Annotated in this window: 47 protein-coding genes (2 of these 47 only partly in view); 19 read left to right on the top strand and 28 right to left on the bottom strand. The window is 61.7% G+C overall.

The window, feature by feature from the left end; translation table 11 throughout:
* On the bottom strand, nucleotides 1–374 hold the start of the coding sequence (locus ACFSGJ_RS00760; RefSeq protein ID WP_390258626.1) for an acetyl-CoA acetyltransferase. 793 nt of this gene lie to the left of the window's left edge; 374 of the gene's 1167 nt are visible here — the first part of the coding sequence; it begins with the start codon at nucleotides 372–374; the stop codon falls past the left edge of the window.
* A gap of 706 nt (nucleotides 375–1080) precedes the next feature.
* Nucleotides 1081–1998: an AraC family transcriptional regulator gene (locus ACFSGJ_RS00755; RefSeq protein ID WP_390258625.1), complete on the bottom strand. Its 918-nt coding sequence runs from the start codon at nucleotides 1996–1998 to the stop codon at nucleotides 1081–1083.
* A 718-nt stretch (nucleotides 1999–2716) separates the two neighbouring features.
* Here ACFSGJ_RS00755 and ACFSGJ_RS00750 point away from each other — a divergent pair.
* Nucleotides 2717–3370, top strand: a complete 654-nt coding sequence (locus ACFSGJ_RS00750) for a hydrolase (RefSeq protein WP_390258623.1) — start codon at nucleotides 2717–2719, stop codon at nucleotides 3368–3370.
* Between the two features lie 108 nt (nucleotides 3371–3478).
* Nucleotides 3479–4168, top strand: a complete 690-nt coding sequence (locus ACFSGJ_RS00745; protein WP_390258622.1) for a nuclear transport factor 2 family protein — start codon at nucleotides 3479–3481, stop codon at nucleotides 4166–4168.
* On the opposite strand, the gene ACFSGJ_RS00740 is transcribed toward ACFSGJ_RS00745, so the two are convergent.
* Both ACFSGJ_RS00740 and ACFSGJ_RS00735 read right to left on the bottom strand, forming a co-directional pair.
* Entirely contained in the window at nucleotides 4103–5404 is a 1302-nt protein-coding gene (locus tag ACFSGJ_RS00740) for a DUF5996 family protein (protein WP_390258620.1), read from the bottom strand. The genes ACFSGJ_RS00745 and ACFSGJ_RS00740 overlap by 66 nt on opposite strands.
* A 225-nt stretch (nucleotides 5405–5629) precedes the next feature.
* Nucleotides 5630–6565 (bottom strand): pirin family protein, encoded by a 936-nt coding sequence (locus ACFSGJ_RS00735; RefSeq protein ID WP_390258943.1) that lies wholly within the window; start codon nucleotides 6563–6565, stop codon nucleotides 5630–5632.
* A 591-nt stretch (nucleotides 6566–7156) separates the two neighbouring features.
* On the opposite strand from ACFSGJ_RS00735, the gene ACFSGJ_RS00730 reads away from it, so the two are divergent.
* From ACFSGJ_RS00730 to ACFSGJ_RS00715, 4 genes are all read left to right on the top strand, one after another.
* Nucleotides 7157–8233, top strand: a complete 1077-nt coding sequence (locus ACFSGJ_RS00730) for an LLM class flavin-dependent oxidoreductase (RefSeq protein WP_390258618.1) — start codon at nucleotides 7157–7159, stop codon at nucleotides 8231–8233.
* 22 nt (nucleotides 8234–8255) lie between these two features.
* A complete protein-coding gene (locus tag ACFSGJ_RS00725; protein ID WP_390258616.1) occupies nucleotides 8256–8540 on the top strand; it encodes a GNAT family N-acetyltransferase in 285 nt (94 codons plus the stop codon).
* A 104-nt stretch (nucleotides 8541–8644) separates the two neighbouring features.
* Nucleotides 8645–10300, top strand: a complete 1656-nt coding sequence (locus tag ACFSGJ_RS00720) for an acetolactate synthase large subunit (protein WP_390258614.1) — start codon at nucleotides 8645–8647, stop codon at nucleotides 10298–10300.
* Between the two features lie 23 nt (nucleotides 10301–10323).
* The gene (locus tag ACFSGJ_RS00715) at nucleotides 10324–11706 is read left to right on the top strand and encodes an aldehyde dehydrogenase family protein (RefSeq protein WP_390258612.1); all 1383 of its coding nucleotides are present in this window, start codon (nucleotides 10324–10326) and stop codon (nucleotides 11704–11706) included.
* A 502-nt stretch (nucleotides 11707–12208) separates the two neighbouring features.
* Here the strand turns inward: ACFSGJ_RS00715 and ACFSGJ_RS00710 are convergent.
* From ACFSGJ_RS00710 to ACFSGJ_RS00675, 8 genes are all read right to left on the bottom strand, one after another.
* Complete coding sequence (locus tag ACFSGJ_RS00710; protein ID WP_390258610.1) at nucleotides 12209–13807, bottom strand: MFS transporter; 1599 nt, start codon at nucleotides 13805–13807, stop codon at nucleotides 12209–12211.
* A 279-nt stretch (nucleotides 13808–14086) separates the two neighbouring features.
* Nucleotides 14087–14467, bottom strand: a complete 381-nt coding sequence (locus ACFSGJ_RS00705) for a DoxX family membrane protein (RefSeq protein ID WP_390258608.1) — start codon at nucleotides 14465–14467, stop codon at nucleotides 14087–14089.
* Between the two features lie 36 nt (nucleotides 14468–14503).
* On the bottom strand, nucleotides 14504–16363 hold the full coding sequence (locus tag ACFSGJ_RS00700; RefSeq protein WP_390258606.1) for an amidohydrolase: 1860 nt from the start codon (nucleotides 16361–16363) through the stop codon (nucleotides 14504–14506).
* 67 nt (nucleotides 16364–16430) lie between these two features.
* Complete coding sequence (locus ACFSGJ_RS00695; protein ID WP_390258604.1) at nucleotides 16431–17117, bottom strand: hydrolase; 687 nt, start codon at nucleotides 17115–17117, stop codon at nucleotides 16431–16433.
* 23 nt (nucleotides 17118–17140) lie between these two features.
* Nucleotides 17141–17740, bottom strand: a complete 600-nt coding sequence (gene wrbA / locus ACFSGJ_RS00690; protein ID WP_390258601.1) for an NAD(P)H:quinone oxidoreductase — start codon at nucleotides 17738–17740, stop codon at nucleotides 17141–17143.
* 348 nt (nucleotides 17741–18088) lie between these two features.
* On the bottom strand, nucleotides 18089–19678 hold the full coding sequence (locus ACFSGJ_RS00685; RefSeq protein WP_390258599.1) for a VOC family protein: 1590 nt from the start codon (nucleotides 19676–19678) through the stop codon (nucleotides 18089–18091).
* Nucleotides 19675–20358 carry a glutathione S-transferase family protein gene (locus ACFSGJ_RS00680; RefSeq protein ID WP_390258597.1) on the bottom strand — a complete coding sequence of 228 codons (684 nt, stop codon included), beginning with the start codon at nucleotides 20356–20358 and terminating at the stop codon, nucleotides 19675–19677. Before ACFSGJ_RS00680 ends, ACFSGJ_RS00685 begins: the two co-directional genes overlap by 4 nt.
* 108 nt (nucleotides 20359–20466) lie before the next feature.
* Nucleotides 20467–21267 (bottom strand): alpha/beta hydrolase, encoded by an 801-nt coding sequence (locus ACFSGJ_RS00675; RefSeq protein WP_390258595.1) that lies wholly within the window; start codon nucleotides 21265–21267, stop codon nucleotides 20467–20469.
* 844 nt (nucleotides 21268–22111) lie between these two features.
* On the opposite strand from ACFSGJ_RS00675, the gene ACFSGJ_RS00670 reads away from it, so the two are divergent.
* The 3 genes from ACFSGJ_RS00670 (at nucleotide 22112) to ACFSGJ_RS00660 (ending at nucleotide 25947) form a co-directional block, all read left to right on the top strand.
* Nucleotides 22112–23890, top strand: a complete 1779-nt coding sequence (locus ACFSGJ_RS00670) for a monovalent cation:proton antiporter-2 (CPA2) family protein (RefSeq protein ID WP_390258592.1) — start codon at nucleotides 22112–22114, stop codon at nucleotides 23888–23890.
* Nucleotides 23890–24447, top strand: a complete 558-nt coding sequence (locus tag ACFSGJ_RS00665) for an NADPH-dependent FMN reductase (RefSeq protein WP_390258590.1) — start codon at nucleotides 23890–23892, stop codon at nucleotides 24445–24447. Before ACFSGJ_RS00670 ends, ACFSGJ_RS00665 begins: the two co-directional genes overlap by 1 nt.
* Before the next feature lie 552 nt (nucleotides 24448–24999).
* The gene (locus ACFSGJ_RS00660; RefSeq protein ID WP_390258587.1) at nucleotides 25000–25947 is read left to right on the top strand and encodes a glycosyltransferase family 32 protein; all 948 of its coding nucleotides are present in this window, start codon (nucleotides 25000–25002) and stop codon (nucleotides 25945–25947) included.
* On the opposite strand, the gene ACFSGJ_RS00655 is transcribed toward ACFSGJ_RS00660, so the two are convergent.
* Nucleotides 25948–26541 (bottom strand): histidine phosphatase family protein, encoded by a 594-nt coding sequence (locus ACFSGJ_RS00655; protein WP_390258585.1) that lies wholly within the window; start codon nucleotides 26539–26541, stop codon nucleotides 25948–25950. It lies immediately after the preceding gene.
* 609 nt (nucleotides 26542–27150) lie between these two features.
* On the opposite strand from ACFSGJ_RS00655, the gene ACFSGJ_RS00650 reads away from it, so the two are divergent.
* Both ACFSGJ_RS00650 and ACFSGJ_RS00645 read left to right on the top strand, forming a co-directional pair.
* Nucleotides 27151–27843, top strand: a complete 693-nt coding sequence (locus ACFSGJ_RS00650; protein ID WP_390258583.1) for a hypothetical protein — start codon at nucleotides 27151–27153, stop codon at nucleotides 27841–27843.
* Nucleotides 27840–28925: a glycosyltransferase family 4 protein gene (locus ACFSGJ_RS00645; protein WP_390258581.1), complete on the top strand. Its 1086-nt coding sequence runs from the start codon at nucleotides 27840–27842 to the stop codon at nucleotides 28923–28925. Before ACFSGJ_RS00650 ends, ACFSGJ_RS00645 begins: the two co-directional genes overlap by 4 nt.
* A 137-nt stretch (nucleotides 28926–29062) precedes the next feature.
* Here the strand turns inward: ACFSGJ_RS00645 and ACFSGJ_RS00640 are convergent, their stop codons facing one another.
* The 6 genes from ACFSGJ_RS00640 to ACFSGJ_RS00615 form a co-directional block, all read right to left on the bottom strand.
* A complete protein-coding gene (locus ACFSGJ_RS00640) occupies nucleotides 29063–29485 on the bottom strand; it encodes a cyclic nucleotide-binding domain-containing protein (RefSeq protein ID WP_390258579.1) in 423 nt (140 codons plus the stop codon).
* A 23-nt stretch (nucleotides 29486–29508) separates the two neighbouring features.
* Nucleotides 29509–32277 (bottom strand): ABC transporter transmembrane domain-containing protein, encoded by a 2769-nt coding sequence (locus tag ACFSGJ_RS00635; RefSeq protein ID WP_390258577.1) that lies wholly within the window; start codon nucleotides 32275–32277, stop codon nucleotides 29509–29511.
* Between the two features lie 71 nt (nucleotides 32278–32348).
* The gene (locus ACFSGJ_RS00630; RefSeq protein ID WP_390258575.1) at nucleotides 32349–33503 is read right to left on the bottom strand and encodes a glycosyltransferase family protein; all 1155 of its coding nucleotides are present in this window, start codon (nucleotides 33501–33503) and stop codon (nucleotides 32349–32351) included.
* Nucleotides 33503–34741: a glycosyltransferase family 4 protein gene (locus tag ACFSGJ_RS00625; RefSeq protein WP_390258574.1), complete on the bottom strand. Its 1239-nt coding sequence runs from the start codon at nucleotides 34739–34741 to the stop codon at nucleotides 33503–33505. The genes ACFSGJ_RS00630 and ACFSGJ_RS00625 overlap by 1 nt, the downstream gene beginning before the upstream one ends.
* Nucleotides 34738–35970, bottom strand: coding sequence for a glycosyltransferase family protein (locus ACFSGJ_RS00620; protein ID WP_390258572.1), 1233 nt, complete (start codon nucleotides 35968–35970; stop codon nucleotides 34738–34740). The genes ACFSGJ_RS00625 and ACFSGJ_RS00620 overlap by 4 nt, the downstream gene beginning before the upstream one ends.
* An 886-nt stretch (nucleotides 35971–36856) precedes the next feature.
* Nucleotides 36857–38296 (bottom strand): catalase, encoded by a 1440-nt coding sequence (locus ACFSGJ_RS00615; protein WP_390258941.1) that lies wholly within the window; start codon nucleotides 38294–38296, stop codon nucleotides 36857–36859.
* A gap of 338 nt (nucleotides 38297–38634) precedes the next feature.
* Between ACFSGJ_RS00615 and ACFSGJ_RS00610 the strand changes: the two genes are divergently transcribed.
* The 4 genes from ACFSGJ_RS00610 (at nucleotide 38635) to ACFSGJ_RS00595 (ending at nucleotide 42933) form a co-directional block, all read left to right on the top strand.
* On the top strand, nucleotides 38635–39600 hold the full coding sequence (locus ACFSGJ_RS00610) for an alpha/beta fold hydrolase (protein ID WP_465262119.1): 966 nt from the start codon (nucleotides 38635–38637) through the stop codon (nucleotides 39598–39600).
* A gap of 626 nt (nucleotides 39601–40226) precedes the next feature.
* Nucleotides 40227–41255 carry a homoserine dehydrogenase gene (locus tag ACFSGJ_RS00605; RefSeq protein ID WP_390258570.1) on the top strand — a complete coding sequence of 343 codons (1029 nt, stop codon included), beginning with the start codon at nucleotides 40227–40229 and terminating at the stop codon, nucleotides 41253–41255.
* Nucleotides 41252–41956: a glutamine amidotransferase gene (locus ACFSGJ_RS00600; RefSeq protein ID WP_390258568.1), complete on the top strand. Its 705-nt coding sequence runs from the start codon at nucleotides 41252–41254 to the stop codon at nucleotides 41954–41956. The genes ACFSGJ_RS00605 and ACFSGJ_RS00600 overlap by 4 nt, the downstream gene beginning before the upstream one ends.
* 350 nt (nucleotides 41957–42306) lie before the next feature.
* Nucleotides 42307–42933: an FMN-dependent NADH-azoreductase gene (locus ACFSGJ_RS00595; protein ID WP_390258566.1), complete on the top strand. Its 627-nt coding sequence runs from the start codon at nucleotides 42307–42309 to the stop codon at nucleotides 42931–42933.
* Between the two features lie 251 nt (nucleotides 42934–43184).
* Here the strand turns inward: ACFSGJ_RS00595 and ACFSGJ_RS00590 are convergent, their stop codons facing one another.
* Nucleotides 43185–43613, bottom strand: a complete 429-nt coding sequence (locus ACFSGJ_RS00590) for a winged helix-turn-helix transcriptional regulator (protein WP_390258565.1) — start codon at nucleotides 43611–43613, stop codon at nucleotides 43185–43187.
* 104 nt (nucleotides 43614–43717) lie between these two features.
* On the opposite strand from ACFSGJ_RS00590, the gene ACFSGJ_RS00585 reads away from it, so the two are divergent.
* Nucleotides 43718–44629: an NmrA/HSCARG family protein gene (locus ACFSGJ_RS00585; RefSeq protein ID WP_390258563.1), complete on the top strand. Its 912-nt coding sequence runs from the start codon at nucleotides 43718–43720 to the stop codon at nucleotides 44627–44629.
* 366 nt (nucleotides 44630–44995) lie between these two features.
* Here the strand turns inward: ACFSGJ_RS00585 and ACFSGJ_RS00580 are convergent, their stop codons facing one another.
* Both ACFSGJ_RS00580 and ACFSGJ_RS00575 read right to left on the bottom strand, forming a co-directional pair.
* Nucleotides 44996–46411, bottom strand: coding sequence for a M20/M25/M40 family metallo-hydrolase (locus tag ACFSGJ_RS00580; protein WP_390258561.1), 1416 nt, complete (start codon nucleotides 46409–46411; stop codon nucleotides 44996–44998).
* Nucleotides 46408–47601, bottom strand: coding sequence for a trans-sulfuration enzyme family protein (locus tag ACFSGJ_RS00575; RefSeq protein ID WP_390258559.1), 1194 nt, complete (start codon nucleotides 47599–47601; stop codon nucleotides 46408–46410). Before ACFSGJ_RS00575 ends, ACFSGJ_RS00580 begins: the two co-directional genes overlap by 4 nt.
* Nucleotides 47602–47713: 112 nt before the next feature.
* On the opposite strand from ACFSGJ_RS00575, the gene ACFSGJ_RS00570 reads away from it, so the two are divergent.
* Complete coding sequence (locus ACFSGJ_RS00570; RefSeq protein WP_390258557.1) at nucleotides 47714–48595, top strand: LysR substrate-binding domain-containing protein; 882 nt, start codon at nucleotides 47714–47716, stop codon at nucleotides 48593–48595.
* Between the two features lie 56 nt (nucleotides 48596–48651).
* Here the strand turns inward: ACFSGJ_RS00570 and ACFSGJ_RS00565 are convergent, their stop codons facing one another.
* From ACFSGJ_RS00565 to ACFSGJ_RS00550, 4 genes are all read right to left on the bottom strand, one after another.
* The gene (locus ACFSGJ_RS00565) at nucleotides 48652–49419 is read right to left on the bottom strand and encodes an amino acid ABC transporter ATP-binding protein (RefSeq protein WP_390258555.1); all 768 of its coding nucleotides are present in this window, start codon (nucleotides 49417–49419) and stop codon (nucleotides 48652–48654) included.
* A complete protein-coding gene (locus tag ACFSGJ_RS00560; RefSeq protein ID WP_390258552.1) occupies nucleotides 49412–50260 on the bottom strand; it encodes an amino acid ABC transporter permease in 849 nt (282 codons plus the stop codon). The genes ACFSGJ_RS00565 and ACFSGJ_RS00560 overlap by 8 nt, the downstream gene beginning before the upstream one ends.
* Nucleotides 50261–50327: 67 nt before the next feature.
* A complete protein-coding gene (locus ACFSGJ_RS00555; protein WP_390258550.1) occupies nucleotides 50328–51224 on the bottom strand; it encodes a transporter substrate-binding domain-containing protein in 897 nt (298 codons plus the stop codon).
* A 423-nt stretch (nucleotides 51225–51647) separates the two neighbouring features.
* Nucleotides 51648–52553 (bottom strand): LysR family transcriptional regulator, encoded by a 906-nt coding sequence (locus ACFSGJ_RS00550; RefSeq protein WP_390258548.1) that lies wholly within the window; start codon nucleotides 52551–52553, stop codon nucleotides 51648–51650.
* A 670-nt stretch (nucleotides 52554–53223) separates the two neighbouring features.
* Between ACFSGJ_RS00550 and ACFSGJ_RS00545 the strand changes: the two genes are divergently transcribed.
* Nucleotides 53224–53622 (top strand): RidA family protein, encoded by a 399-nt coding sequence (locus ACFSGJ_RS00545; RefSeq protein WP_390258546.1) that lies wholly within the window; start codon nucleotides 53224–53226, stop codon nucleotides 53620–53622.
* A gap of 546 nt (nucleotides 53623–54168) precedes the next feature.
* The gene (locus ACFSGJ_RS00540; RefSeq protein ID WP_390258544.1) at nucleotides 54169–55008 is read left to right on the top strand and encodes a helix-turn-helix domain-containing protein; all 840 of its coding nucleotides are present in this window, start codon (nucleotides 54169–54171) and stop codon (nucleotides 55006–55008) included.
* A gap of 435 nt (nucleotides 55009–55443) precedes the next feature.
* Here ACFSGJ_RS00540 and ACFSGJ_RS00535 read toward each other — a convergent pair whose 3' ends face one another.
* Nucleotides 55444–56568, bottom strand: coding sequence for an ABC transporter ATP-binding protein (locus tag ACFSGJ_RS00535; protein ID WP_390258542.1), 1125 nt, complete (start codon nucleotides 56566–56568; stop codon nucleotides 55444–55446).
* Nucleotides 56556–57270, bottom strand: partial view of an ABC transporter permease gene (locus ACFSGJ_RS00530; RefSeq protein WP_390258540.1) — the end only. The gene runs 1007 nt beyond the window's last position; only the last 715 of its 1722 coding nucleotides appear in the window; the start codon falls outside the window, past its right edge — the gene reads right to left on this strand; its stop codon occupies nucleotides 56556–56558. Before ACFSGJ_RS00530 ends, ACFSGJ_RS00535 begins: the two co-directional genes overlap by 13 nt.

The following is a 57270-nucleotide window of genomic DNA, read 5'->3' as shown; positions in this document are numbered from 1 at the left end:
AGCGCATCGGTCACGCCAGCTGTATCCAGCCCGGTCATCTTTTCGGCGCCGATCACCAGAGCGATGCGTGCCTCGCCCGCGCGGATCGCATTGCGTGCGGCATGGATCGCCGCCGAACCGCTGGCACAGGCGTTCTCCAGCCGGGTAGCGGGGGTGAAGCGCAGGGCGTCATCCGCCTGCAGGGCCAGCGAGGCGGCAAAACCATCGCGCACCATGCCCGCGTTGAAATGGCCCAACCAGATCCCGTCGATCTGCGACGCCTCGAGCCCCGCCGAAGCGATCGCCTCGCGTGCGGCAGCTACGATAAGTCCCTCCAGGCTCTCTGCGAGCCGGCCAAACGGGGTATGGCCCCAGCCGACGATCCGTGCATCCATCTGCTTTGCTCCTCCGCATGGCCCGCATGACATTGGCAGCGCCGTGACGCCCAATTCGTGAACTGCGCGGTTTCGACCCTTACCAAAGAGACGGCATTCGTGGAAGCTCCGGCCCGAACAGGTGTCGGCGATACACCCCTCGGGTCGCTGTCGATCCGCCGCCCATGGTCGCCGCAACCATATTGGCGGCCTAAGCTCCGCTCAACGCTGATGCGGTGCTGACGGGACCGACGGCTCTCAGGTTACGACGACCTCCCGGCGATCATCTCTGCGGTCGTCGACCGGACCGTGCGCCACGTCGTCCTCCATGCGCCCGAACTGTCGGCGCTTTCTGAGGCTCGGGCCAGCCGGGCGAATATGTTGAGACCCTCGCACGCCTGAACAGGGCCGTCGCAACAGGCGCAGAAGATCGCACAACACCAAGCGTCGCGCAAAATAATCGGAGAGCTACCCACATCATTCCAGAGCTTCGCGGAAGGGCCAGGAAGAGCCGGATGTGACGCTTGGAACGGCGGCAGGTTGGCCTGGCGCTCCGGACAGCGGCCAAGCCGACATGGGGCGAGGTGGCGCCGGCCCGCCCGGACCATTATGCGGGAATCAGGGCAGGCCGTCGCCCCGCCTTTGCCTGCACCGACCAGCCGACGCGCGCCAGGATCCCGATACCGGCGCCGGCAGGGCCGCGCCAGCGGACAAGATGCGCCTGCGTTCAAGGAAACACACGACCATATATGCGCGTCGGGTCGCGTACGGCCCGGCGATAGTCGGAAGCACTCATGTTCTGGTGCTTCAAGAAGACCCGGGCGAGCACCTGACTTGATGAATATCCGACCTCGAGGGCGATCTCCATGATGGACAGGTCGGTCTTTTCGAGAAGCTCGCAGGCTTTCTCCAGTCTCAATTGTGTCAGATATACCCGGGGTGGCATTCCTGTCGTCTGCTTGAACATGCGCGCAAAATGGAACGGTGAGAGCTTTGCCTCGGCAGCAAGTTCATCAAGACTGATGTCGTCCGCGAGCCGCGCGCGCATCAGCTCTATACAGCGCCGCTCTGCCCATGTGGCGAGGCCCCCTTTTGGCGTCGCAAGCTCTGCACCACCAAGCTGGCACAGTTCGGCCAGGATCTCGCAGCCCGCAGCGCGCGCCAACAGACGGGACGGTGTGCCTTCTTCCTCGCACAAGGACCAGAGCCTCCGGAGCTTTCCCTGAAGAGACGGCGTCGTAAACGCTCCGCGATAAATCCGCAGGCTGTCAAACGACAGCCTGCCATCGGACGCTTCGTCAAGCACGGATTGCCACTGCGCCATGGGAAACGCAAAGCTCCGCATCTCGTGGACTGTCGGGACGGTTGACTGAATTGCGAAATTCGGCGCGGCGATAACGAAACCACCCACCTCCATCGCAACGTTGAAACGACCTCCTCCAAGGTTGGCGCTGACACGGGTGCCGGGTGTCAGAGCCTGATGCAAGACGAGATCGGGCATGGCCGGGTAATTCACTTCAGAGCCCGGTTGTACCGAACCGAACAAGTTGAGAAACCCGCCTGCAGATTTTGCCGAGTAGACAAAGGGTGCGTACGGGCCTTCCCTATACCAATCGGTGAAGGACGGATGCGCGGCCCCGGTCATGGCGGTCTCCTTTAAATACGGCGTTCCTCGCCGCCTGTGTCGAAATTGTGAGAGGCGCCATTCAGGCGCCGAGTTACGGGGTTAAGTCGTTCGCGTTCAGCCGCTCGCAGGACCTCATTATCATGCGTCAAACCCCGCACCTTGCACATACCATGACTTTCCGGACCGGCATCTGTCCGGCGTCGTCAAAAAAAGAGCACCAGAAAGTGCTGACTTGGGGCTTGAACAGAGGCCATACGGCGCAACTTGTCATCACGGTAGCAGAGGCCGATGATCAGCGATCTTGTCGCTTCGCCGACATCATCGGGGGCATGGAACCAAGGCGGAACTCCAGATCAAGTGCGGTTCCTCTTCTTGTTTGGTGCTCCCGGATAACGCCACAGGCTGAGCCTGCCGCGCGTGCATGCCTTCTGTCTATCGACTTCAGGTTAACAAGCCTGGCTCAGCGTCACTAGCCTCGCAATTCGCGCATCTGTGTCGCATCTTGCGGAACGCTCGCGCCCTCCTCAAGCAACAAAGCAAAGGTTGCCCGGACAACCAGCCCGTCCGGCTGCATGGTTCGGCAGGATTGCGTCGTGGTGCCGCTCATCCGGCAAGGGAGAACCCGAAGGCAGCAAAGCAAGCAACAACCCGCCAGCTTCTGCACCGCAGGGTTCGGCAGCGCCTGCTAGAGTTCACTCTCCAAACGCACCTATCCACCAATGCAGAGGATGAAATCATGAAATTTCGCAATGGTCTTGACTCCCTTCTTCGTCCGGAAGACTCGGTTCTCGTGCTGATCGATCACCAGCCCTATCAGCTCGCAAACCTGAACAGCCACGACCCGCAGGCGGTGGTGAACAACACGACTGCGCTTGCCAAGGTGGCCAAGGTGTTCAACGTTCCCACCATTCTGACGAGCGTCGTCGCTGCGCGCGGCGGCTACATCTTCCCGCATGTTACGGAAGTGTTTCCCGATCAGGAGGTCATCGACCGGACGCTCATCAACACCTGGCAGGACCCGAAAGTCGTCGATGTGGTCAAGGCGACGGGTCGCAAGCAACTGGTCATCGCGGGCCTCTGGACCGAGATCTGCGTGGCGATGCCCGCCATTCAGGCGGCCGGCGAAGGCTGGGACGTGACGGTGATCACGGATGCGTGCGGCGGCATATCGGTTGAAAGCCACGAGGTAGCGATCCAGCGTATGATCGCGGCAGGTATCAACATGATGTCCTGGGTAGCGCTTGCGTCCGAGTGGCAGCGCGACTGGGCGCGCGCCGAGACGGCTTTCGCGCTCAACGACGCCCTGAGAGACCACCTCGGCGGCAGCGCCATCGCCTATCTGTGGGAACAGCAGTTGCTCAACACGCCTGTGCCCGGCGACGCGGCATAACCAATTTCGGGATGACGGAGATCGGAACGTGCGCTTCGAAGAAGCTGACACGGATTGGTCTTCGTCATCCCATTGCCCTCCAAGTCATTTCGGAAGGAGCATGTAATAATGTCTGTCGATCTTTTCCCGATCGGATTGGAAGTGAATGTGTCGTATCCGGACTTCAAGGTGAGCCTCACGTTATTGTCGGTCGAGCAGCTGAAATTCGAAATCAAGGAGGGGCCGTTCGCGCGGATCGAGATTGTCGACATCGAGGTCAAGTCTCTTGGCAACAGCATCTTTGCCGTCAGTTGGCAAGAAAAGGACGGCGCAACCGTTACGAATGTTCAGGACTATGACAAGGGCGTGGTCCATTCGTTCGCGACGCTGCCTGACGGTCGTTTCCTCCGGATGACCGGAACCATTGCGGTTACGCAGCCGGCCGATCGCACCAGCGATGATAGACCCCACCGCAACAAGGCACTGGTGCTGGATGCGATGACGTCACTGTTTCAGCGCCACGATGCCTCGGCGGTAGAGCGACTCTATGCGGAAGACTATATCCAACATAATCCGAACATACCGCAGGGCCGAAGCGCCTTGCAGGGCATCGTCGAGACCCTGTCGTCATCGGTCCACTACGAGCCGGGCATGATGGTCGCCGAAGGCGACCTTGTCGCCATTCACGGCCGGATCCGCGGCTGGGCCGAAGAGCCTCAGGTGGCGGCTTATTGCCGCCCCCATCACTTTTTCTCACCGATGGAGAACATCCTGCCATTCAGGATGGCGATCGATCTGTGCCTTCGCGAACGGGCATAGGGGCATGATGGCGACACCCTCGCGTCGCGCATCCTCTATCGCCTGACGCACCAGTCGTTCGCCGACCTTTCGACCGCGCAGGGCCGCAGGAACGTCCGTATGGTCGATGATGAGCAGCTTGTCACCGGCCCGACTATACGTCATCTCGGCTTCCACCCCGTCGATGACGAGCCAATAACGCCCTTTCGACGGGCTGTCTTCCCGCTCCACCTGCACATCACCAAGCGAAGCCACTTTCGACGCTACCGCGGCATCCGGCGCGCGAATCTGTCGCGGCAGCCCGTGCGCACATTCCAGAAGATCCCGGTCCCAGCCACCCAATTCGGCGGCGGCCTCGTAGGTCGAAACAAGAAAATCCATCAGAGCTTCGTCAGGATTGGCAGCCGAGCGCACGGCATCGTAGGGCAGGATGAATTCCGACAGATCACCATGGAAGAACGCCGCATCCGGCTTGACAGACGCCGCGCGATACCCGGCCGGGGCCGGATAGGCATAGGCATAAAATGCCGGGTAGTCGATGCCGTTGCCGCCCGGCCAGAAGCCCGCCGAGGAAACCTCGCGGTCATAGGCTTCCTGTGCCACGTCATCTGGCAGCGACGGAATACCTGCGGGATGGAGCGGCGCCCGTCGCCCGGAAAATCTGGTCACCGCCAGATCGAGTGCGCCCCAGAACAGGTGAACGGGGCTGGATTTCCCGAGAAAGGATGTGCGGAACCGGTTAAATACCTTATCCGCCGCCACCAATGCCTGATGGTAGCGTTGAACAGCTTCCCGATCATAGGGACGATCCCGATCATCCTCGGCGAAGGGAACCGGATAGGGAACCTCGTTCGGCCGGCCGTGAAAGGTCGGGGTGCCGCCAAGATCGGAAATCAGCTGCACGAAGTTCGCGTGGAAGGCCGCGACCGTCATCGGACCAAGATCGAACGACGCCCTGTGGCCATGGCCGCAGGTGCCCACCACCTTGTGATCGCGAAGGTCGAAGAGGATTTCGATGCCCGGGCCGTCCGGAATGGGTGAGGTGGCCAGACCATGTGGCGTGACGTAAAAGGTCGCGTTCCACGAATGGTTGAGCCACGGCGTGTGCGCAAGCCGGTATTTGCCGACGATCTGGAGGTAGAGATGCAGCGCCGAACAGGTTTCACGCCAGCTGAGGTAATCGAAAGAGGGCCATTTGTTCGTCATTTCGCGGTCTCCATCCAGTGCCTGCTTGAGCGGGTGTTGTGCAGCAATCATGCCTCGGGCCGTTACCAGCGGGGGCAGGTAACTGGGCCGCTACCACATCCAGGCCGTGGGAACGGATCGTTACCTTGTCTCCCTCGTGCATGGCCATGATCGCGCCGGGACCTGACGTCACGGTTCCATTCTTTTGGGAGACGGCAGTCTTTCCCTCAAGAACCACCATGATGTCGCGAACGGCCATGGTATCTTCCGGGGTGGACGCCTCAGCGAGGCCCTCGATCAATCGGGAAGGGGAATGTGTTCACTCCGGTCGTCGACGGGCAGGTCGAACCGTCCCTCGCCCCAGTTTCCGGCGCGCCATTCCTCCTTGGCTGCCTCAATCCGCTCCTTTGACGAGGCGACAAAATTCCACCAGATGTAGCGCGGCCCATTAAACGTGGCGCCCCCGAGGATCATCAGCCGGGACCCCCGTTCTCCGGCGGCAACCGTGATGCGGTCGCCCGGGCGAAACACCATCATCTGACCGGATTTGAATTCCTGTCCGGCGACCGAAATTGAACCTTCCAGGATGTAGATACCGCGGTCCTCGTGGTTGTCCGGCATCGGGAGCCTGCTGCCCGGTTCCAGCCTCACATCGGCATAGAATGTCTCGGAGAACATCTTCGCGGGCGCGACCTTGCCGTAGGCGTCGCCGAGGATCAACCGAACAGAAACGCCGCGATCCTCGATGACGGGCAGCGTCGCCTCGCCATGGTGCTCGAAGCTGGGCGCTACATCCTCGTAGCCGTCCGGCAAGGCCAGCCAGGTCTGGATTCCGAACAGGCTGTTCGGACCCGTTCGGGCGGTTGCGGTCGTGCGCTCGGAATGCGTGACGCCCCGCCCTGCCACCATCCAGTTCAGTGCACCGGGGCGGATAATCTGATCGGCGCCGGTGCTGTCGCGGTGATGAAAATCGCCCCTGAACAGGTAGGTGACCGTGCCGAGGCCGATATGCGGATGCGGCCGGACGTCGACGCCCTGTCCCGTCAGAAACTCGGCCGGCCCTGCCTGATCGAAGAAGATGAAGGGCCCGACCATCTGCCGTTTCGGGGCGGGCAAGGCGCGCCGCACCTCGAAACCGCCGAGGTCTCGGGAACGCGGCACGATGAGTGTCTCAATGGCATCGACGCCAACTTCGTCGGGGCAACCGGGCTCTATTGCTGGGTTCCAACTCATGCGCTTTATCCTCTTGTAGCGGGCCGGCTGATCCGGCCGTTTAATCGTCCTGGCACCGACGCCGATATGTCTGATCGAAGCCCAGCGGCATATCGCTGCGCAAAGGGCCGGCAGGTTACCGGCGGGCTGGATTTCTCGTGACCGGGTCGATCGAGGCACACTCTCGCGGCATCGTCCCGAAATGAAACTCCGGCTCGAGACATACTCTCTCCAAGAAGCTGATCGAACTCAAGCCTTCCCGCAGCGATGAGCCGGGAAGGAGCAAGAACAGCAACGGCCCGGCAGAATCTGCAACGCAGTGCACAGGTGTTGTCGCTAACTTCCACCAAGCACGTGAACGCTGCCATCCACGGACGCATTCATTGCCGGGCGGACAAACCGCAGTTTGCAGACGACATTTTCGGATCAGGGGCGTGGATTTCCTGAACATCATAGCGCGTGGAAGAGTGAAGTGGCGGCGACGGCAGCCGATAGCAGCATTTTGAAATCCGATCCTGAGGAAGCGGCGCCGCCTGCGCGGCGGAACGGGGCAACCACGCCTATCCTGAGAGTGCGATCATCAGGATCGACAGCCAATTGAAAGGACGCATAATGGAAATAGGCATAGACAGTTTCGCGGCGATCCTTTCCGATCCTGCCACCGGGCGGCTTCCCTCGCCGACGGAGCGCATGGCGGATCTTCTGGAGGAGATCGAGATTGCCGATCGAGCCGGGCTCGATGTCTTCGGCATCGGCGAACATCATCGTGCTGAATTTCTCGACTCCGCGCCAGCAGTCATACTCGCAGCCGCTGCTGCCCGTACCAGGAACATCCGACTGACGAGCGCAGTAACCGTGCTCAGCGCGGCCGATCCTGTGCGGGTTTTTCAGGAGTTCGCGACGCTCGATCTGATTTCGAGGGGACGCGCCGAAATCGTGGTGGGACGCGGCTCTTTCATCGAAGCCTTCCCGTTGTTCGGCCTCGACACCCGCGCATATGACGAGCTTTTTGCCGAAAAGCTTGATCTGTTGCTGCGCCTCGGCGAAACAACCAGCATCACATGGGAGGGGCGTCACCGCGCGGCGCTTGACGACGTAGGTGTTTTCCCGCGCCCGCATCAGCAGCGAATGCCCATATGGGTGGGCGTTGGCGGCACGCCGCAGTCTTTTCAGCGCGCGGGCGAGCTTGGCCTTCCGCTGATGGTCGCCATCATCGGTGGCACCTTCGAGCGCTTCCGTCCCCTCGTCGATCTCTATCGCGAAGCCGGCATTCGGGCTGGTCACCGTGCTGACAAACTCACCGTGGGCGTCCATGCGATGGGCTTCGTCGGCGAGACGGATGCGGAAGCCAAGGATGCATTCTTTCCGGGCTGGGCCCATCTCACCGGCACGATCGGGAGAGAGCGTGGTTGGGCGCCGCCGACGCGTCAGCAGTTCGAGGCCATGGCGAGCCCCGAAGGCGCGTTCCTGATCGGGGAGCCGAGGACGGTGGCTGCCAAGATGCTGAAGGCAAGCGCGACGCTTGGCGGCATTTCACGCATTACCTTCCAGATGAGCACGGCCTCGCTGGAAAAGGCAGCGATGAAGCGCTCCATCGAGCTTCTTGGCACGGAGGTTGCCCCGATCGTCCGGAGAGCCCAGGATGCAGCGCAGATGTCTTCCACCACTCAACACGCGGACATCACCTGACACCGCAGGCCAGAGGAAACGAATGAGCAAAGTTGTGGACAATCCCGCCCAGAAGCGTTTCGAGCTCCCGATAGACGGGAGTGATGGCGAAATCGCCGCCGCGTATTATCGCGTCGAGGATGGCGGGCTTGTTCTTGTTCATACGGAGGTGCCATATCAGTTTTCCGGGGAGGGACTCGGCTCGCAGCTTGCACGCGGCGTTTTTGACGAAGTTCGGGCACGCGGCGGCAAAGTCATCCTGCGCTGCTCCTTCATGGGCAGCTTTTATGCCCGCCACCCGGAATATTCCGATATTGTGTCGGGCTAGACGGGTGCGATTGCGATTTCGCGACATGATACGCGACGGCGATCACACTTTCTGTTGCAGGATCGGTGCCGGTGCATCGACACCATGAAAAGGAGATTCGTGCTATGGGCAAGGGATCGGACCTGTTTGTCGCCGCGCTGGAGAATGAAGGGGTCGACCGCATCTTTGGCGTGCCGGGCGAGGAGAATCTCGACGTGCTGGAATCGCTGAGAACATCCAGCATTCAGCTGGTCCTGACACGCCATGAGCAGGCGGCCGCTTTCATGGCTGCAACGCATGGGCGGCTTACGGGCAGACCCGGTGTCTGCCTCGCCACGCTCGGCCCGGGCGCTTTGAATTTCTCGACAGGTGCGGCCTATGCGCACCTCGGCGCGATGCCCATGATCCTCATCACCGGTCAGAAACCCCTGATGAGCGCCAAACAGGCGCGCTTTCAGATCGTCGATGTCGTTGCCTCGATGAAACCGCTGACGAAGATGACGCGCCAGATCGTCAGCGCGGCCAGTATTCCTGCAACGGTACGGGATGCTTTCAGGGTCGCGACGGAAGAACGACCGGGACCCGTTCATCTTGAACTTCCGGAAGATGTCGCTTCCGACCCGGTAGAGGACATCCCCGTCATCGCCCCTCACGCCCTGGAGCGGCCCGTTGCCAGTGCGGCCGCAGTCAACAGCGCGGCCCGGGCAATCATCGCAGCGCGGCGGCCCCTGGTCATGGTCGGCGCGGCCGGCAACCGGCCAGCGCTGGTCGAGGCGCTGTCGCGTTTCATAGCGCGTACGAAACTGCCATTCTTCAATACACAGATGGGAAAGGGAGCGGTCACCGGTGGCTCTGACCGCTACATGGGGACCGCCGCCCTTTCTGAGGGCGATTACGTCCATGAAGCCGTGGAACGTGCCGACCTGATCGTCGCGATCGGCCACGACACGGTCGAAAAGCCGCCCTTCCTGATGAAGAGCGCGGGCGGACGCAAGGTTATCCATATCAGCTACCAGTCCGCTACGGTTGAACAGGTCTACCACCCTGATATCGAGGTGATCGGCGATATCGGGGCCACCGTCACCGCGCTTGGCGAGCGGCTTGAAGGACAGTTGGCCGGCGATCAGGGCATGCTCGACCTGCGCCAGAAAATTCTTGCGCGCCTTAATGATCGCGCCGAGGAGGATCGTTTTCCGGTTACACCTCAGCGCATCGTCCATGATGTCCGCGCGGTCATGCCCGAGGACGGGATCGTCTGTCTCGACAACGGCATGTACAAGATCTGGTTCGCCCGCAACTACCGCACCCATGTTGCGAATACGTTGCTCCTCGATAACGCCCTCGCCACAATGGGGGCCGGTCTGCCCTCGGCTATGATGGCGGCAATGCTTTATCCGGGGCGGCGCGTCATGGCGGTCTGCGGGGATGGCGGCTTCATGATGAACTCGCAGGAGATGGAGACGGCGGTGCGGCTCGGGCTGAACCTCGTCGTGGTCATCCTGAACGACAACGCCTATGGCATGATCCGCTGGAAGCAGGCGGTTGATAACTTCCCGGATTTCGGCATGAGCTTTGGCAATCCCGATTTCGTCCGCTATGCCGAGGCCTACGGCGCGAAGGGTTCACGCGTGACGGCAGTCGAAGATCTCGTCCCGACGCTCGAGGCGGCCTTCGCTGGCGGCGGCGTGCATCTGGTCGACGTACCAATCGATTATTCCGAGAATACGCGCGTGCTGGTAGACGAGTTGCGCAATCGCACGCCCGATGTGGAATGTGCGTGACGCAGACGAAAAGGAGACCGCCCATGCTGAGAGTCGTGCAGGCCTTCGACCGTGAGCCGATCACCGAGATAGAGACCGACGATGCCGCCGCCCTGGAGCGCAAGCTGCAGGCCGCGGAGCGTGTCTTCAAGGACCGGGACGGCTGGCTCAAGCCTCATCAGCGCGTCGCGATCCTGCGCAGGCTCGCCACACTGATGGAAGAAAAGCGCGATCATCTTGCCAGGCAGATCGCGCGAGAGGGCGGCAAACCGCTGCGCGACGCCATCGTCGAGACAAATCGTGCCATTGACGGCGTGCTCAACGCCGCCGACGAGCTCCGCAATTTCGGCGGACGGGAGATCCCGATGGGATTGTCCGCGGCGGCTGAGAACCGCTGGGCCTTCACCACAAAAGAGCCGATCGGCGTCGTCGCGGCGATCTCGGCCTTCAATCACCCGCTAAATCTGATCGTGCACCAGGTGGCGCCAGCCATCGCGGTCGGCTGCCCGGTCATCGTCAAGCCGGCAAGTACCACGCCGCTGTCCTGTCTCGACTTCGTGGCACTGGTCCACGAGGCCGGCCTGCCGGAGCCATGGTGCCAGAGCTTCATTGCGGCAAATAACGAACTGGCCCAGAATCTTGCAACCGATCAGCGCATCGCGTTCATGAGCTTCATCGGCTCTGCCAGGGTCGGCTGGTCGCTGCACTCCAAGCTTGCTCCGGGCACCCGCTCGGCACTCGAGCATGGTGGCGCAGCACCAGCCATCGTCGACCGCAGTGCCGATCTCGACAAGATTATCGAGCCGATCGTCAAGGGCGCATATTACCATGCCGGCCAGGTTTGCGTGTCGACGCAGCGGATTTACGTCCATCGCGATATTGCCGATAGTTTCACGCAGAAGCTCATTGACCGCGTCGAGAAATTGCGCACCGCCGATCCCTCTCTCATGGAGACCGAGGTTGGTCCACTGATCCTCCCGCGCGAGGCCGACCGGGTCAGGCAGTGGATTGACGAAGCGGTTGATGGGGGGGCTCTTCTTGCGACCGGCGGCGACCGGCTTTCCGAGACGACCGTGCGTCCGGCGGTGCTGCTCGATCCCGCCATCGATGCGAGAGTATCGACACAGGAAGTTTTCGGCCCGGTGGTCGCTGTCTATCGCTACAGCGATCTCGATGACGCCATCGCGCGCGCCAACGCGCTGCCCACGGCCTTCCAATCCAGCATCTTCGCGCAGGACATCGACGTCGCATTGCGCGCGGCAAACAGGTTCGATGCCTCGGCTGTGATGATCAATGATCTTACCGCATTCCGGACGGACTGGATGCCCTTTGCCGGCCGGAGGGAATCCGGATACGGCACCGGCGGCATCGGCTATACCATGCGCGACATGACGCAGGAAAAGATGATCATCATGCACAGAAGCTGAACTTGCTGTGTGAGCCTCCGGCGTGGACTGCCGGTCGGCGCACCGCGGGAGCCGGAGCTTACTCTCCCGCTGGCGCCGGCGCTTCGTCATGTCCTGGTCTCCCGGTCCGCGGAGCCCAGCAGACGTCCGATCGTAGCTTTCCGTTACTATCCGGCGTCCCGGGGATAGCCCCCTCCAAGTCCGTGGCAGGCGGCCCGCCCGTCTTCGAGAACGCGTGCGAAGGCGCCCAAGAGTCCTTATTGACCATGTAGCTGAAAGGCCCCCCGCTGCGTCGATGTGCGATGCTCGCGGTGCTCTGGCGTCACCCGTTGCGGGTCGATGACATTCCGGGCTTGTGGGTTCCGACGGCACGGGACCAAACCTCTGACTGCCGGCGGTGCACCAAATACGCAAACGGGCGCCCGTCCGCGTTCCCGTATTGCGTTTGACATTGCACGGCGGCGGGGCAATGGCACGTGGCTTTGGGTTTCAGCATCGTGCTCCGCCGTATCCGGGCCTGATGTCAGGCCGCCGCAATATAGTGGTTGACGGAAGGCCCCTCTGGACGTCGGTCGAACGCGTGCAATTCGGTATGCAGTTGAGCATCCGCATTCGTGGTGCGCGCGTGCTGCTGCAGGTGTTCGGCCCAACTCGGCAGGAAAAATATCTCGAACCAGATGGTCGGATCCGTAACGTCGTGGATCAATTCCCATCGTGTCGCGCCGTTCCGATACCGTTCTGCGGAAAGCTTGTAGGCAGCTTTGACGAATGCCGCCCTGTCTTCTGGCGCGATCTGAAACTGGATCATCACAACGGCGGGTGAGTCGTCGCGATCTCCTTCGGCAAGGGGCGGAGCTTCGGGCCAGGCATTTGCCGGTGCCAAGTCCAGATCATCGGATGTGCCAAGCTCGACACGCCGGGTGGCAAGCAGCCCAATGAGAAGTCCCACGGCCGCCAGAAAAAGCGCGGCGCTGATCGACAGGCGGCTGGCAATCTGTCCCCAGATCAACGAACCCGCCGACATCGAGCCAAAGAACACCATGAGGTTGACGGCAAGACCGCGTGCGCGGATCCAGTCCGGCAATGCCATCTGCGCCGAAACGTTCACCGATGTAAGGACGAGAATCCAGGCCACGCCCCCAAGGAAGGCCCCCGGTATGATCACTGCCGTTGCGGTCGAAAACGCAAAGGCCAGCAAGGCGGCCGCGGTCATCGCCGTGCCCAGTTGCACGACCCGGTTCGCGTCCAGGCGTCCCTGCAGGTAAGGAAGCCCCAGGGCGCCCAGAACCGCCCCTACGCCAACCGTTGCCACCAGGAACCCATAGAGAGAGGAACCGGCGTCATCTGCCCCGCGCGCAACCAGCGGCATCATTGCCCAGAATGCCGATGCGGAGATAAAGAAGGCAAAGGCGCGGATCAGCGTTTGCAGCATCGGCTTGTTGTGGCGCACATGGCGCAGGCCCGTCGCCATGTCCTGCAGGATCGGCAGATGATTACGCTTTGAGACCGCAGGGACCTCTGGCCGCCAGAGGAGCAGGGCCACGATGATGACCAGATGGCTGACAGCGTTCAAGGCAAAGGGAGCGGCCAGACCGACCGAGGCAATCAGGATGCCTGCAAGCGCGGGGCCGATCGCGCGACTGACATTGATGCCCATCGAGTTCAGGCCGATCGCCGGGCGCAACTTGGACCGCGGCACCAGCATCGGCACGACGGCCTGCCAGGCAGGTGCCATGAAGGCCGCGCATGTCCCGATCACCAGCGTGAAGAGAAGCAGTACCGTTGGAGTCACGAGTTCGGCCCGGACGAGAACGGCGAGAACAGCAATGACGACGAAGAGCAGCAAGTTGATCACGATCAGCATGTGCCGCTTGTCCAGGCGATCGGCCAGCGTGCCGGCAAAAAGCGCGAACAGAAAGATCGGCAGGCTGGTCGCAGCCTGCACAAGCGTGACAACCGCCGGCGACGGGCTCAACTCGGTCATCAGCCAGCCCGCGCCGACCTCATGCATCCATGTGCCGATGTTCGAGATCAGCGCCGCAGTCCAGAGAAGCGCAAAGGCGCGATGGGCGAAGGGTGAAAACGGGCCGGCTTTTGCGGCTGTCTTGTCAGTGGACGGCATTGGCCAGCTCCTCGCCGGGATTGGGTGCATGGGCGCACATGAACGGACAGTCCGAGACGATCCGCTTGCATCGGGGGACAATCATCTTTCCGGCGGGCATCTTTCCGGCGGGTTCCCGCACGCCTGGTGGCGGTGGATTGGCCGGGACGAAGGTTCGGTCGGCGATGAGCAGGGGCTCGGAGATGGCCCTATCGGAATGGCCCGCGACATGCCCTGTGCAGGGGCGCCTGCTATGGCTCCGTTCGAGCGCGATGTCAGGTTCGGCCATATTCAATCCTCTCAGGGCAGATAACGGAGCAACGCGACGCATATCAGGCCTCCGACAAGCCCCACATTCGCGAGAAAGCCATTGGCGCCGTTCAGCCGCTCGCCCGCCGGCAGGCGCCAGAAGGCGTGACCGACGCAGGTCGCAGCCACGGTGAAGGCCGCCAGGGCCAGCACGCCGGCAAGCGGAAAGATATTCAGGACGAGCGCAGCCGAGCCAAAGGCCTGGACAAGGATCGTGGCTTGCGCGATCGGCCTTGCCGGTTCGACGCCCAGGGCCTGCATCTCGGCGATCGTGGCCCGAAACCATAGTGTCTTCAGGCCGGCACTGACCCAGTACGGCGCTGTCACGAGCAGCGCCGCAATGCCAACAAGAATGTGCTCCGCTGTCGTCATCGGCTCCGCCTTTCGTTTGCTGCCGATCCATCGGGTTCAGGCCATGAAGCACGAGCAACCAAGTGCGCCCCAGAAACTCCGGACATCACCCACAGGAATGGGATTCGACCAGGCGATGCCATGGTCATGGCCGTGCAAGCCGCAGGAATTGCCGCAGCCGTCCGCGCAGGCCCGCATCCGCATGGCGGCTGGTTCTTGCGCGCCTGCACGCTGCGCGGGACTGGCGAAGGTGGCATTGACCGACCAGGACGGGCTGGGCGGCGGCACCGGCGGGTCGAGATCCGAAAACTCGGCATCCGCAAAGACCACGCGGCCACCGAGCACGGTAAGGACCGAGGTGATCGACCGGATCGCGGCATCCTCGACCGCCATGAGGTCGGCGGACAGAACGGCCAGGTCGGCATGCATCCCGGGCATCAGCCGTCCTTTCTGGTCCTGCTCGCCCGAGAACCACGCGGACCCAGTGGTCCAGATCGCCAGCGCTTCCTCGCGCGTCAGAAGATGCGCATCATCGAAAAGGGGGAGCCCCCCGACAGTCCGGCCGGTCGTGAGCCAGTGCAGCGCGACCCAGGGGTCATAGCTTGCAACCCGTGTGGCGTCGGTTCCGCCGCCAACGGGCAGGCCGGCATTCAGCATCTCGCGGATCGGTGGTGTCGCGCGGGCCGCGTCGGCGCCGTAGCGGTCCACGAAATATTCGCCCTGGAACGCCATCCGGTGCTGGGTGGCAATGCCGCCGCCAAGCGCGCGAATACGTTCGATGTTGCGGGGGCTGATCGTCTCGGCGTGGTCGATGATGAAGCGCGTCCTGAAGGGCGCGCGGCCGTTCACCCGCTCGAACACCGTCAGGAAACGGTCGATCGTTTCGTCATAGGTCGCGTGGATGCGGAACGGCCATTCATTCTCCGCCAGAAGCTCGACAATCTTCTCGAGTTCAGCCTCCATCACCGGGGCCGGTTCGGGGCGCGGTTCGAGAAAGTTCTCGAAATCCGCAGCGGACCAGGCAAGGTTTTCCCCCGCCCCGTTCATGCGCAACATCGCGTCGCCCGCGCCGGGCGACGTCATCGCGATCCAGCGTTCGTAATCGCTCAGCTCCTGCCCCGCCTTTTGCGCAAAGAGGTTATAGGCGATGCGCAGCGTCATCTGCCCTTCTTCATGAAGGTGGCGGATGACGTCGTAATCCTCGGGGTAGTTCTGTCCGCCGCCGCCGGCATCAATGACGCTTGTGACGCCAAGGCGGTTCAACTCTCGCATGAAATGGCGGGTCGAGTTGATCTGGTCGTCCACGGGCAGCTTCGGCCCCTGCGCCAGAGTGGAGTAAAGGATCAGCGCCGAAGGCCGCGCAATCAGCATGCCCGTCGGGTTGCCGCGCGCGTCCCGCTCGATCTCGCCACCGGGCGGGGACGGCGTGTCGCGCCCGATGCCGAGGACACGCAACGCCGCGCGGTTCAGCAAGGCGCGCGAATAAAGGTGAAGCACGAAGACGGGTGTATCGGGTGCGGCCTGATTGATCTCGTCCAGCGTGGGCATACGCCGTTCGGCGAACTGGAACTCGGACCAGCCGCCGACGACCCGCACCCATTGCGGCGCGGGCGTATTCGCCGCCTGACGCCGCAGCATGGCCAGGGCATCTGCCACCGATGGCACGTTTTCCCACCGCAATTCGATATTGTAGCTCAAGCCCCCGCGGATGAGATGGGTGTGGCTGTCATTCAGACCGGGGATCACCCGTCGCCCGTTCAGGTCGATGACCCGCGTTGACGCATCCGCAGCTGACATGATCGCCTGATCCGAGCCGACAGCCTCGATGCGACCGTCCTTGACGGACAAGGCTGTAGCGTCGGGGGTTCTTGGATCGAGGGTGGTGATGCGGCCATTGCGCAGGATCAGATCGGTCAATGCGAGCCTCATTTCACATTCGAGAAAAGGGAACCGGCGGCTGGCTGCCACCACCGCCGGCGTGCTGTCATGCGCTGACAGGATCGAGCCGCTCTCCGGTATGGCGTGTTCGCTGCTGACCCTTGTGAACCATGGTTACGGCATAATCGATGCCCATGCCGTAAGCCCCCGAATGCTCCATGACCAGTGAGACCACCGCATTGTAGGTTTCCTTGCGCGCCCAGTCACGCTGCCACTCCAGCAGCACCTGTTGCCAGGTCATCGGCACCACGCCGACCTGCACCATACGGTCCATGGCACGGTTATGGGCCTCCAGCGTGGTGCCGCCCGAAGCATCGGCCACCATGTAGATCTCATAGTCGGTATCCGCGAGGCAGCTGAGCGCAAAGGTGGTGTTGCAAACTTCGGTCCAGAGACCCGCGACAACCACCTTCTTGCGCCCTTCGGCCGCATTCTTCGCCAGGGCGTCACGGACCTTCCGGTCATCCCAGGAATTCATCGACGTCCGCTCCAGCAGCGGGGCATCGGGGAAGACATCCAGCAGTTCCGGATAGGTGTGCCCGGAAAAGCCATCGGTCTCGACCGTCGTGATGATCGTCGGGATGTCAAAGATGCGCGCAGCCTTGGCCAGGCCGACCGTGTTGTTCTTCAGCGTCTGTCTGTCGATGGACTGTACGCCGAAAGCCATTTGCGGCTGATGGTCGATAAAGATGAGTTGGGAATTCTGCGGCGTCAGTACGTCGAGCTTCGACATTTTTGCTTCTCCTGATCTTTGCTTCATTTGCTGAGCTTGGCGGCCAGCGAGGCCACATGGCGACCCTGATCCGCGGCCAGCTTCAGTTCGATTTCGCTGGGCATGCGTGAACCATCCGCCCCGGCAATGGTCGCCGCGCCATAGGGAGAACCTCCACGGACCTCGTTGGTAACAGTCAATTCGCCGCTGGAATAAGGCAGCCCGGTGATAACCATCCCGTGGTGGGCGAGCGTGTGCCAGAACGAGGTGATCGTCGTCTCGCCGCCGCCGCCGGTCCCGGTAGAGGTGAAGACAGAGCCTACTTTGCCGATCAGTTTGCCTTGCATCCAGAGCTTGCCGGTCTGATCAAGAAAGCTGCGCATCTGCGAGGCCATGTTTCCAAACCTGGTCGGCGTCCCGAAGATGATCGCATCGTAGTCCGCCAGTTCATCGGGCGTGGCAATTCTTGCGGCCTGGTCCGTCTTGAAGCCAGCGGCGGTTGCGGCCTCCGATGTCATGATTTCCGGGACGCGCAAGACGGTAACTTCCGTACCGGCAATGTCTGCAGCACCCTTGGCCACTGCCGCGCTCAATGCTTCGACATGCCCATAGGAGGAGTAATAAAGAACAAGAACTTTGGTCATCAATTCATCCTTTTCAGTTCCGAGTGGTCTGATCTGACGATCGGTTTCGCGTCAGGTCGCGCCCGTCGATCAACCGGCTGCGATCAACCGGCTGCGCTGCTCAGACCCTACTGCGACGCCCCGATTTCTGCGGCGCGCAAGCTGCTGCCGTGGTGCTGATCTTGCTGCCTTCCGGCGGCGCGTAACCGGATAACGGCGACGGCCGGCCGGGCAGAACCTTCGCGCAAAGGCGACGCGCCCATGCCGTGATTTGATTTACGTTTCCGATCAGGCAGGGGCGATGCCCCCTTCTCGTCCGCTTGAGGTCGAGAGGCATCCAGAATGCGTTCTTCGGCACGAAGGTGCTTGTCATTTGCCCGAACCAGAAGCATCGGGCACCGAGCCTCCGACTCCCCCCGCAAGATGCTGCCGGAGCCATTGGCCGGCCTCTTTGACATCCGCGTCTGAAATATCGTGACCGACGGGAAGGACCCGGGCTTCGATCGCGGCACCGCGCGCCCCAAGGCTTTCTGCCAACGCCGACTTTTTGTCGGCCAGGAAGTCGTGTTGGCCCGCAAGTGTCAACACACGCGCCCCGGCCAGATCCACATCTTCGGCATCCTGAAGGACTTCCCTGCCGCGGAGCAGAATGACGCGGCGCAGGACGCCCGGATGAAGCCGGAGGACGGCAGCCAGAAACGTTGCTCCGTTGGAATAGCCGATAAAGGCCAGTTTGTTCGGGTCCAACCCGTAACCGGCCACAGCGCCATCGACAAAAGCGGCAAAGGCATCAGCTTCGCGGCGCAGATCCTCCTGGTCGGCGCTCAGGAAACCGACGCGGCTGAACCACTGGTTTGTTCCCGCCTCGGCGGCCCTGCCCCGCACCCCCAACAGAGTTGCGCGCGGTGCCATGCGGCGCGCGACAGGCAGAAGGTCGGCTTCGTTCCCGCCGGTCCCGTGGAGCAATACCAATGTCGTCCCGTCCGGGTCGTCCGGGCGGTTAAAGCGGTGGACAAAAGGCAGATCGCGGGCCGGAAACCGTTCTTCGCCCGGCATCGAGAACTGCGGCAGCAACGCCTTGATATCCTCGGCGCGGGTACGTTCGCCCGGTGGCATCTGCAACGTCCGGCCAAGATCATCGGGCGCTTCGTCGACGGCCATCCCAGGTCCATCGGTCGCATATTCAAGCAGGATCCCGGCAGGATCGCGCACATAGAGCGACAGGAAGTACCTCCTGTCGTGGACTTCTGTCGGTCCATGGTCCTTAAGCGATTGCCGCATGGTCTGCACTGCCCCGGCATCCTGCGCGCGAAACGCCACATGGTCCGGGACGCCGGCTCCGGGCACGGACGGCACAAAACCCGAAAGCCCCCGGACGTCCACGGCGTCGGTGTCGGAAACCATACGCTGTGTCGTGCCCTCCCGCTCGCCATACCTGTAGCCGAAGCGCGTGATGAACTCCGCGGTCAGTGCGGCCTGCTCCGACAGCAGGGTGACCCCGCGCAGCCTGAGCGGTGCATCCGCAAGAGGAGCCGCAGTCGGCATGTCGACCCCGACCAGTTTCACCGTCATGCCATCCGGATCCTTCAGCCGCAGCACCGGCTCTCCGAACTCGCGTGACGGTCCTTCAAAGCTGATTTTGGCCATGAGAGCCTTTGTCAGCCAGTCGGCCACGGAATGGGGCGGGATGGCAAGCGACACTTCCAGGACTTGCCCAAGGCCAGTCCTGCCACGACCCGTCGCCTCCCACACCAGAAAGGTCAGTAGAGAGCCGGGAGACCCGACGTTGTCACCATACACAAGGTGCAACTGTTCGTCATCGGCATAGCCAGCTGTCTGCTTGACCAGCTTGAGGCCCAGAAAGCCGGCATAGAAGTCGACATTGGCCTGCACGTTGCCGGTGATACCGGTCACATGGTGAATGCCGCTCGTCCCGCGGGTGGGGCCGCTGTCGCTCACTTGCTCCCCTCTCGCGCCAGGACTCTCTGCACTGCCGGATCGGCAGCAATCCGGTCATGCAGCGCCTGAACATGGGGATACTTGGTCAAGCCGTCCGGCAGCACCCTGACCGCCCATCGGATCATCGGGAACGAGTAGGCATCGATAACCGAGCGATCGCCAAGGATGTATTCCCGACCGTCAAGATGACGGTTCAGAACATCGAACTGCTTTTCGACCAGCTTGTGACCCGCCGCAACCACCGCCTGACGGGCCGTTTGGCTGCTGTCAGTCGTGTAGCGGAAGGGCATGAAGATCGGCCAGAAAGAGGCGTGAACATCCGACGTAAGGAAGGCCGACCAGCGGTGCGCCTCGGCCTTGTCACGGAGCCCATCCCCGCCGCCCAGTCGCGCCTCAGGGTGTTTGAGTGCTAGATAATCAAGGATGGCACCGGCCTGGGACAACGTCCAGCCATCGTCTTCGCGAAGAACCGGCACGGCGCCCGCCGGATTCACAGCAAGAAGCTCTTCGGAGCCGTATTGCACCCTGACGGCCTCATACGGCGCACCGATCCATTCGAGAGCGACATGTGGCGCCAATGAACAGGCGCCGACAGCGTAGAAGAGCGTTGGCATAGTTTCTTGAGTCCCTATTACTCGACACTGCAATCGGAAGCGGCACGACCGATCATACAGTTGCATCTTTTCTCGCGGCACTTTTTCTGCAGTGCGTCGCGGGTCTGTGTGAATTAGCCTGCGCTTGGCCACGCCTGATCCGCGTTCCTGCGCAGGCCGGATAACGCTTCCGGATCATTCCGAAGGGATCTGCGTCCCGACGGTTTCGGCGCGTGGCATACTGTCGGCGGCGCCCCTTGCCGCTGCATCGATCACATCGGCGACCGCCTTCGGCTGCGTCAGAAAGACGACATGGCTACCCGGAATCTCGGTTGTGTCTGCACCGATACGCCGGGCCGTGCTACGGAGAAGTTCCGGAGCGATCGCACCGTCCTCGGTCGCAACGATGTACCAGCTCGGCTTGCTCTGCCAGGCGGCGACGGTGACAGGGGCCGAGAGTGCGGCCATCGCGATCGGAACCTGCGCATCGCGCAAGAATGCGGCATCGGCCTCATTGGTATCAGCGGCGAACCCGTCGCGGAAGTGGTCGGCATTCAGATAGGCAAAACCGTCCGACTGCTCTTCCGGCACGAAATTCGGCGGCGGCGGGATCTCGGCATATTGGTCAAGTGTCGACTGGCCGATCTCGGGCGCGAAAGCTGCAACATAGACCAGGCCCACCACCAGCGGATCGGTGCCCGCCTCGGTGATGACGCTGCCTCCGTACGAGTGGCCAACAAGAATGACCGGGCCGTCCTGGCGGTTCAGCACCCTGCGGGTCGCCGCGACATCGTCCGCAAATGACGTCAGCGGATTCTGCACGATGTTGACCGTATATCCGCGAGAGGTCAGTTCATCATACACGCCGCGCCAACCTGATCCGTCAGCAAACGCACCGTGCACAAGAACGATGTTTCGGGCAGGTTCAGCGCTTGCACCAAAACCGACGCTGCCCGCGACTGCCGCAGCCGCAATACTTTTCAGGGTATTTGTCACAGTAATTCTCCTTTTTCCAGCGGTGCGGGTTTTACTGGCACCGTCACATGTTGATTGCTTTGGCCACGACAGATCCGTGGCTGTTGCCCGGCAGGTGAAACGTTGAGCAGTCGCCGCAACGTCCGCGGCTTAGCGGAACATCGCGGGTGAACTCATTCGTTCCGAGTTCCTGTCACGACCGATACGGCCTCATCCCGCGGAAACCGTGTGACCGAACGGCGGGCAGAAATCAGTTGATTTGACGTTCCGAAATCAGGCGCCTCACAATTTTCAACGATAATGCCAACCAAGGGTGCGCTGCACGGCGGGGATGGGATGCGGTCATGAATTGGCGTTGGAAAGTAGCTGTGTTGGTCAAGTTCTAACGCGTCTGTCCGAGCCCCGCGGCGCGCAAGCTGCCGTATTGGTGCCGATCTTGCTGTCTTCCCGCCAGGAGGCCGCAGAAGACACAAACCGGCTCCTTGACCGTAAAGCGGGCGCGTGTCAGTGACATGGACGAGGAAAGTGTCCGCAACCAGCGCCACGCGCATCGGTAGTTGATCACTCGGCGCATCCCCAGTCCGGCGAGGTCACATGGTATTATGGCCCGAGCCTTTGATCTGACGGGCAAGGAGGCTCTCTTTCCGTACTGGTGACCGACGACAGGGCTTTGCGATGGAAGAACCGGTTGAGGCGATACACGGCATTTTCCATGCCACCGTCTCTTGTGCTGCACCACGCGGCGAATGAGGAAAGCTTGGATTCGATGGAGCGAGCGCACCGTTGGCCAGCCGCGCAGGTAATCGGGTGGCCCAAGGTTGCGTGTGCGTAACGCACGGCAAATTAACCTGGAGGTAAAGAGCAAATGGCCGCAGAAGGTGTAGGCCCGATCATAGGCTCGGTGGTGGTGCTGATGGGAGCGGGGGTAGTTGCCGTTCCGCTGTTCCGGCGTCTCGGGCTCGGTTCGGTGTTGGGGTATTTTGCCGCCGGGGCGCTGGTGGGACCATCCGTGCTGGGGCTGTTCACTGATCCCGAAACGATCCTGCATGTCGCGGAACTGGGCGTGGTGATGTTTCTGTTCGTCATCGGGCTTGAACTGCGTCCGCAAAAGCTATGGGCGCTGCGGGGGCAGATCTTCGGACTGGGCCTCGCCCAGGTGAGCCTCGCGATCGCTCTTCTAGCCCTTGCAGGTGTCGCGGTGTTCGCGCTGGCGCCGGTCACGGCCTTCATCGCGGGTGCAGGGTTCGTCTTGTCCTCTACCGCTGTGATCATGTCTACCTTGCAGGACCGCGGCGAACTCGCCAGCCCGGAGGGACAGAGATCCGTTTCGATCCTGTTGTTCGAGGATCTTCTGATCGTGCCTTTGCTGGCGGTTGTTGCCTTCCTCTCGCCGGTCGGGCAAGGCCAAGGCGGCCTCACCGCCCTGGCGACGGCCCTCGCCGGACTGGCGGTGCTTCTGGTGGCAGGGCGTTGGTTCCTTGATCCGTTCTTCGCCCTTCTTGCGCGCGCCCGTGCCCGCGAGGTGCTGACTGCCGGGGCGCTTCTGGTCGTGCTTGGGGCCGCACTCCTCATGGAGACCGTGGGCCTGTCGATGGCGATGGGCGCGTTTCTGGCCGGAGTTTTGCTGTCTGGCTCGAGCTACCGCCACCAGATCGAGAGCGACGTCGAGCCATTCAAGGGCTTGTTGATGGGGCTTTTCTTTTTGGCGGTCGGCATGTCGCTGAACCTCGCCGTCGTTGCCGCGGAATGGCCGCTGCTGCTCGCCATGCTGGTGGTTTATGTGCTGGTAAAGGCGGTCGCAATCTATGCCACGGCGCGGATGTTCGGCGGGACCAGTCTCACCTCGCTGCGTCGCACCGTGATGTTTGCGCAAGGCGGCGAGTTTGCCTTTGTCCTTTACACCGCCGCCCTTGCCGGGGGGGTTATCGATGCTCGTGAAAATGCGATCTTCTCGACCGTCGTCATCCTTTCCATGGCGATGACGCCCCTGATCCTGCTGGCCTCCGACCGTCTGCTGCGCGCACCGGATGCCGCGCTGGACGACATCGAGGCCGTGGATGGGCTGCGCGGGCAGATACTTGTGATCGGCATTGGCCGTTTCGGGCAGATCGCCCTGCAGGTGCTGCTGGCGCGGGGCGCGCAGGTTTCGGTGATCGAGAACAGCCCTGACGCCATCCGCGAAGCTGCGCGCTTCGGCTTCAAGGTCTACTACGGCGACGGGACGCGCCTTGACATACTTCAGAGTGCGGGCGCGGCGCAGGCGCAGGTGATCATGATCTGCGTGGACGACCGCCGCGCCGCCACCGCCATCACCCGACTTGTTCAGCAGGAGTTTCCGAACGCCGCGTTGCTGGCGCGCAGCTTTGACCGCGGCCATTCAATAGAACTGATCCGCGCAGGCGTGGATTACGAGATCCGGGAAACGTTTGAGTCTGCCCTGCTCATGGGCGCCGAGAGCCTGCGCCGCCTCGGGCTGGACGAGGCTTTGGTGACCGACGCGCTGGAAGAGATCCGACGCCGAGACAGGCAGCGGCTGACCGAGCAGGTTCAGGGCGATTTCATGTCTGGGCGCGACAATCTGCTGATCGCACCGGTGCCGGAACCCCTGATCCCGAGGAAACCAGCATTGAAGGGAAATACATGATGGCGAAAACGATCCTTGGGCTCAACGGAAGCCTGCGGCGTGCGTCGTTCAATGCAGGCATGCTGCGCGCTGCAGCCGAGCTGGTGCCCGACGGCGTAGCTTTGGAGATCGGCTCGATCCGCGATGTGCCGCTCTATGATGGGGATCTGGAACAGGCATCCGGCCTGCCGCCTGCCGTCAGGACGCTTCAGGCACAACTCAAGGCCGCAGACGGGGTGCTGCTGGTCACACCGGAATACAACAATGGCATTCCGGGCGTGTTCAAGAACGCCATCGACTGGATGTCGCGCGGGCCGGGCCTGCAGATGTGGGTTGGAAAGCCGGTTGCGGTGATCGGCGCATCGCCAGGGGGGTTCGGCACAATGATGGCGCAGGATCACTGGCTGCCCGTTCTACGAACTCTCAAGGTCAATTTCTGGGCCGAGGGACGACTGATGGTATCGCGAGCGGGTGATTTGTTCGATGGCGATGGGAACCTGATCGACAAAGGCAGCCGAGATCGCCTGGCAGCCTTCATCGAAGGGTTCTGCTCGCGCGGACTCCAGAGCAACGCGTGACGCAGCGGCCGGACTATTTCGGTGCGCCGGCCTCTCGGTTCATGGCGGGACCTTTTTACCGCAGATACGGGTGGGGACCGCGTAATTCGAAAAAACAAGGTTGGGTCTCGGGGAGGCCAACGTCAGGGGCGGACGTTTTGCAAGAAGCGTTCTTGCCCATGGTCCGTGCAATTCTTGTTCGCGCCGCCGGGGGTGGGGATGTATTTCGTCTGGTTCCCACGGCACGATCGCGATTGCGTTTGTCGTGACGAAGTCATCCTATGGTAGGCGAGCGGCAGCTTCCGGCAGCGGGATCCTGAAGCGGTACGAAGCAAGAGATCCGAGGGCACGACGCCGATCAACAGCTGCCTTGACGCGCCTGCTTGTGGAGCGTCTTTATGCATCGGATCGTCTCCTGATCCTTTCCGGTGCATTGGGCAACTGCTTTGGCATCGCCAGGGGCGTGGGGCGAACATGCTGCGCTAATCCCCCGCCGGAGGGCCAGTGGACGGGTGGCAGGCTCGACATTCCAGGAGAAAGACGTATGGCGTGCGCTCGGATGGCTCAGGTTCAATGAACGTCAAGCGTGAACTCGCTGCCAAGATCTCGGCAGCACTTGCCTTGGACTCGGCAGCCGAGGCGGAAGCTGCATTGGCCGCCCTTGCCGCAGATGTGGCGCATAGTGACGTGGGAACCCGGACCGCGCTTGGTCTGCCACGAAAACTGCACTCCGCTCAACTTTCGCTGGCCAAACGCACAGGAACGCCAGCGCAGGTGGCCGGACTGCAAACCTACGCTGTACCCAAAGCCGACCTGCTGGAGGACATCTTCGCGACGGACACGGCTGGTCGGGCGGCGCTTGTGCGGGCGGCTTCGGCGCCTGTTCCGGAGTTGGTGCATCAGATCTGGGTCGGGGGTGAGCCCCCGCCAGCCTGCGCGGCCTGGGCGCGGTGGGCAGAACGGCATGGTTGGGAATACCGATTGTGGCGAGAGAAGGACCTGGAGGAGATCGGGGTCTTCAAAGGCCCTTTGTGGCAAGCGATGTGGCTCGCGGGCGATATGCCGGGCGCGGTAGACGTCGCGCGTTATCACGTCCTGCAGCAAATGGGCGGGCTCTATCTGGACTGCGACTGGTATCCGGCTCGTCTTGATCTGCCCCCCGCCGCGGTCATTCCCGCTACGGGATTGTCCGCCCTGGCGGAACCTGCGCCGCGTTCGGTTCTGGGCCAGAGCCTGCTTCTCTCGAACGCATTGCTGGCCGCGCCGCGTCATCACCCGGTCATGACGGAATTGCTGGCTGCACTCCCCAAGGTGGCGGAACGAATTGGCGATGGACCTGCCTGGTGGACGACCGGGCCACTTCCTTTTACATACGCCGCACGCCAAGGTCCTGTCAGTGTGCTGGACCCTGCTCTGGTCGCGGCGCGGCTGCCGTGGGGTGCGTCGCTGGCCGAGGTTGAGCATCTTGCCTCCAACCTGAAGGGGTCATCCGGTCTTCTGATCGCTTGGAAAAGCTGGTGATCACTGGATCTGTGGCGGCATCAGCTCGGAGATCACGCCGCCCGGCTCGAGCCGGAGCACGACGTCCTGCGGTGCCTCCAGCGTCAGCGCTCGCGACAGCGGCAGCCCAGCATGAAGACCGCGGAGCACCCGCCCGACAATGCTGTGGCTGACCAGGACCACGGCATGTTTGTCAGACATGGCGGCGGCATCCTCAAGCACTCCCCGAAGGCGGACGGTTACCGACTCCAGTCTTTCCCCGCCGGGCGCGTGAAACAGCCATTCCCTATGTGGATGGGCCTTGCGCAGTTCCGGCCATTCCCGTTTGACCGCCGCACGCGTGAGGCCCTCCCACTGCCCCAGAGAAACCTCCCGCAGGCGGGGTTCCAGCCGCAGGTGAGCCGTCGGAAGATATGCGGAGATGAGCCGAGCCGTTTCCACAGCCCGTGGAAGCGGACTGCACCACAGTTGAGCTGACGGAGCATACAAAGACAGAAGTTTGCCGTTTACGTTGGCCTGCTGCTGACCAAGCCGCGTCAACGGTGAGTCTTTCGCGCCCTGATAACGTCCCTCGACATTATACTCCGTCTGACCGTGGCGCAGAAGAAAAATCATGGTTCACCTCATGCGGAATGTTCATTCATCGCCTTGGAATGTCTATCAACTTCTAATCTTTGGAACGAGGAGAGTCAGCCGTCGCGCCTCTGCTCCTGTCTGCGTATCCCGCGCGCGGCAACGGCAAGACGGATCGCGCCGATGAATGAGCCTTGACCTTTTCCTGCATCACGACGGGCCTCTGGGAGGCTGACCGCCGTGACGGCCTCGTCCCCTTGAAGGCCAGGGATCGCGATCCGCGCGGCGGCACGCTGGGGGTGATCGGTCGATCCAGGGCTCCAAAGACTGTCGCAGCCGGAACCGAAGATGGGCGTGTGCCGCGACTGCTTCGTTGTTCGGCCATATGTCCTGGCTTCCGTTCCAATCTGAGAGACCGCACTCGTGCGGTGCGTGGTTGATCGCAAGCGATGCACCGGGCCAGCAATCGCGGCGCCGCAAAAAAGGCCGCCGCGCGCTAAGCTGAACGTGCAATGCCCGCGATCCGTGATCCGAAACAGGTATGCGCCTCGCCTCCTGCATCCCGTTCTCGCTCGGACAGGTCCGAGGCCGGCGGTGCTCCTCCAGTGGGTGGGGCGGACCCGACTGCAACTTCTTCTTGAGGGAACAGCTTTGCTGACGAATGAAAACCTCGCCGCCGCGCCACTCACGAGCCTCAAGAGCGACCGCGCCCAGCCGCGACCGGGCCGGATCCTGCGCCGACTTGCCATGCTGACGTTCTGCTTCGGTGCTGCGTCACCTGCACTCGCAGACGCGCCCGTGGCGGAGGGTCCGGCGCAGCGCGCAAACGCCCATTCCGACATCATGCGTGAAGGGGACGGCGCGTTGCAGTTGACGGTCCATCGCTTTCGCGTGCCAGATGAGGAAGGATGCGGCGAACGGGCAGAGATTCGGGGGAAGCCCGCTTTGGGCGCCCCCCATGACCCAGCAGTTTGTGACGGATTTTCGATGCGCTTCGATACCTACTCGCCAAGCAACAACCATCGCGGCGTCATGACGCAATCGAGGAGAGAGATCGGCCTGAGCACAGAGGATGATTTCCTCGTCCCTGCCCTGCATCTGCGCACGGACGTCGCCTACACAACGGTTGGAGCAAATAGCTCGAACGGCGATGTGATCACGACGCGCGGCGGCTGGATCGGGCATACCTATGCGTGGGCGGGCGATCAGAAGTACCTGAATTCAGCCCCTCACGGTGGCGGCGCTCGTGACACCTGCACCCTCTTTATCGACGACATCATCGGATCCTCCGATTACACCGGCGCTCCCCCTCCCCCGGTCACGACTTGCGACGCGACCAAATGAAGATCGCATTCTATGCACCTCTCAAGCCGCCCGGCCACGCGGTGCCGTCGGGGGACCGAGCGGTAGCCCGGTTGCTGATGGACGCACTTACGCAGGCAGGGCATTCGGTCCGACTGGAGTCGGACCTGCGCGTTTACCTGCCAGACGCGTCTGACCATAGGGGGCTGGAGCGGGCAGAAGCCGCCGCTGTCGCCGAGCGCGCCCGGATAGCCGCGAGTTGGCAAAAGGGACAGCGGCCGGACCTGTGGTTCTGCTATCATCCCTACTATAAATCTCCCGACCTTCTTGGGCCCGAGCTTTGCCGTCAGTTCGATCTGCCATGGGCGAGTGCAGAAGCTTCCCTGTCGAGGCGCCGGTCGAACGGTATATGGGGCACCACACAGGCAATGGTCAGGTCGTCGGTGCGGGCAGCGGCGGTGAACTTTGCGATGACGGCACGGGATCAAGCGGGCATCCTGGAGAATGAACCCTCGGCGCGGATCATGCGCTTGCGGCCATTCCTGGACATCAACCGCGAACAATCGACGGCCACCAGAACCGGACCCATGGTGACCGTCGCCATGATGCGCGACGGTGACAAGATGCGCAGTTACACAGCCCTTGCCGCCGCGCTGTCGCTTTTGCCGGAGCGCATTGATTGGCGGCTCGCAGTCGCAGGTGACGGCCCCCAAGCCGAGCAGGTGCGCAAGATGTTCCCTTCCGGCCGGGTGGATTGGCTGGGCCAGTTGACAGCAGAGGCCGTCCGGCAACTGCTTGTGCGCTCGTCGTTCTTTGTATGGCCCGGCTGTGCCGAAGCATATGGTATGGCATATCTGGAGGCACAAGCCGCAGGACTTCCGGTTGTTGCCTGGGCTACCGCAGGCGTCCCCGAGGTTGTGGAACACGGGACGTCCGGGCTTCTCTCGAAAGAAGGTGACTTGCTGTCGTTGGCGCGTGACGTGGAGAGGTTGCTAACTGATGACGGGCTGCGCAACCGGATGGGCCGTGCGGCTCAACTCCGCGTTCGCGACGAGCATGGGATCGAGCGCGCGGCATCGGTTCTTTCGGAGGGATTGAAGTTCGCAAGGGGTGCGATACACTGAACAAGGCGAGGCCGAGCGCGTTCCGGCGGATCGTGCAGCGGCAGGCCGGGCGGTGCGAATATGGATGGCTTACGGCTGTGTCGCTTGCCGATCTACCCAAACGCGCTGGCGCTGCCCGATGCCTTGGCGCTGCGTCGCTAGTCCTGCTCGGGCGACTGAGCATTCAGCGCGTGCATCGTGCGCGCACTGCTTTTGGCGCAGCTCGTCACCAACTGAAGGAAGCAGTCTCCATTGATGTGCAGCGCCTCGACGTCGGTAAGAGCGACGACCGTCGCCAGGCGAAACGTGTCGCGCAGCAGGGACGATTGCCCGACGATCGCGGCTCCTGCGTTGCTGCCGGTCTTCACCGTATGCCGATCATGAGCCGCCCGTCGAATCTCGACTGAACCGGACAGAATGACATAGGCACCAGAACTGGGTTCGCCTTCGCGAAACAACACGTCGCCTTGGGCGAAGCTGCGCCGGGGCGAAGAAAGGCACAACAGCTTGAGGAGCCCCAGGTCGATTCCCTGAAATATCGGCAAGTGGCGCAGCAAGTTGACTTCTTCGTTGAGCAGCATCCCAGGACCCCTTTCTCTGCAGTTCAGGCACCGCGTTTGGCTGATGGCTCATAGTCACAATCTAAATCGGATTCTTGTGTCGTCACCTGTCTCGATCCGGCGCCGCCGGTGTCTGAGACGATCTTCCCTCCGGAAAACAATATTGTTCTGGAGAAGTGGTGGGCCAAGGCCGCATTGGCAAGGATCCAGATCACGGCGGGTGGATCGGGCTGATCCCCCAGGAGCTGCAATATCCCTTGCATCAGGCGCTCTTGATAGGCCGGGTCGATACCGGCCAGAGGCTCGTCGAACACGTAGAGCGCGGAGCGGCGAAGCAGCACGCGCGCCAATGCAAGCTTCTGTCGCTGCAGCTGCGACAGTCGCTGCCCGTTCACGCCAATGTCGTATGCCAGTCCAAGGCCGAGGATCCCGTCCCGCAACGCCTTGTCTGCCGCCATGAAGTCCCGAAAGACCGCCTGGACGATTTCGGTGATGCGCTCTTCCGCGTTGCCGACGCGTCGGTCAATCTTCCCGAACAGCACGTTGTCGACCAGCGACGCGCCGCGCATGTAGCTGTTGGGGCAGTATGGTTGAAGCAGCCCCCGAAGCTCCTCCGGCATCTGCTGGTCCAACTGGTTGCGCGCGACGACCAGCCGCTCGCGCAAGTCGGCCGAAAGAAGATTCATTCGATGGTTCGGTTCAACGTAGCGCATTGCCAGACGGATGAGACTAACGCGATCCTCAATCTGTGCGGCCGCCAAGCCACCGAGACTGGTGCGTGCGAGAACCTGCTCCAGAACCGGCAGGTCCTCGGGGGTGACGTGCGCCAGCCATCTCAGCAGGTCAGGATTGCCTCCTGCCTCCGCGAAAAGGTCAAGCGTGACGCGCGCAAAGCTCCAGCCAAGATCGAAGAGCGGCGCCGCCAGCCCGAGGTCGATGAGTATGTCACGGAAGAACGGATGCTGGACGATCGGATCGATCGATCGCTTGGGATCCGTGGGCAGCCCGAACAGCAGGTTCTCGCCGATTGTCGACTGGTCGTTGTATTTTTCCCGCTCGAAGGACAGCATTGCCTTGGAGAGGTTGTTTTCCTGAAGACGCTGACGGACCGCGCGCCGCATCTGAAGCACACCGTCACTGATGGTCGGCTGCAATGCCAGATCCGCCTTGCTGAAGGCCGCAATTGTGATCAGGTCGCCGTCAAACTCCACCGCCTGCATGACCCGGAGCGCCGCCTCGAGAAGATCCTTCTTTTCGGACGGTGGCTGAACGGAGCCATAGTCAATCCAATCCGCGTTCTTGTCGAAGACAGGATTGCCCGTCCGCCGCGCCTCGCGCACATCCCATTCCTGCGGGTCCTGTGACGTCGTACCCTCGTCGTTTGATCGCGGGTTCGGTCTTTGCCTCAGCCCGTAGAGAGTGTTCTCCAGGATTGTTCCTGGCAGCAGGTTCGGGCTCCCCGACACATATCCGATGGCGCGCCCCGTCACCCGCTCTGGGAGGTTATCCAGCCTTTCGCTGCCAAGCGCGACATGACCGAATGACGGCGTGACCAAGCCCGTGACAAGTTCACCTATCTGCGTCGCGCCGCTCCGTGAATCCCCGACCAGCGCCACAGTCTCTCCGCCCGGGATCTCGAAGCAGATATCATCAAGCAGCATGTTGCCCAGATCGCTCTTGACGGAGACATGCTCCAGAACCAGAGGCAGCAGGGGGCCTTCCGGTGTGGTGGCGTCCATGTCCTGTCGTAGCGGATCTATCAGGCCTTCGTCCTGGAATTGCTCCATGACCTGGTCGTATCTGACCTGAGTGTCCTGCCGCGCAAGGTCCCAGTCGATCAATTCCTTCAGAGGTCCGGGAAGTTCCCTGTAGGCGTTTATCACGGCAATGAGCTGCCCCAGATCCATTGAGCCCTGGATCGTGAGATAGCCGCCAAACAAATAGAACAGGAAGGGCGTCAGCTTTGCGATGAAGTTGTTGAAGAACTTCACCAGGAATTTCCACCGGTAGATGTCATAGCGGATCCCGTAGATCCGCCCCAGTCGCGCGGCAACGTTTGCCCGCTCCCAGTTGCTGGCATCATTGACGTGGACGGCGTGAATTCTGTTGACGACCTCGGTGACGTGGCCTGCAAGCTCGCGGGCCGTGAGCTGGCGTCTGCGATTGAGGATCAGCAATCTTCTGCGCATCCGCAGGATGATCGCAACCTGAACCACGGCCATGACCATGGCAACCACGCCCAGCCAGAAGTGCTGGATGAAGATGAAGGTCAGGGCCGTCAGCGCCTGCCCCCCCAGCAGAGCGGGTTGAACGAACGCATCGCCTGAGAAACCCCCCAGAGGCTCCGCCTCGTCCTTGATCATGCTGGAGACTTCGCCAGCCTTGGTCTGGCGAAAGCGTTCCGGGGGAAAGCGAAGGACCCGGTCGAGCAACTCGAAACGGAACCGACGCAGAAGCCGCTCGCCCATCCGCCCCTTTGCCAGGTTGATGTAGTACTTGAACAGCCCGTTAACCAGGACGAGGGCGAGAAACGAAAGGCATAGCGCCACCAGCAGCTGAACCCGGTCCAGCTGGAAGCCTTCGAAGATGCGGATCGTGCCCAGGAAGTGGAGGTTCGGGGCCAGCTGCAGGAACGCCTGGGTGTCGCCTGGCTGTTCGAATCCCTGCCCTTGCAGCGGTCCGTTGACGATCTGCTTTGGCAGGTTCAATGCAACAAAGTAAGGGATCATGGAGATCGCGACCACAAGAAGGATCACGATCTGCTCGCGCCGGGTATGGGTCCAGATGTAGCGGAGCAGACTGGTCTCTGTCACGGATCGCTGACCATCTCCCGGCCTCCGTCCGCGGGAACGCCAGGTTGTTCCGGTCACAGCGGAGGAGCGTTTCACGCTACGCCCCGGGCAAAGCTGCACAGAAGATCAGCAGTCCGCTGTGCGCCATTCAGGTCTGGCTCCAGACTTGCCGGTTCGGCACCGTCCAGAGCCTGCCGGATCGCGGTCGCCAATGCAAGCCCGTCAAGGTCCGACTCCGGCAATACGAGCGCACGCCTGGCCGCGGCCAGCCGTCCTGCACGGACGGATTGCTCGGTCTCACCCTGATCCGCATAGGGGATCAGCACCGACCGGCAGCCCGCACGCAGGATGTCGCATACCGTGTTGTAGCCGGCCTGCGACACCGACAGGCGCGATGCGGCGAGCAAGGATGCAAAGTCCTTCCGAAATGTTTCGACGGTGACTTGTCCGTCAGGAAGGTGTGCCGCCCCGTTCTTCAGCTTGTCGCGCACCTGCTCGGGAAGGTTTGGGCCGGCGATAATGCAAAAGCGCAGCGAGGGGAGGTGGCGTGCGGCTGCCAGCGCGGCCATTGCTACGCCCTCGCCGAACGCGCCGCCACCTGCCGACACGACGACGTCAAAGCCTTCGCTCGACGGGACAACGCGCGGCGGCGCCACAAGCCCCGTATAGGTCACACGTGACGCGATGCTGTCCACGAGGGGAAAACTCTCGGCTAGGTTGACGAACTCGGGGTCGCCGTGAACAAGAACATGATCGTAGTGCTGCTGGATGAGTTCGACCGTCTCGGCCGCGCGCTCGGGCCGCTTTTTCACCTGCAGAATGTCCCGGATCGACGCACAGAGGAGGGGTCGGGGACGCTGGAGCGAAATCGCATGCAGCAGCGGCAAAAGCTCGAACCGCATCTGGCGTCGACCGAAGGGGAATGCCTCTGTGACGACGACGTCCGGTGCCACGCTTGCCAGCGTGGCCAGCAGCAGATCGCGCCGCCGATCGAGGTAGTCCTGCGTCACAAGCTCACCGTTCTCGTCGGCGAGCCCCGCAAAGCTTCCCCCTGCGGCTTGAAGGGGAGGCAGCGTTACCGTCTCGATACCTTCACCTGGAAAGCCCGGCACAGCTCGCCCGCCGGTGACCATGACCACCCGACCACCTTGTGCCGCCGTGGCGGCCGCAATACGGCTCGTGCGTGCCAGATGTCCTACGCCCAGGAGATGCTGAACGTAAAACAGGATGCAGGGCGAGGTGGGCATCATCTGCTCCAACTGGTTCTGAACAGGGCCGTGAGCCGCGCGATCCCCGGAGAGTGGTCGAAATCCCGAACCACACGCTCGCTTGCCGCCTGTCCTAGCCGTTTTCTCAGCGAGGGGTCCGCAATCATCCGCGACAGGGCTTCTGCCAGTGCGGCGGGATCTTCGGGGGGTACGAGCAAGCCGGTCTGCCCGTCGTCTATGAACTCGGGGATTCCCGAAATATCGCTGGCAACTGCCGGCAAGGCCTGACTCGCGGCTTCGACGATGACGTTCGGCAGACCGTCGCGGTCTCCGTCTCCGGTCTGCCGGCTGGCGAGGACGAATACATCCGCCTTGCGATAGGCGTCGAGGACCTCGTGCTGGGCGCGCGCGCCCCAGTGCGACACGCGATCGGCCAGCCCTAGCCGCGCCGCCTTCGCCTGAAGTTTCTCCAGCTCCGGGCCCGAGCCGATGTGAACCAGATTCCAGTTCAGGTCCCCGGGCAAGCGGGCCAGCGCTTCGATGAGTATGTCTAGCCCCTTCTTGCGAACGGCGCGGCCCACGGAGAGCAGACGAACCGGATTCAACGGATCAAGGCCGTCGCGTGCAGGTCTCGCATCGGATGGCACACCGAAACGCGACAGATCCAGCCCGTGATAGACGAGATGCACGCTCGCCTCCGGTGCAAGTTTGGCAAGGCGGTCATGGCCGACCGCGGTGCAGGTTACCGTCCAGTCGGCTGAAGCCAACTTTTCTTGCAGATCCCAGTCCGGTGTTGTCCAGATGTCCTTGGCATGCGCAGACATGGTGAACGGGAGCCCCCGCATCATCGCCGCGTAACGGGCAACCGAAGCCGGAGTATGGGCAAAATGTGCGTGAATCCAGACCGGACCCGGCGGCAACTCGGCCGCCATCACCAATGCCTGTCCAAAGCGCCGTCCCCTGTTTGCAGATGGATCCCGCACCAGGTCACGCAGAAAGGTGGGGAGCGTCTCCCAGAACCCGCGTCGCCGGATGCCAGCCATGAGACCCCGCAGAACCCGGATGGGCTGCAGATAGAGATACTCTGGCAGATAGTCGACCGGCGCTGCCGTCTCCTCGTGGATGGGGTGGCGCTTCGTGTCGGTTGGATTTCGCAACGAGACGATGCGAAGTCGAAGTCCCGCTCGCTCCAGCCCGAGAAGCTCCTGGGCGATAAAGGTTTCCGAGAGGCGCGGGTAGCCTTTGACAACGACGACCAGCAGGCGATCACGGATCATGAATTGGCGATCCGCAAGGGATGAAGATCGTTTCGCCGGCGCTGCTCGAGCCATTCCCCCACGTCAGCGACAATCCGTTCTCGCCCGTCAAGGCTTGCGAGCCCGGCCGCGACAGCCGCGGTTGCCTCGGAGGGTCGCGCGGCCTTTCCGAGAGATCTGAGCGCGGCAGCCATCTCTGTAGGAATGGCTGCCCGTTCAGCGGGAAGCCGTTGAACAAGACCCAGGGCGGCGGCGCGATCCGCACGGATGGCTTGCTCCATTCGGGGCTGCGTGCGCGGGACCAGCAGCGCCGGCCGGTCAAAGCTGAGGATTTCGCAGAAGGTATTGTAGCCGCCCATAGCGACGACGGCCGAGGCGTTGGCGATGATATCTTCCATCCGGTTGTCGAAGTCCATGATCTCGATCGCCCGCAGTCCCCAGGCCTGCTGCAAAAGCTCAGCGCGATCCTTGGCAGCCATATACGGGCCGAGCACCACAACAGTACGCGGGAGATCGGGATCCTGGCTATGTGCGCCCAAGACGGCCCGGATCAGGTTCATTCCATCACCGCCGCCGCCTGGCGTGACAAGGACATAACCTCGGCCAAGACGCTCGCTCGCATCGTCGATCTTGGTGCGATCCCGGCGCAAGAAGCCCGTGTACCGCATGCGATGGCTTAATCCCGGAGGCAGATCCAGCCCCACAAGGGGGTCGTAAAAGCCCTTCGGCCCATAGACCCAGATATTGTCGTAGTAGAGATCGATCTTGTTCAGGATGTTGCGGCGGGCCCATTCGGCGGCAAGAAGATCGGGTGCATCCATGACGTCGCGCAATCCGAGAACCAGATGCGTACCCTGCGCCTTGAGATAGCACAGGGTGTCTTCCAGCTCGCCCCGCAGGCCGAGAGGTTCCTTGTCAGTGATGAATATGTCGGGCCGGAGCGCTTCTGCCGCGTTGCGGATCAACGTCCGCCGCACCCGCAGCGTTTCCTCCAGCGATACATGCTGGGCCATCGACTGGTACTCGCCGTTGCGCAGCTTGATGATGCTTGGCACCTTCATGAAGTCGACCCTGGCACGATAGTCGAACGCGCCCGCGATCGGAGCCCCAGAGACGATCATGACAGACAGGCCGCGATACGCAGCAACAAGTGCATGAGCGATTTCGCGGCATCGACGCAGATGCCCCAGCCCGAATGTATCGTGGCTGTACATCATCACGCGAGTCTTCTCGAAATGAGCCACAGTCATTCTGCCTTCTCGGAAAAGGTGGAACCGGCAGCTAATCCGTCAGAGATGACCGGCCGGGTTCCGCTAAAATTGATCTTTGACCGACGATTGCTCAAATTTCCGACCGTCGCTCGCAAGCTATATCCATAAGTTCGACAACATCCACCAGCTTCATGAGCAGGGCACATTTCAGCGCCCTTGTTGCTTTCGCGTTCAGCCGGAGCGAGCAGAGGGAATGCCTATTTCGGGGCGCTCAGCAATTGCTGCTCTCGCCGGAAAATGCTGCCGCAGGCAAGGAGGCGAACGACCATGTTGCCCCGAGACGAGAACCACCCCTTCCGGGGCCATGTGCCGAACGGCCGGTTCGTGTGGTCTGAACAGGGGTGCACCCGCCAGCGCCGCTGATGCGCTGACCTTGATATCCGGATGGCGTTTCATCACGATCGCGTCCTGGCAGGGCAGCTGGTCGAACAAGACCGGACTTTCGCCTGCGGGCTGAACAAGGGATGACAGGCCGCTGCAAAAGGTCAAGGTCTCGTCCTCCTGGCTGCAGGGAAGCTGTGGCAAGTTGATCGAACCTTAGCAATCGGTGTTGGCCGCGGCGATGCAGAAGCTGCCGACTTGGTGCCGATTTTGCGGTCTTCTGCCTTCGGTGGCCCCCCACCCTGAGCACCTGCTCGGAAATCGGCCAGTGACGGAAGCTGCGAACCTGCCATGTCGCCGGACCGACACCGGGGATCGTCATGAATCAGCGGAAAAGCTCGCCGTTCTCGACGAAGCGGTGTTCCGAAACCTGCGTCACGCGTGGGGATGATCGCGGCGCAGGGCGCCGCCAGAACGGACATTCCGAATTCGGATTACCAGGTGCCGGCTGGATCGTGGACATGCCCGATAGCAGTAGTATCGATTAGAACGGTGGGTCGATGGCATCCAGTGCGGCGCACACGCCGGCACCGTAATCAGGGTGAACTTGCGAAAAGAGCCCAAGCTGCCGCTCAACGATCCCGGCGGGAACATCCGTCATGGCCGCCGCGATGTTCGCGAACAATCGAGCCTTTTGCCCGCAGTCGAAAAGCGTGAATAGGGCACGGGGTTGGCTGAAATCGTCATTGCCTTCTCGGAGATCGAACCGGAAGGCAGGGCCATGCAGATCCAGCGGAGGCTCGATGAACGATCCGTCCTCTTTCGGACCGCTGAAGCTGTTCGGTTCGTAATACGCGTCAGGATTGGACAGGTTGTCAAAAAAGCGCATCGCACCGTCCTTGTGGTAATGATGCACGGGGCAGAGCGGCCGGTTGACGGGAAGTGCTTCATAATGCGTTCCAAGCCGGTAGCGATGGGCATCTGCGTAGGCAAATATCCGGCCCTGTAGCATCCTGTCCGGTGAATGACCGATGCCGCGCACGACGTTCGACGGGCTGAAAGCAAGTTGTTCAACCTCGGCAAAATAGTTTCGAGGATTACGGTTGAGTTCCAGCACGCCGACTTCGATCAGCGGAAAACCGGCGTGTGGCCAGACCTTGGTGATATCGAAAGGATTGAACGGAACTGCAGCCGCCTGTTCATGTGTCATGATCTGGACCTGCATGATCCATTGCGGGAAAATCCCCGCCTCGATCGAGCCGAACAATGCTTCCTGATATCCTTCGCGGGTTCGCCCCACGACCTCTTGCGCCTGAGCATTGGTGTAATGGCGGTGCCCTTGCCGGGTCTTGAAATGGAACTTGACCCACACACGTTCGCCCTTGTCATTCCAGAGACTATACGCGTGGCCTCCGTATCCGTTCATGTGCATGGGGCTGACGGGAAGTCCGCGATCCGAAAAGAGAATGGTCACCTGATGCAGGCTTTCAGGGGAAAGCGACCAGAAATCCCACATGGCCGTTGGCGACCGCAGATTGGTGCGCGGATGACGCTTTTGAGTATGAATGAAGTCGGGAAACTTGAGTGGGTCGCGGACGAAGAAAACCGGCGTGTTGTTGCCGACCAGATCCCAGTTGCCCTCCTCGGTGTAGAACTTGAGGGCGAAGCCGCGAACATCCCGCTCATGATCGGCAGCGCCCATTTCCCCCGCAACGGTGGAAAAGCGCGCGATCATCCGGGTCCTGGCGCCCGGTTGCAACACGCGTGCACAGGTCAGATGCGAGATGTCTCCCGTGATCCGCAAAACTCCATGCGCGCCCCAACCCTTTGCATGGACGATGCGCTCCGGGATACGTTCGCGGTTCTGATGGGCCAACTTCTCGATCAGTTGCCAATCCTGTATCAGGATCGGTCCACGTTCACCGGCTGTCAGACTGGCCTGATTGTCGCCCACTGTCGCACCTGCAGTTGTTGTCAACGGCATGCTCCGATGCTCTTCCTCACGCATCTTCGGTCCTTTCTGCGCAGTTTCTGCCATGTGTCGGTTGACGGACATGTCAAGAACAACCTTAGCGGGTTCGCGCAGATGCACGTCGCTCCACCTGCTGCGGTGATGCAAATCTTGCGATATGTTTTCTGGGGATTGGCGGAGGCGGCCAGTGCCAGGAAATGACCGCCGGCGGTAGTAGGGCGCAAGATCGGCACCTTTGCAGCAGCCCATGCGTCGCGGTTGTTCGTGATCCTTCTTAGTCTTGGATCGGATCGAGAGAGCAACGCGCCCGGGCAGAGCTTTACGATCCTTGTATGACGAAAGGATCGCAAATGCATTCCATCAATGGCTTGATTCAGTCAGCCCTCACTCGGCGCGCGGTGCTCAGTTCAGCCGGCGCGTTCGGAGCGGCGCTCATTCTTCCCCTCCCCGGTCTCGCCCAACCTTATCCCACAGGAGATTTTGCAATGGCAACGATAACTACCGCAGATGGCACGCGTCTATTCTACAAGGACTGGGGCCCGAAAGATGCGCAACCGGTCATGTTTCATCACGGGTGGCCTCTGAGTTCCGACGACTGGGACAACCAGATGTTGTTCTTTCTTGCCGAAGGCTATCGGGTGATAGCGCATGACCGACGTGGTCATGGTCGGTCGGACCAGACCGATACAGGCAATGAGATGGATACCTATGCCGCCGACGTGGCGGAGATCGTGAAGGCCCTCGATCTGCGCGATGTCGTCCATATCGGACATTCGACAGGTGGCGGCGAGGCGGCCCGCTATGCTGCCCGCGCCGAGCCTGGGCGGGTCGCCAAGGTCATACTGATCGGTGCGGTACCGCCCGTGATGGTGCAGTCCGACAAGAACCCGGACGGGATACCGATGGAGGTATTCGATGGCATCCGGTCAGCGCTTGTGGCGAACAGGGCGCAGTTCTTCCTTGATCTTCCGAGTGGGCCTTTCTACGGCTTCAACAGGGATGGCGCCACAGTCAGCCAGGGTCTGATCAATAACTGGTGGCGTCAGGGGATGGCCGGTGGCGCAAAGGCACATTACGATTGCGTTGCTGCTTTCTCTGAGACCGATTTCACCGACGATCTGACTGCACTTAACGTGCCGGTATTGTTCGTGCATGGCGAAGACGATCAGATCGTTCCGATCGAGAATTCGGCACACAAGGCGATGAAGCTTGTCCGAGACGGAACGCTCAAGAGCTATCCCGGACTTTCACACGGCCTGTTTGCCACGCATCCGGATGTGGTGAACCCGGACCTGCTTTCCTTCGTTGCCGCGTGACGTAGCGCCCTGGTCACTGGGCACGAAGCAACCCAAGATGTCTTGCGGGTTTAGCTCCGCAAGACGTCATCAGCGCGGGACAGAATGTCGAAGCTTGTCGGCAGCTATAGAATTATAGCCTCGGACTCGCCCGGTTCCGTCCCCGCTGTAGCACCGGAGCGCGGCGTCTTCGAGACATGCGCGATGCGCTGTCAAAAGGCCGCAGACGGGTCCGGTGATGCTCTTTATCCGACCGGTTTGCGATGACTTGACGGACCGGCGCAGCAAAAGTGCGGCTGGAAACGGTTCTCGACTACTTCAGCGATCCGGATCCGCAAGGCTGCTCCGCGGGCATCATCCCCCCTGCCTGTGGTTTGGCGCCGCCGCGGCCCCGCCTCTGACGCATGCGGGGCCGCGCCCCTGCAAACGCGAGCTTTGCGACGCGCAGGCGCATCTTGCCGATGCGGGCGGCTTTGCGCCGAGGACCTATGGCAGGCCATTGCCCGGACCGCCCGTCAAGCGACAGCGCGCCATGTCGCAGGTGCCTTATTGGCGGGCGGGCTGGCGGTTACTGACAGAGGGCCGGCAAGCGCCGTGAGGACCCGCGACACACTGGCCATGACCCAGGATTTGAAAGAACAAGACGCATGGAGACTTTCAGAATCGCCATCGCAGGTTTCGGAGGCGTCGGTCGCGCCACGGCAAACCTGCTCCTTGGCCGCCGCGCGCGCTATCGCCAGCTTTACGGGGCGGATGTCCGTCTTGTCGCCGTCTGCGGATCACGGGCCGGGCTGCTTGACGCCGGAGGCCTTGAAGCTGACCGACTGGGTGCACTTGAACCGGGGCAATCAGGACCGGCCTTCATCGAGGCAAGTGGCGCCGACATCCTGATCGAAGCGGGACCGAGCGATTTTCGCACCGGCGGACCGGGCCTTGCCTATATCCGTTCGGCACTGTCGGCGGGCAGGGACACGATCGTCATCTCGAAAGGGGCATTGGTCCATAGCGGAAAACAGCTGCTCGTGCTGGCAAATGACACTGGTGCGATGCTGAAGCTTAGCGGCGCAGCCGCGGCAGCCTTGCCGACGATCGATCTTGTGGAGCACAGTCTGAAGGGCTGTGAAGTGCTTGGAGTCGAGGGCATTCTGAACGCGACGACCAACTACTTGCTGGATGCCATGATGACGAAGGGCATCGACTTCGAGACGGCGCTGAGTGAAGCGCAGCAAGGCGGATTTGCCGAGGCTGATCCCCGCAACGATACCGAGGGCTGGGATACCGCCTGCAAGCTCCTTATCCTCGCCAACTTCGGACTTGGCGCGGACCTGACGATGGACAACCTTCGCGTCGAAGGCATTCAGTCGGTGACACGAGCGCGCCTGGAGGCATGGCGGGCAGAAGGCGTGGTCCCGAAACTCGTCGGCAGTCTTGTCCGCACGAACGACACATTCGAAGCCAGCGTCGGCATCATAACCTATCCGCTCGCCGATCCTCTTGCGAATGTCCGGGGGAAGGACAAGGCAATCCGCATTGTCACCGACGCCATGGGGGAAACGGTCGCGATTGGATCTGGTCGCGAGCCGCTCGCAACGGCCGCCGCCGCCCTGAAAGATCTCGAGCACATCCTGGCCGCAAGGAGCAGCGCACGCGCACCAACAAAAGGGCAATCATCATGACCCGGCTTAGCCTGCAAGCCATTCGCCACGTCCACTTCGAGGATCTCGGAAGCTCTGAGGCTATTCTGCACGAGGCGGGTTACGACATAGAATATCTGGACGTCGCAGACCGTGATCCCTCGGCAATAGATCCGCTCGCGGCCGACCTTCTTGTGGTGCTGGGTGGACCGATAGGTGTCAACGACGCCGATACCTACCCGGTGGTAAGCAAGGAAATTGACTTGCTGAAGGCTCGCCTCGCCGCGAACCGGCCGACCATGGGCATCTGCCTCGGCGCACAACTCATGGCGGCGGCCCTCGGTGCCCCGGTCTATCCGGGGCCCCGCAAGGAGATTGGCTGGTCTACCCTCGAACTGACAGCATCCTCAGGTCAGAATCCCCTTGCCGCGCTCCAAGGGGTTCCGGTTCTGCATTGGCATGGAGATACATTCGACCTGCCGGATGGATGCGAGCTTCTGGCGTCCACCACGATCTGCCGGAACCAGGCGTTCTCTCGCGGCCCGAACATTCTTGGTCTCCAGTTTCACCCCGAGGTAGCTGTGGCCCGGTTCGAACACTGGCTTCTGGGTCATGCCAGCGAACTGTCGACTGCGAACATCAGTCCTGTCGCGCTACGCCGCGACGCGCAGCTTTATGGGAAGGGCCTCGAGGCCGCCAACGCGCGAGTCCTGCGCGGCTGGCTCGCGCAGATCGAACGCTGAGCTCTTCGGGGCCCGGCAAGCCTTGCGTCTCGGCTGGCAGGGGTCAGAGCTGATGCGGCGCGTCGGGCGGCTGATGCGGACCCGGGATTGCCGCTGAAAGAACGAGTTCAAGCAACTGCCGATCATAGGGCCCATCAGGCGCAATATTCTCGGAGATATTTGTTTCCTGAACATGGCACTAAAACGGCGAATAACTGAAAGAGATCAACATGCCGAGGTATTACCAAAGTCGCTCAACATGCCGCATGTACCTGTTCCTGTTTCCGCGACAGAGCTCCCCGATTTTGACGCTACGGTCGCCTGCCGGGCAAGCCTATTCCTATAGATGAATTGTATTTCAGGAGAATATCGTGCGCAGAATCCTCGTAGTGAATAGCAGCGTCTCAGGCGACACGTCTGTATCCCGCTCCCTCGTAGATTACGCAGTTAAGCGTCTGCTGGAATCCGATCCGGATAACATCGTGGTGCAGCGCGATCTCGGCTATGGCCCCATTCCTCATCTGACGCCGGCTACGGTCGCAGGCATCAGGGGGGTCGCGACTACGCCTGATGAGATGGCGGCACAGGCGCTATCGGATCAACTGATCGAGGAACTGCGCGCCAGTGACGTCATTGTCTTCGGCGTGCCGATGTATAACTGGAGTGTGCCGACATCGCTCCGCGCGTGGTTCGATCACGTGCTGCGACCGCGCGTGACCTTTGCCTATGGCGAGGATGGCCCGAAGGGCTTGATCGGCGGAAAACGCGCGATCGTGATTCAAACGCGCGGGGGCGTTTATACCGAAGGACCGACAAAGCCAATCGATTTCCAGGAACCCTATATGCGGCAGCTTCTTGGCTTCATCGGCATCAAAGACGTGGCCTTCGCCCACGCGGAACGTATCGGCTACGGTCCCGAAGCCCGCGACGCCGGTATCGTGACTGCCAAGTCGGAGATCGATGGCATCACGGCTCGCATGATGTCGCGGCTGCACTAGAGGGAACCGATCAAGCTTTCGGTCGACTCCGATGCGATCATCCGGGTCAATCTGACTTGCCCCGAACGGCAATATGCAACTCAGAGGGCGGCCGGTGGATACCCCGGGCCGCCCCTCATGATTTTTATCGTCCGGCGTAAACGGTCATTCGAGAAGAAGGCGCGCCGCCCACCTCAATCCGCCCTTGCAGAATTAATCAGCCGTCATTCCATCAGGCAGGTCGCTCAACGGAATAGGCCCTTTGCCGCCCTTCAATTGCGGCCCTGCTCTTTCTCGTCGAATTCTGCCCTGGATGCTTCGATGTCCTGCCATGTGTCCCGTATCCAGTCGGTAAACCCGGCCAGCGGCTTCAACATCGACTTTCCTCGCTCCGTCAGCTCATACTCCACGCGGGGCGGCAGTTCAGTGTAATAATGCCGCACGACCAGACCATCCCTTTCAAGGTTTCGAAGGGTCAGAGTCAGCATTCGTTGCGAGATGTCAGGGATGCCGCGCCTGAGCGCCCCGAACCGCATGGGCGCATCGGGAGAGAGCGAAAGCAGCGAGATAACGAGGATCGTCCACTTGTCGCCAAGTCGCGCCAGCACGCTTCCCGGAGCGCAGGGCGTCAGTACCGGCCCATGCGACGTTTCGATGACAGGCCGACCATTGATCTCTCGCGCCATCTGAACCTTCTCCAATGTTAGTTCTCTTTATGTGCCCAAGGACCAAGAATGTGCCGTCTTGTGCGGCCTTCGCAATAGTTCCACATGGTAACCTCAAATAGTTATTAAGGAGAACTGACATGTCAAGCTCACCGGAATTCCTGGTCTTCGGAGCCACAGGCCAGCAAGGCTGTGTTGTGGCGCGGGCGCTGCGCGAAGCAGGCCGTGAGGTTCGCGCCTTCGTGCGCGACCCGCAGAGCGAGAGGGCCAGAGCGCTCGCCGCCGAGGGAATAACGCTCGCGGTGGGCGACCTTTTTGACCGCGCATCGATTGACAGGGCGATGACCGGGATACGCGGCATTTTCAGTGTGCAAGCCAGTTCACCTTCCGGGCTGGTCACAGATGAACAGGAAGTGGCGCAAGGCAAGGCTATCGCCGACAGCGCTGTCGCAGCCGGGGTCGCCCATCTGGTATATTCTTCCGGTGGTGCAGCAGGAAAAGGCCATACGGGCATGGGACATTTCGATAGCAAGTCCCGCATCGAAGATCACATTCGCGGCTTGCCGATTGCTGCGACAATCACGCGTCCCGCCAGCTTTATGGAAATGATGATGCTTCCCGGAATGGGGCTGAATACAGGTGTCTTCACATTCTTCATGCAGCGGCGTCAGTCGATGCAGATGATAGCGCTTGATGACCTTGGGCGTATCAACGCGCAGATACTTCTCCAACCCGGACGTTATGCCGGTCAGACCCTGGAACTCTCGGGGCAGGATATCACCGGGGAATATCTGGAAGAGGCGTTCTCACGTGCGGCAGGTCATCCCATCCGCTATCAGCGCTTTTCCGACGAACTGCTGGCGGGAAATGATTTTCTGCGTCAGCTTTCCGCGCTTGTCGATAAGGGCATCGTGGCCGGAGTCGCAGACATTCCTGCATTGGAGCGCGAGTTCGGGCCAATGCTGAAGCTGGATCAATGGCTTTCCGGCCCGGGCAAGGTTCTATTCGAAGAGGCTCTCAATGCACCTCAGGCAGGCATATCATTGCGGTAGTGCCTGGAACTGGCGGAAGGGGCGCTTTGCCACGCAGACGGCTATCTACCAGGGGGCAGTGACTGCCTCTGGCAGGTGTTGAAGGCGCCCCTAGCCGACCCCCGGGACCTCGCTCCGCTCGACCACTCCGCACAATAGGCAGGTCGTTTGCGACATCACCATGCACGTGCCTTACCCATCACGACGCCCCCAGGCAGGCAGTGACAATCGGACGGTTACGGGCAGTCAATGGCCTAGCGCCGAAATCGTGGTGCTCATGCCATGAAACTGCTGGCCCTGAACGGCCTCAGCTTACAGCCTATCATCGGCATCCTGCCTTTCGGGATGAGAGCCGCTTTGCCTCAATGATGGCAGAGCGTCGTTCTGTCAGATCATCTCAAGCTCGGCAAAAATCCTGATCCAGGCACGCGTCCCCGCGCGAAAGCGCTCCACATCGTAATGTTCGTCCGGCCCGTCGATCGCATCAGTCCCCAGAATGAACCCGACCACAATACCGTCCACTGAAAGCGCCTCATGAAGCTGATGGACCAAGGGAACCGTTCCCCCGCTTCCTTTCAGGACCGCCGGATGGCCCCATTCTGCTTCCAATCCGCGCGCAGTGGCACGGAGATACGGATTGTCTTGAGATAGCATGATTGCCGGGGCATAGCTCGCGCCTTCGAACTCGGCTCTGCAGCCCTCAGGCACCCGGGCCAGAACGAACTCCTTGAAACGTTCGCGAACGAGATCCGGATCCTGCCCTGCCACCAGGCGGAAGCTTAATCGCGCGTGAGCCGTGCCGGGCGTCACGGAGCGGCCTGTGGGTCCTTGATTGCCGCCGGTAACACCGTTGATATCGATTGCTGGCCGCCCCCACATCGCCTCAAGGGCCGAGTAGCCCTGCTCGATCACGCCGCCCTCAAGGCTTACACCGTCGTTCACCCCGGCTTCGGCAGAAAGCTGTCGCCACTGGTCGCGGCGCATTGCGGGAATATCCTGAACGCCGTCATAGAATCCGTCGATCGCGATGCGACCGCCCTCATCGTGAATCGCCGCCAGGATGCTTGAGAGGATACGGAGCGGATTGGCGGCAACTGCGCCAAAAAATCCCGAATGCAGATCGCCGTGCGGAGTCAGGATTGTAACCTTTTCATGCACCAGCCCCTTTAGCTGCGTCGTGATGGCGGGCCGATCGCGTGACCACATATCACCGTCACAGATGAACGCGATGTCGCAGCATAGCTCATCGTGGTGTTGGGCGAGGAAGTCGGGCAGACTTGTCGAGCCGATTTCTTCCTCGCCCTCCAGCAGGACCACGATATCGGCCGGAAACTCTCCATGTATGGCCTTCCATGCCCGCAGCGCCTCCAGCAAGGTCCAGAACTGGCTTTTGCTGTCGGATGCGCCGCGACCGTAAAATCTGTGCAGGCCCTCTTCCTCAATAATTGCCGGCGCAAAGGGCGGATGTGTCCAGTCATCCGGATCTCCTGCAGGCTGCACGTCATAGTGGCCGTAGAACAGTATTCGCCGGCGTGACGAGCTGCTGTGGCATGAGCCTAGTACGACCGGATGCCCCCCCGTTTCGACGATCTTTGCTTGTAGACCCATTGAGATCAGTTCCGCCTGCAGCCAAGCGGCCGCCTTGGCGATCCCCTCGCTCCCCGGCGGATCGATGGAGATTGACGGTATTGCGATCAGGTCTAGCAGCTTGCGGACCGCCGTATTCTCGTGTCGCGCGGCTTCATCCATTACCTTATTCAGCCGCGCGATGGCGTCTGATGTCTGCGCATTCCGATCAATCATGTGTCAAACCACCTGCGCCTGCGGCTTTGGTTGGCCAGAGCTTCGATGAAGCGCTGCATATCGTCCCAAAGCTCGTTCTCGTCCTCGAGGCCGATCGAGACCCGCAGCGTGATGTCAGGATCGATCCAGCGGGTGGCGCTGCGGTTTGCCGCAACCGTCATCGGCGCCACCAGGCTGCGCGTGCCGCCCCATGAAGCGCCGATGACAAACAGCTTCAACGCATCAAGCGCGGCAGTGACATGCGGGGCCACCCTGTCGGGAAAGGTCAGGGTGAAGACACCGCTTCCGCCAAGGAAGTCCCGCTTGAAAAGGGCATGACCAGGGCTTGAGGGCAGAGCCGGGAACAGCACGCGCCGGATCATCGGGTGCCGTGCCAAACGTTCCGCGAACCGTCCTGCCACCGCCTCGCTGTGGCGCAGGCGAAGACCGAGCGTTTCGAACCCGCGCAGGACCAGTGCTGCGTCGTCGGGCGACGCACCGATCCCCATCCGTCCGATCGTCGCCTTGATCCGCGCTGCGAGTTCGGCACTCCTCACGGATATCGATCCCATCAGGACATCCGAATGCCCAGAGACGTATTTCGTCAGCGCCTCGGTCACCAGATCGGCGCCAAGGGTCAGCGGCTTCAGGTTCAACGGAGTAGCCCATGTGTTGTCAACGCCGAGAAGGGCGCCGCCCCCGTGCGCGATGTCGGCGACGGCGGGGATGTCCATGATCTCCATTGTCGTCGAGCCAGGGCTTTCGCACCACACGATCTTCGTTTCTGGCAGCATCCGCGACCGCAGATCGTCAAGGTCGGTTGGATCGAAGAAGTCCGCGACGACGCCCATCCGAACGAGTTCGTTCCGAGCAAGATCGCGCATCGGCGGATATACCGTGTCCGCCAGAAGAACGTGATCGCCGGCCGACAAGAACGGGAGAAGCGCCATTGTATTAGCAGCTTGCCCCGAGGGAACCAGAAAGCTGCGGCAGCCGCCCTCAAGCCGGGTCAGCTTCTCTTCGAGCGTGCGGGTCGTCGGCGTCCCGTAAAGCCCGTAGGCATAGCCGCTGTCACCCCGATCGCCGCGCGCCGCGTAGGCTGCAGCGTCTTCGAATGCGATGGTGGATCCCCGGTGAATCGCGACCCCCAGCGGATCAAACCCCTCCGTCGGCACCTTCGGTGTCACGACACACTGTGTAAGGTCACTCATCTTATTTCCTTTTGCCGTCTTGCTGGGGCCGCTGCCTGTTCATTTCTGCCAAAAGCACTGTCATTTCTGTTTTCATTCGTATTCTCTGTTCTTGAACAGAAGAGGAGCGGGCATGAACCTGCGACAGGTAGAGATTTTTCGCGCGGTCGTGACGCACAGGACGACGGCCCGAGCGGCCGAGACCCTGAGGATCTCGCAGCCCGCCGTGAGCAAGATGCTGCAGGCCCTTGAGCAGAGCGTCGGTTTCCCGCTGTTTCACCGCACCAAGGGCCGTCTGGATCCGACAGTCGAGGGGCAGCTTTTCTTTCAGGAAGTCGAGCATGCCTTTGCCGGGCTTGCGAAACTTCGCGGCGCTGCTGCGCGGATCCGTGACTATGGTTCGGGAGAGATCCGCGTCGCGAGCTTGTCGGCGTTTTCGAACAATATAATGCCCCAGGCGATTGCAGGCTTCTTGGCAAAACACCCGGGTATCGCGATCACCTACCATTCGCGAATGTCCTCGGTTGTGCGTGATCTGGTAGCGTCGGGCCAGTTTGATCTTGGTGTTGTGGCTGATGAAATCGACAGGACCGGCGTCGAATGTCGCCCGTTCATCGAGCTTCGAGCAGCGCTGGCCATGCCCGAGGGTCACCCGCTCACGAAGCTTGAAATGGTTCGACCGGCGGATCTGGAGGGACACAACTTTCTGGCGTTGTCGCCCGAGGACACGGCACGCCAGCGAGCTGAGGCAGTCTTCGAGCAAGCTGGCATCAAGGTGCGTACGGTTCTCGAGACACCCTATACCATGAACATCTGCGCTATGGTCGCGAACGGCCTGGGCGTGGGACTTGTCGATCCCATGGCCGCGGATCTTTTCCTCAACCGGGGATTGGTCTTGCGCCCGTTCGAGCCCGCGTTGAATTTCCGGACGTTGCTGATCCTGCCACCGCACCGGCCACCGTCGAGGCAGGTGGAAGCCCTTATCGCAGAGCTTCATGAAGCCGCCGGCATCTGACGGCGGCTTCGGGCGCTCAGCGGCGGCGGGGGCGGCGGCGGCACAAGATTGCATGTCTAAAGCACCTTCGACAGGAATGCGCGGGTCCTGCCATTCCTCGGATTGGCCAGCAGTTCGCGGGGCTCGCCTTCCTCGACAACGCAGCCTTGATCCATGAAGACAAGATGATCGGCGACCTCGCGCGCAAATCCGATCTCGTGCGTGACAAGCATCATGGTCATGCCGTTCTGCGCAAGGTCCTTGATGACGTCCAGCACCTCTCCGACAAGCTCGGGATCGAGCGCCGATGTCGGCTCGTCGAACAGCATGATCTCGGGTTCCATTGCCAATGCGCGCGCAATGGCAACGCGCTGCTGCTGCCCGCCGGAAAGCTGGGCCGGATAGCGATCAGCCAGGTCGTTCAGACCGACACGGTCCAGCAGTTCCAACCCGAGCTTCTTCGCAGCGGCCCGGCTCATTCTCTTCACCTGAACAGGCCCTTCGATCACGTTCTGAAGCGCTGTCTTGTGTGGGAAGAGGTTGAACTGCTGGAAAACCATGCCGGTCTTACGACGTTGCGCATCGATCTGCCGCTCGGCAAGGACATGGAAGCGGCCGCCCCGCTCCTCGTATCCCTGCAGCTCACCGTTCAGGTATACGCGCCCGGCGGATATCGTTTCCAGCTGGTTGATGCAGCACATCAGCGTGGACTTGCCTGAACCGGATGGCCCGATGACCACGCAGACTTCGCCCCGAGCGATCGTCAGATCGACGCCCCGAAGCGCGTGTACCGGACCAAAGAACTTGTGGATACCCTCCAGCGAGACGACAGTGTCATCAGACATGCCTGCCCCCGACAAAATCCTGACCTCTGCCGAAATGGCGTTCGAGATAGTGTTGCCCGACCATCAGCACTGAAGTGATCACAAGATACCAGAAGCCCGCGACCATGAGCATCGGCACCGGCAGGTAGATCCGGTTGGCAATGGCGTTGGTCGCAAACATCAGGTCCAACGTGAACGGCACCGCCAGTACCAGCGACGTGCCCTTCAGCATGCCGATCGTCTCGTTTCCGGTCGGCGGGATGATCGTCCTCATCGCCTGCGGCAACAGGATCCGCCACCAGATCCGCCCGCGCGACATCCCGATCGCCTGCGCGGCCTCCGTCTGGCCGCGTCCTATGCTCTTGAACCCTGCGCGGAAAATTTCCGCGAGATAGGCGCTCTCATTGAGACCCAGCCCCAGCACCGCCGCAACCGACGCGGTGACGATCAGGTTCGTAGGGACGCCTACGATTTCGGGGCCGAACGGAACCGAAATCGACAGACGCGGGAACAGCACCGCAAAAAGCCCCCAGAACAGAAGCTGCGTGTAAAGGGGCGTTCCGCGAAAGAACCAGATCCACAGCCAGGCCAGGATCCGCAGGATCGGGTTGCCACAGTCGCGCATGAGGACAAGCGCGCCCGCGCAGACGATGGCCAGCAGCATCGCGACGACGGTCAGGAGCAGAGTCCAGCCGACGCCCGCGAGCACGGTCGGTGCAAAAAGATACTGGAGAAATACGTCCCAGTGAAAATTGGGGTTCTGCAGCAGGCTCTGGGCTATCTGAGCAGCGAGGATGCCCAGAATTACGACTGCAACCCAGCGACCCGGGTGGCGGCGCGGAACAACTATGTTCCGCGCCACTTTCTGGCTCTCTCCCTTTCTGAGGTCATCAGAGGAAAGCGAGTCAGGGGTGCCAGGCGTCGTCATGTCAGAACGGCGTTTCAGGATTGATAAGTGCCTCGTCAACGGCGAAATGGGTTACGCCCCACATCTCAAAGATTTCACCATAAACACCCGTGTCGATGAGGTGGTTCAGTGTGTCTGCAATCAACTGCGTCAGCTCATCGTCGGACTTTGTGATGGCAATTCCATTCAGCCCGCGCCGCGACATCGCGCCGACCGGGACGAGATTTTCCAGCCGCCCGCCCGATCGGGCCACTGCATAGGCGGCGGTGCCACCCCCGGTCGCGGTCGCATCCGCACCGCCAACAGCCACACGTGTTATCGCTTCGGTCTGCGCTGAAAATGGCAGCATTTCCACCGCAGGCTTACCTGCAGCCACACAGGCTTCACTGTCTGCGACAATATTCGTTTCATAATATGTACCCGGCATGATCGCCACCGTGGTTCCGCAATAGTCGCCGGGATCGAAACCCGTGGGATTGCCCGACCGAACGACCCACAAACTCTGGGTGTCCGAGTAGCTTACAAAGTTGACGACGCTCATCCGCTCGTTGGTGATGGAAAACGCGTTGAGGCCGATGTCGTACATGCTGCCCAGGGCCGGCAGAATCGAAGGGAAAGCGGCGGTACGGGACTCGAATTCAAGATCCAACGTTCTGGCAATTGCCCTGCCGATATCGATATCTATACCTACCGGCGTTTGGCCGTCATCACCGGAAAGATATTCCCATGGCGCGTATGCATTATCGGATCCACTGACAAGCACGCCTCGTTCGCGAATTTCCGCGGGAACTCGTGCGGCCAGGTCTTGCACGACCCCGACATTGGACAGGTCGTAGACCTCGGCCTCGGAGACCGTTGACATCGCCAGCAACCCTGCTGCGGAAAGCGCGGCGCGGCATTTTGGATTACTTCTGTACATTTCCGTGGCCTTCCCTCTTATGTGACAAGATAGAATATACCTGTTTCTGATGCTCCAGACGGAATAGTATCAGCGATGCCTTCCCATAAGGGTAGAAGAGGAAGGTCTATTCCGTCCAATACAAAGTGAGGCGCAATCAATTCTCTAAAGTTATGACATTCTGCGGCGCGGGGCACCGGTGATTTAAAGGAAGCAAGACATTGTTTCAGCGTAACAGCGAAGCCGGGCATTCACGTGCAGCTTCCTGCGGTTGGACGGTGCATGTCCGCGTCATCATCCGCGGACAGCGCGCGACGGGTTGGTCCGGTTCAGTTCAGGACTAGCCCTTTATCATGGCAAGAACAAGACGGCGGTGGCGAGGTCACTGACAGGGCCGGGAAACCGTTACCGAAAACCGCCGCAGGCCCTGACTGTCTGGAACACCTACGCGATCTTGGTCGTGGCGTCCGTCCTGAATTCGGAGGCGCGCGCAAACTCTTCGATCAGCATTTCGGTAAAGACCCTGACCTTCCGGGCCGGATGCGAGCTCGGCGGTCTCACCACGAATAAGCCGGCCGGGCGCACAGGGTACCGCTCCATAACGTTGATGAGCATACCGGATTCAAGGTATTCCATAACAAGACCTTCTGGAAGCATGGCGATGCCGAGCCCGGCCAAAGCGGCGGCGACAAGCGCTGTGCCGTTGTCAGCCTTGAAACGTCCCCGTGGGCGGACGGTGACAATTTTATCCTCGTCCATGAAATGCCAGCTTTCCGTGCCCTGCATGAGACACTCATGGGAAAGCAGATCATACGGAGTCTCTGGCGCACCACGGCTGGAAATGTAGTCCGGTGTAGCGACCAGCCTTCCAAAGATCGGGCCTATGCGTTTTGCAATCATGTAGGAATCGGGCAGATACCCAAGCCGTATTGCGCAGTCATAACCCTCGGCAACGAGATCGACATGCCGATCGCTGTAGCAGGTATGGACATGCAGATTTGGATGCTGCTGTGCAAACTTGGCCAGGAATGGTGCAAGATGGGTTGTTGCGAACGACAGGGGTGCAGAAACGCGAAGACGACCGCGCAACTCCCCGGCTGGCAAAATGGTTTCCTTGGCTTCGTCGATCTCGGCGGTCACTCTGGCGGCATAGTTCCGGAACGTCTCGCCCGCTTCCGTAAGACCGGCTCCGCGGGTCGTTCGGGCTAACAGCTGGACCCCGAGGTCCATCTCGAGCCTCGCCAGCCGCCGGCTCACGATCGATTTCGAGATACCGAGCCGTTGCGCCGCAGCCGTTACACCACCGGCATCGGCGACCTCAATGAATGTCCGCAGCTCTTCAATTTCCATTCCAAGTTCCCGAAAACGCGACACAGGTCTCAGTTTTTGAAGCTACCGTATCAATAAGGGGAATGGCAATCTCTGCCACGGGCGGTCGATAACAGTGCGCGCCTGCAGGCCTGCCGCTGTGCTGTCGCACGACGAACATGAAACTGTCGAGCATCTCTTGCGGGATCTCTCACGGAAAGGAACGGCAAAATGTCAGCGGATACCGACTTGTTCAACATGCAGGCCGCACCGATGCGGATCGGCCTGGTACGGCTCAGGCTCGCGCGGGGTCCCTCGCCAGACCGCGAACGGACTCGCACGATCGAAGCAGTAACCGGTGGAATCTGACGCCTGCCGAACCACACCGAAAGGCATGTGCGATTCAGCTCGCTACTTGCGCAGATGACGCCCGGCAGCGCAACGCCGTTCCGGCCGATTATCGTCCCCGCGTTCGCCGCTGGATGAACATTGGAGGCGCGAGGTCGGAGCCGATACTGCCTCATGGACCATGCGGGGGGCCGAGGGCGGGAGGAGTCCGTTCGGATACGGGCCGTATGCTACTTGACATACGGGGTGTATCCAGACTAAATCACATACGGCCCGTATATCGAATGCGAGCGAAACAGCGATGCGCCCGCCGTGGCGCCTGAAGCAGGCCACCAGATGGCCTTGGAAAACAAAGGAACCTGATATGGCAAAACGTGATGCTGTCTTCCCTGCGGATCGCCATGCTCTCTATGAAAAGCACGGATATTCGGCTGCAGTTCGTTCCGGAGACTTGCTCTTTGTTTCGGGACAAGTTGGTAGCCGTGCGGACGGTTCGCCCGAGCCTGACTTTGCCAAGCAAGTCCAACTTGCCTTCGATAACCTGAAGGCGACCTTGGCTGCCGGTGGGTGTGATTTCGACGATATTGTCGATGTCACCACATTCCACACCGACCCCGAGGCCCAGTTCGAGACGATCATGGCGGTGAAAAGCAAGATCTTCTCGGCGGCACCCTATCCGACATGGACCGCAATTGGTGTCAACTGGCTTGCAGGCTTCGATTTCGAGATCAAGGTCATCGCCCGTATCCCTGCGAAGGGCTGATGCCACCTGCCGTCTATGGGCGGTTCAGACGGAACTGACCCAGATCGGGGCGGGCAGCAAAAGCATGTCCGCCCGCGATTTGCCCTCGCAGACGAACCTTCCGGTGCAGATGCCAATCCGCGCCGGGCGGGTTGAAGAACTGTGAAGCATTTCCCGCACGATCCAACCCGCTGCCGCCGGCCAACCTGCGGCAGCGTATAACCACTGCGAATAGAACCATGACGAAAAAGCCTTGGACGGCATGCGGGGTTCTAATTTAATCTGCCCTGAAGGTGGCCCTGCCGCCACCGGCTTTTCGGCCAAGTGGCCGAAAAGTCGAAGTATTACCGGCAGGGATAAGGTCGCCGATACCCTCGCAGAAGCGCACTGCCAAGCATTCAGGGCGCTTGAGCGGTGATGCATCTGCGCCATCGACCACCTGCGCCACACTAACCGGCGCCGAGGCGGCAGCCACCTGATTAGGATACGCAGAAAATGACGATGCTCCCCCTTTCAGCCTCCGCTCAATGGTACCGCCAGGGCCACTGCGGATATAACGTACGTAGCATGAAATCCCCTGGCTCCGTCCTCGATCTGCTTGAAATAGAGCGCCCCCCCGGTTCGATGTCGCGCGCTGCCACACCGGATCTCCTGCTGTGCCAGGACTTGCAGGGCGGAGCATATGTGTCAGGTAACTGGGGAGGGGGGCGTTTCAATACGACAAGCGAAAAAGGCGCACTTTATCTAGCTGCGCCGAACTTCGCCCCTGTGTCCACAGTGGACACCACCCACCACATTCGTACAATTGCATTTCCTGTGGCGCATTGGCAGAAAATAGTCGACGAGGCCGCAGGCGGCGAATTCTCGTTCGAGTCCCTGCAGCTTTACGGCGGATCATTTCACTCTTTGGCCATTCGCACTGCGCTCCGGAACCTGTGGCGCTTGTCGGACGATGAGGGCGCGCCATCTCGCTTGCTGGCGCAGGCCGCCGGGTGCGAGATACTTGCTGAACTCTGTCGGTTGAGCGGAACACCGTTCAAGCCGGTAAAGGGTGGTCTTGCGCCGTGGGCAGAGCGCCGCTGTACAGAACTTATGCGGGCGCGACTGTCCGAGGACATCAGTCTCGACGAGCTGGCAGCCGAGGCGCAACTCTCCACGTTCCATTTTGCGCGCATGTTCAAGCAGAGCGTCGGTGTCCCCCCCCGGGTCTATCTGACGCGGCTCAGATTGGAGCGTGCGTGCGAGCTTCTCGAAATGACCGACCGCCCCGTCACGGACATCGCCTATGAGGTGGGGTATTCGTCGAACCAGGTACTCGCCCGGGTATTCCTGAGGCACCAGCAAACGACCCCCAGCGACTACCGTCGTGCAATGCGCGATCCGGTGAATTCGGCAGTCAGGCACTAACACCCAGACTGTCGGACAGGGATAGGTCAAGCTACTGCCCGCGCCCGCTGATCGGTGCCGGTAGCGGCCAGTTCAGGGGCTCGGGCAGTAACGAGAGTCAGCAGACGGTTGAGTGAACTGTAACCGCAACCCGAAGACGGTCGCCGGATCAGGAGGGCCGGCTGCCCCGGCCAGGTGAACCGGATGACGGCTGCGGGCCACCTCCATCGGCCCCCGGGCGGGGCGCTCGATGTGGCGGCCGACCTCCTGATCACCGCTTTCCGCAAGGAAACGGGTCGGCGAAATGACGTTGTTGCCGTGAACGTACGCGCCCCGGGATGGCATCTGCTCAGCCATCTTCGCTCAACTGGCGACCAGTCGCACCGGTCCCGGGCGGGCGCGGCGGCTGTCGGCTCGATGGGCGGGACGCGTGATCACGTTGCCGCAGGAACCGGCTCATGGCGTTGACGCAAGGTTGCGTTGCCGGGTTTCGGGCGAGTTCCAGGCAAAGGATTGCGCGGCCCCGGTTTCCGGCGGCAGAACCCAGCCGTCGCGAACCGTGATGCGCAACCTGTCGCCTTCGGGGGGCGTCTCCGCCTCGCAGTGCAGCCGCAGATCAGGCGCCTCCAGCGGCTGAACGGTCAGCAGGTAGCGGTCGCCCAGCAGGCGGCAATCGGTGACCTGCGCGGCAAACCCTTCCGTGAACCCTGTGTCACCCGGCACGATGTCGCGCCGCCGCAGGCAGGCGAGTGCGGCCCCGGGCGCAAGGCCGGGCGGCGCCCGCAGGCTGACCTCCTGCCCGAAAAGACGTGCGCGGGCGGTGGGGCCGGGCGTGATCACCTCGACCGGCACGATCTGGCCGCGCCCGAGAAACCGTGCAACCGTGGCGTTGGCCGGTTCCCGCCAAAGCTGCTGCGGCGCACCGATCTGCAAAAGGCTTCCCGCCGACATCACCGCGATGCGGTCGGCCAGCGCCATCGCCTCGGCCTGATCATGGGTGACATAGACGATGCTGGCGCCGGTCGCGCGATGCAGGCGGCGGAACTCTTCGACCATGGCTTCGCGCAGATGGGCGTCAAGGTTCGCCAGGGGCTCATCCAGCAGCAACAGGCGCGGCTTCATCGCCAGGCAGCGCGCCAGCGCAACCCGCTGCCGTTGCCCGCCCGAGAGCTGCTGGATGCGGCGTTTTTCATAGCCCGCGAGGCCCACTGTCTCCAATGCCTCGGCGACGCGGGCGCGGCGCTCGGCGGCCGCCATCCGGCGCACGCGCAGGCCGTAGCCGACATTGCCCGCCACATCGAGATGCGGCCAGAGCGCGTAGGACTGGAACACCATGCCGATTTCGCGATCCTCGGGGTCGACATGCAGGCCGGGGCCGGAGACGGTGCGATCCCCGATCCGGATCTGGCCGGATGTCGCCCGCTCGAACCCCGCGACCAGGCGCAAAAGGGTGGATTTCCCGCAGCCCGACGGGCCGACCAGCGCCAGAAACTCACCGTCTGCCAGCGCAAGGTCGATGCCGCCTATGATCCGGGACTGGCCGACGGCAAAGCCTGTATTCTCGAGCGTCAGGGCTGCCATGGCAATACTCCTTCCGGCTGGCGGCGCGCCAGCAGCGTGACCGCCCCGGCGAGCCCCAGCACGACCAACAGGACCCAGACCGAGACCGCCGCCGCCATCGTGGTCCGCCCCTCATCGTAAAGCGAGAAGACCACGACGCCCAGCGTCTCGTTCCCGCGGGACCACAAGAGCGCCGAGACCGTCAATTCGGAAAACGCGCCAAGGAACACAAGGATCGCCCCGGCCCCGACCGCGGGTGCGATCATCGGCAGGACGATGGTGAAAAGCCGGCGCAGGGGACGGGCGCCCGCGTTCCGCGCGGCCTCTTCCAGCGCGGGGTCAAGCTGGGTCAGGGCGGCGGCGACCGGGCGCAGCGCAAGTGCAAAGAACCGCGCGAGATAGGCCAGAAGCAGAATCCAGAGCGTGTTGTAAAGGCTGATGCCGAGCCCCGGCAGCGGCGGCAGAAACGCAAGGATGAAGGCGATCGAGAGCACGATGCCCGGCAGCACATAGGGCGCATCGGCCCCCAGGTTGAGCATCCGCGCCGCCCGCGAACCCCGCGCCATCAGCCAGGCCAGCGGCACAGCCGCCGCCATCGTCAGCCCCGCCGCCAGCCCCGCCAGCGTCAGGCTGTTGGCAAAGGCCCGTCGTGTCACACCAAGGTCCGCCACCACATGGATCAGGTTCGCAAGGGTCGCCGTCTGCGCCGTCAGCCGCACGCCC

Source organism: Halodurantibacterium flavum (genome assembly GCF_042681825.1).
Classification (GTDB): Bacteria; Pseudomonadota; Alphaproteobacteria; order Rhodobacterales; family Rhodobacteraceae; genus Halodurantibacterium; species Halodurantibacterium flavum.
This window is presented reverse-complemented; position numbering and strand designations above follow the sequence as displayed.

What these genes read in the sequence shown, in the direction of transcription:
- ACFSGJ_RS00570 (WP_390258557.1), top strand. Translation starts at nt 47,714, where the DNA reads ATGAACCTGCGACAGGTAGAGATTTTTCGCGCGGTCGTGACGCACAGG.
- ACFSGJ_RS00605 (WP_390258570.1), top strand. Translation starts at nt 40,227, where the DNA reads ATGGAGACTTTCAGAATCGCCATCGCAGGTTTCGGAGGCGTCGGTCGC.
- ACFSGJ_RS00755 (WP_390258625.1), bottom strand. Translation starts at nt 1,998, where the DNA reads ATGACCGGGGCCGCGCATCCGTCCTTCACCGATTGGTATAGGGAAGGC.
- ACFSGJ_RS00600 (WP_390258568.1), top strand. Translation starts at nt 41,252, where the DNA reads ATGACCCGGCTTAGCCTGCAAGCCATTCGCCACGTCCACTTCGAGGAT.
- ACFSGJ_RS00725 (WP_390258616.1), top strand. Translation starts at nt 8,256, where the DNA reads ATGAGCAAAGTTGTGGACAATCCCGCCCAGAAGCGTTTCGAGCTCCCG.
- ACFSGJ_RS00625 (WP_390258574.1), bottom strand. Translation starts at nt 34,741, where the DNA reads ATGATCCGTGATCGCCTGCTGGTCGTCGTTGTCAAAGGCTACCCGCGC.
- ACFSGJ_RS00580 (WP_390258561.1), bottom strand. Translation starts at nt 46,411, where the DNA reads ATGATTGATCGGAATGCGCAGACATCAGACGCCATCGCGCGGCTGAAT.
- ACFSGJ_RS00655 (WP_390258585.1), bottom strand. Translation starts at nt 26,541, where the DNA reads ATGATTTTTCTTCTGCGCCACGGTCAGACGGAGTATAATGTCGAGGGA.
- ACFSGJ_RS00740 (WP_390258620.1), bottom strand. Translation starts at nt 5,404, where the DNA reads ATGATTGCTGCACAACACCCGCTCAAGCAGGCACTGGATGGAGACCGC.
- ACFSGJ_RS00540 (WP_390258544.1), top strand. Translation starts at nt 54,169, where the DNA reads ATGAAATCCCCTGGCTCCGTCCTCGATCTGCTTGAAATAGAGCGCCCC.
- ACFSGJ_RS00720 (WP_390258614.1), top strand. Translation starts at nt 8,645, where the DNA reads ATGGGCAAGGGATCGGACCTGTTTGTCGCCGCGCTGGAGAATGAAGGG.
- ACFSGJ_RS00715 (WP_390258612.1), top strand. Translation starts at nt 10,324, where the DNA reads ATGCTGAGAGTCGTGCAGGCCTTCGACCGTGAGCCGATCACCGAGATA.
- ACFSGJ_RS00670 (WP_390258592.1), top strand. Translation starts at nt 22,112, where the DNA reads ATGGCCGCAGAAGGTGTAGGCCCGATCATAGGCTCGGTGGTGGTGCTG.
- ACFSGJ_RS00610 (WP_465262119.1), top strand. Translation starts at nt 38,635, where the DNA reads ATGCATTCCATCAATGGCTTGATTCAGTCAGCCCTCACTCGGCGCGCG.
- ACFSGJ_RS00535 (WP_390258542.1), bottom strand. Translation starts at nt 56,568, where the DNA reads ATGGCAGCCCTGACGCTCGAGAATACAGGCTTTGCCGTCGGCCAGTCC.
- ACFSGJ_RS00745 (WP_390258622.1), top strand. Translation starts at nt 3,479, where the DNA reads ATGTCTGTCGATCTTTTCCCGATCGGATTGGAAGTGAATGTGTCGTAT.
- ACFSGJ_RS00550 (WP_390258548.1), bottom strand. Translation starts at nt 52,553, where the DNA reads ATGGAAATTGAAGAGCTGCGGACATTCATTGAGGTCGCCGATGCCGGT.
- ACFSGJ_RS00665 (WP_390258590.1), top strand. Translation starts at nt 23,890, where the DNA reads ATGGCGAAAACGATCCTTGGGCTCAACGGAAGCCTGCGGCGTGCGTCG.
- ACFSGJ_RS00620 (WP_390258572.1), bottom strand. Translation starts at nt 35,970, where the DNA reads ATGACTGTGGCTCATTTCGAGAAGACTCGCGTGATGATGTACAGCCAC.
- ACFSGJ_RS00730 (WP_390258618.1), top strand. Translation starts at nt 7,157, where the DNA reads ATGGAAATAGGCATAGACAGTTTCGCGGCGATCCTTTCCGATCCTGCC.
- ACFSGJ_RS00640 (WP_390258579.1), bottom strand. Translation starts at nt 29,485, where the DNA reads ATGCTGCTCAACGAAGAAGTCAACTTGCTGCGCCACTTGCCGATATTT.
- ACFSGJ_RS00630 (WP_390258575.1), bottom strand. Translation starts at nt 33,503, where the DNA reads ATGCCCACCTCGCCCTGCATCCTGTTTTACGTTCAGCATCTCCTGGGC.
- wrbA (WP_390258601.1), bottom strand. Translation starts at nt 17,740, where the DNA reads ATGACCAAAGTTCTTGTTCTTTATTACTCCTCCTATGGGCATGTCGAA.
- ACFSGJ_RS00615 (WP_390258941.1), bottom strand. Translation starts at nt 38,296, where the DNA reads ATGCCGTTGACAACAACTGCAGGTGCGACAGTGGGCGACAATCAGGCC.
- ACFSGJ_RS00555 (WP_390258550.1), bottom strand. Translation starts at nt 51,224, where the DNA reads ATGTACAGAAGTAATCCAAAATGCCGCGCCGCGCTTTCCGCAGCAGGG.
- ACFSGJ_RS00710 (WP_390258610.1), bottom strand. Translation starts at nt 13,807, where the DNA reads ATGCCGTCCACTGACAAGACAGCCGCAAAAGCCGGCCCGTTTTCACCC.
- ACFSGJ_RS00735 (WP_390258943.1), bottom strand. Translation starts at nt 6,565, where the DNA reads ATGAGTTGGAACCCAGCAATAGAGCCCGGTTGCCCCGACGAAGTTGGC.
- ACFSGJ_RS00750 (WP_390258623.1), top strand. Translation starts at nt 2,717, where the DNA reads ATGAAATTTCGCAATGGTCTTGACTCCCTTCTTCGTCCGGAAGACTCG.
- ACFSGJ_RS00680 (WP_390258597.1), bottom strand. Translation starts at nt 20,358, where the DNA reads ATGCAACTGTATGATCGGTCGTGCCGCTTCCGATTGCAGTGTCGAGTA.
- ACFSGJ_RS00705 (WP_390258608.1), bottom strand. Translation starts at nt 14,467, where the DNA reads ATGACGACAGCGGAGCACATTCTTGTTGGCATTGCGGCGCTGCTCGTG.
- ACFSGJ_RS00545 (WP_390258546.1), top strand. Translation starts at nt 53,224, where the DNA reads ATGGCAAAACGTGATGCTGTCTTCCCTGCGGATCGCCATGCTCTCTAT.
- ACFSGJ_RS00695 (WP_390258604.1), bottom strand. Translation starts at nt 17,117, where the DNA reads ATGTCGAAGCTCGACGTACTGACGCCGCAGAATTCCCAACTCATCTTT.
- ACFSGJ_RS00645 (WP_390258581.1), top strand. Translation starts at nt 27,840, where the DNA reads ATGAAGATCGCATTCTATGCACCTCTCAAGCCGCCCGGCCACGCGGTG.
- ACFSGJ_RS00585 (WP_390258563.1), top strand. Translation starts at nt 43,718, where the DNA reads ATGTCAAGCTCACCGGAATTCCTGGTCTTCGGAGCCACAGGCCAGCAA.
- ACFSGJ_RS00575 (WP_390258559.1), bottom strand. Translation starts at nt 47,601, where the DNA reads ATGAGTGACCTTACACAGTGTGTCGTGACACCGAAGGTGCCGACGGAG.
- ACFSGJ_RS00565 (WP_390258555.1), bottom strand. Translation starts at nt 49,419, where the DNA reads ATGTCTGATGACACTGTCGTCTCGCTGGAGGGTATCCACAAGTTCTTT.
- ACFSGJ_RS00660 (WP_390258587.1), top strand. Translation starts at nt 25,000, where the DNA reads ATGAACGTCAAGCGTGAACTCGCTGCCAAGATCTCGGCAGCACTTGCC.